We start from the raw sequence: 56,375 nt of genomic DNA, 5'->3' as shown, positions 1-56,375 counted from the left end.
CGAAACCGGCAGAAGTACCGGTCAGTAACCAATACGTAATCGTTCCAAGTGGTACACCGACTGCTAACACTGCAAGGACTGTAAATCCGATAAGCGCAGGAATCGCCATCCATCCTAATGAAATGAGTTCTCTCTTTCTCGGAGTCCCTTTACCGACACTTGCATACTTTGCCTTGCCACGTATCAGCAGTTCAAGACCTAGGATAACTAGGCATAGAACTAGAAGAACCAAGGAGAGCATAGCAGCAGAAGCGCTATTGAACGCCACATTATATTGATCGAAAATGGCGGTCGTAAAAGTATCATAGTTCAAGAATGCCAATGCACCAAATTCCGCGAGCATATGCAAGGCAATCAGTATAGCTCCCCCTAATAGGGCGGGGCGTAAATGAGGTAATGTAACTTTGAAAAACGTTTGCATCCGCGAGTAACCGAGCGAACGTGATATTTCTTCCAATGCTGGATCCATACCTCGCAACGCAGCTGCAACAGGTAAATGAACTAAAGGATAACTGGATAACGCCAACACAAGAACGGCTCCTCCAAACCCTTCAAATCCCGAATAGATGGAAATCCAACTATAACTACTGACAAAAGCAGGTACCGCAAATGGTAATGTTACAACGACGTTCCACATCTTTCTTCCGGGAATCCTCGTTCTTTCTACGAACCATGCTGTCGTCACCCCAATGAGAACACTCACAAGTGTGACTGTGAAAGCAAGTTTTACGGTATTGATCAATAACTCATAGACTCGTGCTCTAAAAATCAGTCCAATGGCTTTTTCCCATCCGACTTCGCTTGCACGCATTACAATATAAAAAATAGGTAAACAGGATAATACCACTAAAAGCAATACAGGAAGCCAAAGCCAAACAGGACGGCGCTTATTGCGGAATCCGCTAACGGATTGCAATAAGCGCTGTGTCCAGGCCTCTTTCATTAAAGAAGACCTACCTCTTCAAGTAATTCAAGTGCTGCTTCGCCATTACTATATTCTCCTAAGTCGAGTGTTCCGTTTGGCGGTGTCAACTCAGAAAATGGCTTTAAGTTTGATGCTTTAGCTTCCTTATTTAGTGGGTATTGTGCGCTAATATCAGTTAGGATCTGCTGTCCTTCCTTACTTGTTGCAAATTCCATAAACTGCTGTGCTTCTTTTTTGTTGGGGCTTGACTTCAAGATACCCGCTCCTGCAACGGTCAACATATCTCCGAGATCATTAGTTCCAAAGAAGTAAAGCTTCGAATGCATATTCTCTGGACCTTTTTCTTTTGCTTCCCGGTCCCAGTAATAGTTGTTGATAAGTGCTGCTGAAACTTCACCTTTTTCAACTGCATCAAGTGCCATTGTATTCTTTTTATAGATTTTCCCGTATTTCTTCAGACCTTCTAACCAAACTTTCGTTTTCTCTTTTCCATCCAGTTTAATCATCGCTGATATCTGCATTTGGAATGCCCCACTCGTTGGAACGTAGGCAAATTTCGATTTCCACTCAGGTTTCGCAAATTCTAATACAGATTTCGGTAAATCTTTTTCGTTCACCATATCTGGATTATACGCCACGACACGTGATCTTGCGAGGAGTCCAACCCACTGTCCATCCGCATCTCGATATGCTTCTGGGATTGGTTGTAACGCTTTTTCATCCAATTTTTCCAACATACTTTTTTGCGCAAGCATGATGAGCGGTGTGGACTCTTCTGTATAAATGATATCTGCAGGGGATTTGTCCCCTTCTTCAACGATTTGGTGGGCAAGTTCATTACTCGAACCTTCCCTTGAATCTACTTTAATGCCCGTTTTTTTCGTAAACGCATCGATTAATGCAAGTGTTGCATCTTTGTGCTGTCCATTATAAATCGTGAGCGTTGCACTTTCTTTCTTTGCATCGGAATCGGTATTTTTTGCTTTATCTTCTTTCCCACATCCTGCTAGCATTCCCATTAGTAATACTGCGGATCCTAACGCAAGGATTTTTGAACGATGACGAACTTTTTTCATAATGTAATTCTCCCAACTGTTAATTTGTTTTAAGTAATACGTCTATGATCAATAATGATATTCATTATCAATTAGTCTCAAGAGATAACTTAACATATTTATATTAAAAATTGCAAGAAACAATAGCCTCTTTTTGTCTAATTTAGGTAACCATATAAATGGTTTCCATATATGTAGGATGTGTCTTTAACACAGTTTCATACATCGGACGTTTCACAACAGAGCGTTGCATTTTTTCTAACTATTCTGAGTGGCTGGTACAAAGCAACATTCTCATTTTTTCTGCATAAAAACGCCATAATCCAAATCCCTACTCCGTAATGTATAGTTCATCCAATACAGTTGAAACAACTATAAATAGTTTGACTAGAAGTGTGAATCCGATTGATTTATTTTTCAAAATATATTGACAGAACATTAAATCCAGCATATTATCAAACTAATAAATTTCCTTTCAGCGGAAAGGTTTTCCACTGGATGGAAAAGGAGTGGATTATCTCAACTATTCAGCTATTCTTGTCCGGGTAACCTGCTTGTAGGTAAGCAGACAGCTATGCCATTGTACATTCGTAAAAGGTTCAATGGATTCAAATTGTTACAGTAGAATGGTTACCATTTCGTGAATTCGTTCGATTCCAAGTGGAAGCGCTTCCGCAAATGTACGGGAAGCGAATAAATGCTTTAACAAGTACAGGCGAACAATGAACGAGCACTTCAATTTATATCAATAAATAAAAGGATTGGTTTACTTCATTTTACATATTCGTTATCCTGGGGGGATTTTATGACAAAGCCGACGAAAGATTACGTGAACCATCAAGAACAAGAAACACCGGCAAAAGGAATTAATGCGTTTGCCCTTATGTTCATCGTCATAGTCATCATGACCGTTCTTACGTATATCGTGCCTGCTGGTCATTATGATCGAATTGAACAAGATGGCCGGACACTTGTCGATGCGACATCATTTGAGTTTGTTGACAACACACCGGTCGGCGTCCTTCAAATGTTTAATAGTGTGCATTTAGGTTTGATGGAAGGCGCTAATATTATTTTGTTCGTGTTCCTATTTGGTGGAGCTCTTGGAATTATGCAGGCAACAGGGGCAATTGATTCATTCATCAAGGTTGTCGCAGCACGGTTTGGAAAGCGAGAAATTGTCCTGATTCCATTATTGGTTTTAGTTTTTGCGTTATTAGGTACGTTAATCGGATCGGCTGAAGACACACTCGTCTATATTGCCATTATCGTCCCGATGACGATGGCACTGCGGATGGATGCATTGACCGGCTTTGCTATTGTCATGCTAGGAACAATGGCGACTGGATTTGTAACAGGTATCACCAATCCATTTAACGTAGCCGTTGCACAAAGCATTGCTGAACTCCCGATCTATTCTGGGATGGGATTGCGCATCGCGATTTTCGTTATATTTTATCTACTGACAGTTGTCTTCATTTATAGACATGCTATGAAGGTTAAGAAGAATCCTGCCGCAGGTATCTATGGGAAGTTCGATCCGAAAGATCAAGTGGCGATCGATATGGACTTTAAAATGAGCAAAAGACATTTACTTGCATTACTCGTCCTACTTTTAAACTTCATCGCGCTCGTCGTTGGAGTCATTAAATTTGGATGGTACATTAGTGAAATAAGTGGAATTTTCTTATTCAGTGCGATTATTATGGGGATCATCGGAAAACTCTCGATGAATAAGATGGCAGATGGATTCGTATCTGGCGCTCGTGAAATGGTAGCTGGGGCGTTAATAATCGGGATTGCACAAACGATACTAGTCATTACGAAAGATGGCGGTCTACTCGATACGATTTTGTATTTTTCAGCTGGATTGGTTGGTCACTTACCTGCATCTGTCAATGCGATCGGGATGTTCTTTATGCAGCTGGTCATTAATTTCATCGTACCATCTGGTAGTGGCCAAGCAGCATTGACGATGCCGCTCATGACACCACTCGCCGATCTAATTGGAGTGACTAGACAAACTGCTGTATTCGCTTTCCAGATGGGTGATGGCATATCGAACACGATCATTCCAACGAGTGGAGTTTTGTTAGCTGGACTCGCGATTGCAGGAATCCCGTTCACTAAATGGGTCAGATGGGTATTCCCTTACGTATTAGTTCAAATCGGAATTACAATCATTTTCCTCATCATTGCACAAGCCATTAACTACGGACCATTTTAAACAACTAGGGGGTTTTACTATTGGTTTCAAGTCAAGATACCTTACAAAAAGAAGTCATTTCATGGAGACACCATTTACACGAGAATGCTGAACTATCCCATCACGAATATAAAACTTCGGATTATATTTATAAGACAGTTTCTGAGTTTCCAGGACTCACAGTAACGAGACCAACAAAAACGAGTGTCTATGCCGTATTAAAAGGTGGAAAATCATCATCAGAAAAACCTCTGACGATTGCATTCCGTGCAGATATTGATGCGCTACCGATCCACGAAGAGGCAGATATCGACTTCCAATCCAAAACTCCAGGCGTCATGCATGCTTGTGGCCATGATGCACACGCATCTATGCTGATGGGTGCAGCGAAAGTATTGTCGGAAAGACGGAATGATTTCAGCGGAGAGATCCGTTTCATCTTCCAGCATGCTGAAGAAGTGACGCCAGGCGGAGCCCAGGAACTTGTCGAACATGGCGTGATGGAAGGTGTCGATTATGTATTCGCATTACATGTCTACCCTTATGAAAATGCAGGCAAGTTTTCAATGCGTGCGGGTAAAATGAATGCAGCGGGAGATGATTTCGAAGTAAAAGTCATTGGACGCGGTGGCCATGCTTCCACTCCTGAACTCGCAATCGATCCACTCATCATTGGAGCAGAAATCGTCACGAATATTCAACTCATCGTCTCTCGAAAGTTGCCGATCTTACAAGCACCCGTGATCACTGTAACGAAATTCAATTGCGGAAACTCGTTGAATGTCATCGAAGAAAGTGCATCATTCGGTGGAACGATTCGCTCACACGATCCAGTCGTTCGGGTACAGGCTCGAGAATACTTAGACCAAGTGGTACACGGCATCGCAACTACACACGGTGCAAAAGCGGAAATCCAATGGGATCTCGGATGTGCCGCGGTTCATAACGATACGGAAGCAACGGAAATCACTCGTCGCGCTGCAGCTAAATTAGTCGGTGCAGAAAATGTAATCGATTTGCCAGACCCAATGTTTGGCGCTGAAGACTTTGCAGCGTATTCAGAAGTCGTCCCTGCCTCTATGCAATTCATCGGCGTTCACAACGAAGACTTTGGAAAAGCGTATCCACTGCATCATCCGAAATTTAAGATTGAAGAAACAGCTTTGCAGTATGGTGTAAATTATTTTGTGAATATCGCAGAAGAACTTTGTGGTGAATAAGACAAGGTAAACAAAGGCGGACTCAACAGGTCACGAATGATGACTTGTTGGGTCCGCCTTGTTATTAGATAAAGGCTCTAAACTGTGAATGAGTTGCGTGATATAGGTAAAGTCATTAGTTCAATCTCTCCAATTACTTTTCCTGCAAAATCATGCTCAAGCGGTTTCTCAGCAAAGAGTTCCTCATCCTGCTTCATGGCCTTCTGCACCGGCTTCAGGCGTAAGTCTAACAGTTTGTTCACTCTCCAATCCATTAAACTAAAATAGCCATTATGTATAGAACGGGCGCCTAGACTTATTCAAGAATGGTGCCAGTTACCTGATAACTATTCAGGAGTTTTTAGTGAATTTTAAGTGCATATCCCCTAGGATAGTAATGTTTATATTCCATCTTGGGTGCATGACTAAATTATTATTGCCATCAAATTCTAGAGCCATATGAATCTCATCATCCTCGGTTGTCAGGATAGCCATTCTTCTATTCTCAAGATCTATATACGCTTTAAAAACATCGGGCATCTCTATTTTCCAATCAAAAAATTCCATGACTTCACCTCCGATTATGTCAATACTAGAACAACAAATCCTCTATCTGTAATAAGATGGCCTAGAGAAAAGGATGATAAAACACGAAATACCCTGCTGCAGAAATTGTGGCCATGGTGACTGCAAATACCCATTTGTTTGTTGCATGTCGGAAGAATAGCCCACCTATGACCGCTAGACCAGTGAGATTAAAAACAAACTGGAACAAAAACGTATGGTGCTCAATGAGATAAATGCCAACGCCCATCGTTTCAGCAGCTAGACCACCGATAGGCAACGCATACAAGAAACTGCTCCACTTGTTTTCTTTGTTCCAATTGTATAGCACGTAACTGATCACACTGCATACGACGCCGAGACCATTGTAGAGCATGAAAAGGTTCCATTGGAAGTCGCCATTAAAGAATCGGGGAACATAGAAACCCAATAGATACTGCAACAAGTAAAAACTAAGATTCATGCTTAAACAAGTACAATAGAACGTTAATGGCGGCGTTGCGATTCGAATCACTAAAGTAAATAACGAGTGTTACAGTAACTATCCAAAAGCCGAATATGGTTGCAATCGAACTGAAACTCCATAAGCTATCATATGGAAAGAAGTCCGTTAGTCTAGTTATAATACCCGCAACCAATCCTAAAATGGCGTAAAGTAAATATGTATTTGCATGGCGTGTGATTTTTTCAGATGTTGCTACTACCGTCATTCCTAATCTCCTTCTCTATCGTTTCTCATGAACACTCCCCTAGCCGCCTGGTAATATTCCTTTGATTGTCCATCACAAATTAAATCCTGCACTAACTAGCGGTTTATCGAATCAGTTCCTGAAGAACCATCAAGATAGGAGTATATATGAGCAACGGAATTAGTAAAATGACTGCCCCCATTTTTTTGATTCCCTTTTTCAACATTAAAAGAGAAAGCAGAAAAAAAAGCGGGTATATGATGAAAGCAATAATTATGATGCCATCTATCGTTTGATAGAGCTTATCTGGAACTACCAATAACACTGGAATTGCAACTAATTCCAGAACACTGAAGATGATCACAGCAATCCATAGATTTCTTATTGTCATACTACTTACTCCCCCCCATCTTTAATAGTTTCTTACAACGTTTCCCTTCACTTGTTGTGCTACTCCTGTATAGTGCACATGTATCGCTAGAGGTCATCTGATCACAATCTCTCTTTGAGAAATATTTCCTTCTTAATCTTATCATCCAGTTTCGAATAATCCAATTCCTTCTTGCTAAGGTACTAGGGTTCATTCTAAAACCGAATGTCACGACTTTATGTTTACAGACAAAAGAATGTAAAAATATGAATGCTAGGGATTTTAAAGATAAAAGCCTACCCCTCCCTCTAAATTGTTGGCTAATATGCTTGGTAGGCACATACCATCCTATAGGTGCAATGGCCATGACAGCATGCATTCTTCCCAGCCTTCTCTTGAAATGTATTTCTTTGGAGGTGATAACATCCCGACTCCCCAAAGAATACCTTATAGGAGACAAACAATTAAGGAGAGAAGCGGATTGCAAATCTATACCGTTAAACAAGGGGATTCCTTGTGGATGATCGCCCAGCGTTACGGGGTTTCCGTTAATCAGATTGCATCAGCCAACCAATTGGAAAACCCTGATGCATTAGTAATTGGTCAGGCCCTTGTCATTCCGGTCTTTTCCCATAAACCCGTTACAAAGCCGGTCATAGATGTGAATGCATATACGATTAATGCAGGGGAAACAGGCGCGCGAGAAATCCAGGAAGTCGGACGTTATTTAACCTATTGCATGCCATTTGTTTATAGTTTGAAGGAAGATGGTACGTTAACGACTCTAGATGATACGGAAATGCTGAAATCCGCTGCCGCCGAACGGATTGTTCCAGTGCTTACGGTCACAAACTTCAGCGACACAACCGCTGGAACGAACTTGGCCCATACCATTTTATCGAGCCAGGAACTTCAGAAGAAATCCATTGCAAACATCCTGGTAGTCATGAAAGACAAAGGGTATCAAGGGTTGAACATCGATTTCGAGAATGTGCTCCCCGCTGACAGAGAAAACTACAACCAATTCTTGCAACTAACAGTCGACACCTTACATCCGCATGGGTATTTCGTATCCACAGCGCTCGCCCCTAAAACGAGCAGTGAACAAAAAGGATTGCTCTATGAAGCCCATGATTATGAAGCGCAAGGTAGAATTGTGGACTTCGTTGTGCTGATGACATACGAATGGGGATACCGGAAAGGTCCTCCCCAAGCCATCTCACCAATCAATGAAATTGAGAAAGTGCTGGACTATGCCGTCACCGTCATCCCAAGAGACAAGATTATGATGGGGTTCGAGATTTACGCACGCGATTGGCTTCTGCCGTTCGTCCAGGGACAGGAAGCGGAAACATTTAGCGAACAAGAAGCAATCTTCCGCGCCATCCAGCACCAAGTGGCCATTCAATACGATCCGGTGGCGCAATCCCCGTTCTACCGGTACAACGATGATGCCGGTCGCACCCATGAAGTCTGGTTCGAAGACGCCCGCAGCGCCCAGGCAAAGTTCGATCTGGTTAAAGATTATAAACTACTCGGCATCAGTTACTGGGTATTGGGCTATCCGTTCCCGCAAAATTGGCTATTACTCGAAGACAATTTCACGATTCGGAAAAGATTGTAGCATACAAAAAAAGCCAGGACTTCAATGAATGATGAATTCAGTGAAGTCCTGGCTTTTTTTAGTGGCTATGCCTGTGCACGGAACAATCATGAATGTTTAAACAAACATGAAAGTTTCTTACACAGGCACCTAACATTAAGTAATATTTTTTGCTATCAAGATATAATACACTTGTTTCAACCTAATTGTTGCGAACCTTTGAACCAAACCGATTTGATTGACAAGGTATCAGCAATATTAGTAATTGGATCGCCATTTATAAGAATAAAATCAGCACGTGCACCTTCGGTAATTCGGCCGCGATCATGTAGACCAAAGCAACGGGCCGTTTTGGTAGTAGCCGACTGAAGAGCTTCGATTGGAGTGAACCCAGCCATCACTAGTAGTTGCATTTCGTGGTGGACACTGGCTCCATGAGCAAGGCCACCAAGGTTTGGAACGGGAACTGGTGCGACATCCGTCCCCACAAGGATATCAACTCCTGCACGGTGAAGATCCATCACATTCTTAAAGCTGTTCTCCATATTGCCTTGTGGAAACGTATTGAAGCTTGAGTTCAAAATATCAATCCAATCCGGACTTAATTTGGAATTAACTCGTGGATCGTTCGCCAATTCCGATGCAGGATTACCAATAATCGATGAATTCAATACCAAGCACGGTGTAACAAAAGCTCCAGAATCAGCTATGGATTTAACCAACACGGAAGTGCACTCAGGTCTGTCGATAAACAAGTGACCCAAACCGTCGACTCCAAAATCGATGGCTGCTTTCGATGAAAGAGCCGTCAAGACGTGAGCAATGACCAACTTATCGAACTTGTGTGCTTCGGTAACGGCCGTTTTTAGAATCTCGTCGCTTAGGACAGGCAGGCCAGGTGCCCCCATGACCGTACCTTCTTCAATCATGATCTTAATATAGTCAGATCCATTCTCCACTTGGTTTTGAACATGTTTAATCGCTTCTTCAACCGTCGTCACTTGAGGTATTTCGTCGTGATCGTGAGCGTAGGCGTCCAACATTGCTTCCCGGTCTTCTTCCGATAACTTCTTTAGTTCCTTTAATACGAATTCCGGTATTTCATCTCCATCTGGCAGTAATTCATCTGGGTGCCCACCAGGAGCGGTAATCGCTGTACCAGCAGAACGGACGTCTGCGATGTCATCCACATTTTCCAGCTGAATTTCGCGCCCTCTTTTAGTAAAATCTCCATTCATTTCGAGTTCTGTTGTAACCCCGAACTTTAAAGCATCTTGTAATCCACCAATTGAGGTATGAACATGTGCATCAATCAGACCAGGTATTAATGTCGCATTTTCTCCATCGATAATTGTTGCATCGTTTGGAATGTCTCCGCCCACAGAAATAATGGACTTCCCACTAATGATAATTTGTCTGGGAGCAATAATTTGATATCCGTCAAAGATTCGTACATTTGTAATCGCCGTAATTTCTTCTAACCCAGCATTTTGATTTACTTTCTCCATCATAATTCCTCCTAATGCGTTATTGTTTAACAATTAGAAGTTTAACTGTTAGATACCTAACAGTCAATACATTAATATTTATTTGACAACCCTATTGGGTTCACTGTATATTTTAGCTACTTATAATTAGATTCCTAACAATTACAAAGGAGATGATGGATGGTCATGCCTACCCGAAAAGATACTCTTTATATGGATTTGTTTCAGATTATCGGTCTTAAGTTAAAGAAAAGAGCGGATGAAAGTATAAAAGAGCTAGGATTAAGTTCTCAACAAGGAAAAGTAATCGAATATATTTATAAAAATCAAGATAATGATATTATCCAAAAGAATATTGCGGATCGGTTTCATTTACGCGGGGCAAGTGTTACAAGCATACTTCAAGGTCTAGAGCAAAAAGGGTTCATTGAACGCAAAATCCCGGTCAACAACGAACGGCAAAAAAATATATATGTATTACCAAAAGCCATTGAAATGATTGAAGACTTCGATAACTCATTTCAACAAGTAGAGGATGAAATTGTTCAATCTCTTAATGACGAAGAGAAGAAAATCTTAAAAAAATTGCTGATCAAAATTAATAAATGCATATAAACTAGAGGATTCCGTTAAGATTTTGAAAGAACATTGTTCATTGGAGTGGGCTATGCCTGTGCACGGAACAATCATGAATGTTTAAACAAACATGAAAGTTTCTTACACAGGCACCTAACATTCGTCCTGTTTTAATCGGCTTTCAGGGCGTTTTTTGGCACAGTAATAATAGCTGCTACGCCTAATCCCCAGCACCTTACATACATTCATTTTGCTATGTTCGTTACACTGGGATACGGCTACATGCTTCCCAATTATCCAATCAACAGAAAGTCGATGAATTAATACAATCAGCGGGTATTACAAGTAAGGTCACTACCAAACTTACGCCATGTGTCATTCACATTGAACTCAACAATGCTGAAACGCTTGGGGAGTGTTGTAAATTACAAATTGCATTACGTTGGTGAGAAATTGCTATCTCGTCGCTAAAAACTGACATGAAACCTGTAGATACAGAAAAAACGAAATGATACCCCGTAGGTATCATTTCGTCACAGTAATTCGTCCATTATCCGTTCCTAACTTAACCAAATTCTTACCAGCGCCAAACGTTAAATGCTTGTTTTCCTGTCCAAATAGTTCGACTCGGCCATTGTCCGTTTTTGCATCGATGGTCGCATTTGTAGGCTCTGTTTCCGTTTGAATTTCAATTCGACCATTATCCGTTTCTAAGTCCATGGATTGATCCAAATTGTTTGTCACAACGTAAATTCGTCCATTATATGTCTTCGCCTTCATTTGACCTGTAACATTCTCAAGGGTTATTCTCCCGTTATCAGATTTGACACTCATCTCTTCGGCATCTACATCCTTCAATTCAATCTTGCCATTATCTGTTTCCAGATTAATGTCCTTTGCTTGAAGTTGCTCTGCAATGATCCGTCCATTGTCCGTTTCTACTTTCAGTCGCTCATATTGTTTCTCAGGAAGATGCACTGTTAACGTTAAGTCTAGTGAGGAAAAACCGAATTGTATAAAACTCTTTCGCTTCTCCTTAAACTGCACATCAAGTGTATCTCCTTTTACAGCCGCTTCGAAAATAAACTTCTTGTTCTTCTTCGTTTTACCTGAATATTCAACAGTTGTAACTGAATCTTGCGTCGGTACAATTTCCACAGCTGCATTGTCAGCAAAAACTGTAATTGTTGTAAATGAAAGGTCCTCAATCACTTTTTTATTGGTGCTTTTTTCAAATACACTTCCTGGCTTAAACAGGAACGAAATGCCACCCGCAACAATTAATACAACTACTAAAGCAACGAACAGTTTATTTTTGAAAATCATCAACCACTATCCAACCTTTCATTTTAGTAGGCGAAGTCGATACGAATTCATCGCTGCTTCACCCAGTAGGTCGAGCAAATTATAATTAGCAAACGCCCCCACGATTGCGCCGAAGCCCGGTATTAATTGAAACATCTTCACTAGATCAATATAATCACGGTACTCCTGCTGAAAGACTTGCCAATCCATATCATCAATCAAATGCTTCTGTTGTTCCCAGTCTTCAATGATAGGCAATGTTTCTCTCCGTGTTTCCTCACTTGAAAAAGCTAGATGGAAAATGTGCAGGATGAATAGGCGTTCTTCGTATTCATTGGTATCAAAGCCATAAACCGCGGCTGCTTCAAATAGAAACTTCATCTTAATGGACAATAGCAAGGGGAAATCAGCCAAACCGAGCATAATCCCACCTGCTCCCGTTCCGGCGCCTTCAACGACTGCTGTTTTACGGAAATTCGTCAATCTCTCTTTAAAAAGCTCATCACGTTCATACAAAGTTAAGTCCGTAGCTTGTAGCTTCTTCGTCGTAATATTCGATCCGACGAGCGTTACCTTCACCATGTTTTTTATGCTCTCCGTTATTATTTTATGAACCTTTTCTGGAATCAAGCCATTTACTTTTACTTGTGCTTTTTTAGAGGCACGACCGATGGGACCAGATCTTCTAGTCATTTTCTGCCTCCAAAAAACTAATTCCTCTTCTACCTTTGCCGTATAATCTATCATCTATTTGCACCCTTCCACCGCTTACCATAAGTATAAATGTAACTCCACTACAAAAAATGGACCTAAGATGTGATTGTATCTCAGCCTTCAGATGTAGTTTTCCACTTTCTAAACCCCAACCATAGGCCAGTGAATATGATAAACGCAACACATTCAAGTGAAAGGATAAACCACGGATACGGCTCAACAAAAAGAATACCTCAAATACCAATTATATGTTTCATTTATCTACATTTTGTTATTCAACTAAATGGCCCGTTGACGGCATAATCCTTATTCCAGAATTGCACCCTATTGCGGTATTGGGACATTTGCTATAAAGCAAACGCACCCATGATACGTCTGAATAAATTAGTTGCTTCATCTTCTGTAAGATTCCCCGCAACCATAAGTCTGAATTTAACATCCTTTTTTACTATCATACGAAGATGTTGTTGTAGCAAACCAATCAAGTTTTCTAAAATAGTCCTCGGTTTTTCCTATTGCATCGCTAATATCAATGCTTGTTTCCTTTGTACAAGATACAGCTAATAACAATGAATAAGTAATAGGACGAAAAGTATCTTTCTACTCATCAGTTTTACCTCCACTTCTGGTAACTAGTGAGTGTTTGAAAAGGGGCTACATTTAATTATTGATCATATGATATCTCATCATAATATACCACATATTGGAACTATACTCCGTTACTTGAATGAACAAAAAAAGAGCTGACGCCAGGTCCGCTTGGGTAGCGTTCAGCTCTTTACACCAAAATTATAGCCTTAAACGAAAAAGTATAGCTTTGATTGATTGTTCAATTTAATGAACTAAAAAATGCCTTGCTTTTTTCCGCGATCAGCTTGGGTTCGTATTTGTGGACATAGTGTCCGCCATTAAGCTCAATTAGTTCATTTCCCGTTGCCTTTGCAAAAGCTTGTTCTAATTCCAGCCAATTTGGGGTTGTTTCTGCGCCATCAGAAGTAAACATTAACATAGGGACACTTGGATACCCAGATTCCTTAACTTTTTTCGCGTTGTTAACAATTTGGCCAACTTCTAGAATGAACGACTTGTCAAACTGATTGCGATACAGGAGCATTTTACTTTGCTTTAGTTCGTCTTCCGAAAGCCCGATTTCGTTGAGGAAGCGATCCCCGACAAACGGAATCCGGTGCAATCCAATCCACCCGCTAAAACGGCCAGCGGCGACCGTGAGACTTCCTATTTTCATGTCCACATACACGTCGGGTACAGACATGTCAAGCCCTACGATTGCTTTTACTTCTTCTGGATAGCGTTGCGCCCAATAGAGTGCTTCAGTACCTGATACTGAATGTGGAAACAAGATGTACGGCCCAGTTTCACCTGCCTGCTTTAACGCCTCGCGTGTTTCAGCTAACATGGTTTCGATATCACGGGAGATATTAGTGTTTTCAGAGTATCCATATCCAGCTTTTTCTACTACAGAAATTCGGTATTCGTCGGATAAACGCGTGTAGAGCGTTTTAAAATCATATGCCGGATTAGGGACTCCAGAACCTGACATGAAAACTAGCGTCGGTTTTTCACTTTTTGGGCCCTCACTGTACACGTGCATTTCATGTCCGTTCACTTCAACAAGTTTACCGATTGGATGGAGTTCATTTTTCTCTATTGCCAAACGAACGTGATGGTTGATTGTAAGTCCTGCAATGGATAAGATCAGGATTGCGATAATCGTAATCAATGTTCTTACTGCATATTTAAATACTTTTTTCACAATAAGTTACTCCTAGTCTAATGAGATAGCTTTTTAATTAGTCACTTTTGGATACGTAAAGCAAAATAGCTAGCGCCATAAATCACAGCGCTTAACGCAATGCAAGCAGAAATTTGACTAACCGCATTACTGTTATAGATAATCAGGTAGAAAAACGAAACGAGATGGGCTCATAGAGCAGCAATTGGGTATGAATACGCTGATTACTGCGATGATGGCTACATCAACCGACCACCCAACCGAAAATAGAAACCAAGTTCATAACGCCAGTTCTGGTCATGATCATCCTATCGAAAGTCACCAGTCGCCTTGTTGAATCCAACTGCCGTCATCGCACTTAACGCTGGCCTCCTATGAAGTTTGATGAACAGCTTTCAGATACCGAAGTCAGCAATATGCTTTACGCTAATGCGCAGAAGGCGTCAATTCCCCGTTCCCACACCATCCAAAATGATCGAAAGATACGGTGAATAGAGATTCTCAACTGGGCCTACCTTTCTTATCCATCAAATGTCTGACGATTATAGTTGCTCCATATATAATTAATCCAGCAGCTACAAGCATACTTCCATTCTTTGGTTCCAATATCCATTCTCGCAGGTGAGGGAATAGGGTTACCATGGCAACAAGCAAGCCAGCCCCTACAATTCCAATGCCGATATATAAGGAAGAACCGGTTCCATCATGTTCCATTTCTTCGAACATTGTGTTTGGATTCGTCCATACCGGACTTTCCTGCAAATCCAGGTTCTTATTCAGCCATGAAGCTTTCTGCATAGCGCCGAATAGTTGATAAAACCATATCGTAGCAAGGGCAAATGGGAACACCATCGGAAACGTAGGAATTAGGCTGATGCAGGCGAAAGAAGCAATCATGAACTTCAATCCCAATTGATTAAAGCCCAAATAATAATGGCCTAGCCCCGGAACGAGGGCTAAAACAAATGTGATACTCATTCTCATCTTTTTGCGATCCATTTAGGATACTCCCCCTTTATGAGTTGCTGATAAGTTGTGAAACATACTCGATATGGAGTGCGCGAAGTGTTCATTATAATTTCCGATATGGGATGCGGCAGCTTCAAAAAATTCTTCTCCGTTGTACATAAACAAGATCAATGCACAGGCGGATGCCAAGGCCATTTTTAACAGCGGATTGAAACTATTATTCCGCCGGTAGGGAAGGGGTCTTCTGCTGATGGCAGTCATAATAGCCACAGTAAAATCTTCTTCAAGTGCGGGAAGAGCAGGATTATTCCATATGGTTTCCAGCTCCAGCACCTCCTGATACCATTCTCTACACGCTACACATTCCTCTAAGTGGGTTTCGATCTCCTTCATTCTGACCGGATGTAGCGAATTCTCCTGGTACGTTGTGATGTTCATCTGTACCGAATCACATTTCATCGTAATCTCTCCTTGTTCTTACGAAGGATTTTTTTCGCCCTGTACAATTGCGATTCAATGGTTTTTTCTGCAGCGCCTGTCTGTTCTGCGATTTCTCTGTAGGACAGTCCGCGAAAAAAGTATAAATAGACGACGGATTTATAGGGTTCCTTCAATTCTTTTACCAGCTGCATCAGTTCCGACTTCATCTCCTGGTCCAAGAGGAGTTTCTCGGGAGTCTCAACGGTTGCTTGATTAGAGGCTGGACCGGCAGCTACTTCGCGGTGTCTCCATTCACGCTGATTCGCTTTCCTCCAATCCAAACAAGTCCGAACTGCGATACGATACAGCCATGTTCCAAAAGCCGCTTCTTCCCGATAAGAGGACAATGCATAAAAGGCTTTGGTGAATGAGACATGAGCCAATTCTTTGGCGGACTCTTCTTCTCTGGTTATTTTCAAACATACGTGATAAACCTTACTCTGGTATTCCTTCACAAGATAAGTGTAGGATTCGTGCCTGCCGGAGAGCACATCTTTAATCCATTTTTCTTCCTCCAGAACACTCCCCCCTTACAGACTCCATATAGTTAGACGACAGTCATGAAATATACCCTGCAATTTTTTATAATCTAGTGGACTTCTGTCAAGTAGATGGACACAAAAAGAAGACTTTATTATGCTGCTGAGGACAAGAAATCCTCCATTTGCTGAGGCTTTCTATACCCTAAAGCGGAGTGAATTTGATTTCGATTATAACGCCCATCAATATACTGAAATAGTTGTGTTCTTGCATCTTTAAAAGAGACTTAAATAGGGTTCGATAGACGAATTCCTTTTTCAATATAGCATGAAAACTTTCAATAGGCGCATTATCATATGGGCAACCTTTAGCGGAGAAGGACTGCCGTATTCCTAGGGATACCAAGGTTTCACGCTATTCGTGGCTTGTATAATCGACTAAAGAAAAGGGATTACTCCCTTTCCTCCGTCTAAGAACCGTACGTGAGAGTTTCCCGCTCATACGGCTCAAGCATTTCTTCACCATTTCTGGCGGCAACCAGTGATTGTAATTTCATTTTTCTTTTTACAAAATACGCTTCGTGCAAGAAGGGATTTTTAGAAATCTGTAATTTAGGGTGCCGAATGATTTTTATTCTTCTCAAGTTTACGAGGCTATGTCCATCTGCCATGAACACCCATCTCTTCTCATACATTTCATGCCAATATTTATTCATTCTCCACCATGTGTTTTGTTAGGATGTCGGTGCTTTGCCCACTGTACTAATAAAAGATATATTGTGTTATTGATATAGGGGTATCACCAACATTTCGCGGAAAACATACGTTAAGCAAATTTTGACATAAAAAAAATTGTTTTCTATACACCAAGCCCATAAAAAGTGTTAAGAAACTTAGTTTCCACCAATTAACTGAACATATACTTTTAAAGAGCCTGCCCATTTGCCGTACGACAGTACTCCCTTTGCTTCCATTATACCAAAACGGAAAAATCACTAATAGACTACCTGCTGCCCTATACTGATACATACAAATTTGCAATAGAAGGAGTAAAGTTGAATGGACAACCAAACAACGTTACAAGAGAAGGGGACTTTCTTTCATGGTACGAAAGCGGAACTGCAGATCGGGGACTTTCTCAAGCCACTCTATGAATCGAATTATCAGGACAAAAAGTCCAACCATATCTATGTCACCGCAACCATTGATGCCGCCAAATGGGGCGCTAAACTAGCCACTTCTGGATCCAAGGAACGAATTTACATTGTCGAACCGACAGGCAACTTCGAAAACGACCCTAACGTGACGGACAAACGATTCCCAGGCAATGCGGCACGTTCCTACCGTTCTAAATCACCGGTAAAAATAATAGCTGAGTTGGGTAAATGGGAACGCCATACCGATGAAGAAATCACTTATATGATGACATCTTTGAACACGTTGCGTGAACAAGGGAAAGCGACCATTTATGATTAATGGCTACTAGTCCTTACGCATAATCTCTTCACCATCTGCATCATATTCACCGATTAATACGAAACCTAGCATTTCATACAACCGGAGTGCACCCTGATTTTCCGCGTAAACACTTAAGTAAATCGGCTGCTCTCCATATTCTTTCAATACTCGTTCAATGAGTAATTCCATAAATCGACGACCGTATCCTCTTCTCTGATACCGTTCATCAATCAGCATGCGGTCAATCCAAAGATTGGTTCCTCCTTGGCTATCCCGTAAAGATCCATACATCGCAAAGCCAACGGGAACGTTATCGACATATAACCCAACTGGCCGAAATTCCGTCCATTTCTCCGCATCCAATAAGCACTCTTCTATGGGTTCGATGAAGCCCAGCTGATCTTCAGCCACACGTAAAGATAACAACTCTCTTCTATTTTCTTCACGTACGTGTCGGATGTCATAGTTCATGAGCTCTTCTCCTTTTCCAGTGTGACGCTCTTATGTACTACATTTAATGCCTTGTCACGAACACGAATCCCCCACCTCTAACGATTACCGAGACCAGTGAGCAGCATCCGATTCAATTTGTTGGATTAACTCCGATTTTCCTTCTATATACTTATAGATATCAAACGGATATTGCACGGCTAATCGTGTTTTCAACTCCCCATATTCCTTCGCGCGAGTAGGATACGCTCTTAAAAAATCTCGAAACAAAAGATGACGAGTAATGGCAGGACTTCCTTCTTCAAATACGTGAACGTGATGACTCCTCGCATTGCCACCCTTTTGAAAAAAGCGCCTTCCTTTAATTCCATTTTCACCTTTGGCTTCATACCCAATATCACGCATCGCCTCATTCACTTGATCTACACGTGAAATCGATTGAACGACTAGCAACAGGTCGATCACCGGCTTTGCAGACAATCCGCTCACTGCTGTACTACCGATATGATGGACTTCGAGATTTACGCACGCGATTGGCTCCTGCCCTTCGTCCAGGGACAGGAAGCGGAAACATTCAGTCCGCAAGAAGCGACCCTTCGCGCCATCCAGCACCAAGTGGCCATTCAATACGATTCGGTCGCGCAATCTCCGTTCTACCGGTACAACGATGCTGCAGGTCACACCCATGAAGTATGGTTCGAAGACGCCCGTAGCGCCCAGGCAAAGTTCGATCTGGTGAAAAAGTATAATTTACGCGGCATCAGTTACTGGGTATTGGGCTATCCGTTCCCGCAAAGTTGGTTATTGCTCGAAGACAATTTCACGATTCGGAAGAGATTGTAGCACACAAAAAAAGCCAGGACTTCATTGAATGATGAATTCAGTGAAGTCCTGGCTTTTTTTAGTCTTATGACAGTGTTTCATGCTGTCAAACTCTCATGTTTGTTTCTTGCACACCATGAGTTACTCGTTTGCTTGGCAAACGCTTCGTGAACAATGGGTAGCAGTTGTTTACGATTGAGATGCTGTTTAACTGATTGTACGTATATATAAGTCAAGTGAGTCTTCTACCTCACGTTCTACTAGTGATAAAAAGTCACTATAATTTCCAAATGTAGTTAGTTTCCATTTTCTATATATATCCTTACCAACGATTCATCGCTATTTTCACCCAGACACCGTATAATAAGAGTAGCAAAAGAAGAAGAATTCATTTTTCCTTTAGTTAAAAAAAGAGGTGCAATTACTTGAAACAATTTGAAACAGAATTACCTGAGCAGTATGAAACATTAAAAAAACAGGCCAATTATACGTCTAGCTGGCGAGAGCGTTTAGAAGCAGTGGAAATGTTATCGGCTTATCAACATGAAAAAGTCATAGATCTATTAAAAAACCGTATGCAGCATGATACTGTCAACAAGGTGCAAGTAGCAGCCTATGAAGCACTTGCGGCGTTTGGCGAGGACGTAGAGAAACCATCACCTGCACGTTTTGATATTATCAAAGGCACAGACAAGATTTTCCTACGGGTGAAAAAGAGCTTGCCGAAGGACCATACCTTGGCAGACTTTGCGGATAAACTAAAACGGATGCGTCTAGATGTCTTTGATGCGTATGAAGGCGACAAAGGTGAACAATTTATGGACTGGTTAGAGGAACGTTGGGCAAAACTGTAATCAGTAGTTTTGCGATTTATGAAGGAAAGCCATTCCCTCCGATTGTGGAGGAAATGGCTTATTCTTATCTAACGGAACGTCTCATCGAAACTACTATTCAATTGGATTACTTCTTTTCTTTGATCATCTATCATTTTTGTTTAATGATAAAACATACACCTTATTCAACTAACCTAGTTCGTTACTTCAATTAGATAAAAGAGCTGCATAAGCAATTTGATCATTTTATAGTGATAGGTGAGCCCCTGAAGTTATCTCCAACTTTTCCCCCACGTCAACAACTGCCATGACTATTTAAAACAATATCCATCATTTCAAAAAAGAAAGACCATATAGGAATTCTATACAGTCTTTCCTGCAGATGAAAAAGGTCGATTATTACTTTTTTTGTGGGACTAATACTGTTCTCTCAAGTGGAACTCCACCCATTGAAACCTGGCGTTTTAGTACGACATAAGAACGTCCATCAACTAAGTACTGACCGTCTCCCTTATATTCCGCAGTTTTTCCTTGTTTTTTTAATTCATCAGTAACTGCATTTGCCTGATCCGTGAGATTTGTATATCTACCATCCAACTCTAACGAAATATTCCCTTTTCGATATCCCATGAGCATATTGAAAAAAAACAACATAACAACGAACACACCAATTGTAATTAACCAAGTAGCCATCTTTTATCCCCCCTTATCTCATTTTCTTTACTAATTTATACGGATGAATGCCTTTTAAGTTTCAGCATTCAATAAAGTTTGGACCGTTTGGGGCACTAATCTTATGCTGTTAAATGGCCCTATTGCACAAAGTCGTGTGACACCGCTATCGCCCCGTTAGGTTAAGATAATATAGGTCGAGGCGGAAAGTACAATCGCTGTTGCGGTAAATGAAATAATGGCGTTTATCTTTCGTTTTAGCTTCAAATCTAATAAACCCGCGATTAATAGTACAGCCCCGACAAGTAATAGCATGAAGGGTGAAAAACTATTTATACCAGTAATAAAAGCCCAAGTTACAACCAGAACTACAAAAACAAAAGCAACGCCTCTCATAATTCTCACTAAAAATCCCCCCTGAAAAAGTGACATGAATGTTCTTATTAAACTAAACGACTAACTATTCTGTCCCAAAGGCATTAGTTTGCTTGCTGCATTGCTCATTAAAAGTCTCGAATGGAGTCCAACACTTTTTCAATCTCTTTTTGGAGAGTAATCCCCACATTGTTATAGCAAAGGCGAAAATATAAATTGTATAGGAAATTTCGTACATTCAGCTTAAGATACACGCCGTTAAGGTCAGGTACAAGTTTCTTTTGAGTGTCTAATTGAATTTTCAAATTGTTAATCCAATTTACAATTTGTTGATCACTTAATAACCCTCTATCGATTGTTTCAAAAGCTGAGAGTGCCAAGCGCTCATCTTCATTGTGAGTATAAACAGAAGTAGAATAAAGAACTTTAGCATTAATAACTTCCAATAGCTCTATTAAATCATCTTCATGTATGTAGCGATGCTTGGCAATCTCCCCCAATGCATCGGCAGCATGAGCCAAAGAATGTGCCCATCCCTTCCCCTCTACATATCCTCTTACATCTTTTTCTTTCCTGACATAAGTGAAAAGCCGTTTTCGTACGTACTTTATTTCACTTTCGGACAAAAAGGAGTCGTGCTGATCTACATTCAGAATAAGAGGTAAAATCAATACTGAGAATGACCTTACAAATACAGAATCAGTTTCACTTTCTCCTAACTTATAAAATAGATGTTGATCATCAACACAACTATCTAAAAGTTGTTTTATCTGGTTCTTGGTTAGAACATTTTTTATCCTGATCAATTGACCAAATGTAATATAAATCAATTCATCACGCAGTTCACTGTCTGTTGATCCAATGTCCTTTAGCATTTCTAAAATCAACTTATTGAGATCATAACCAGTGAAATTGTAGTCACTTTTTTTAATCTCTATTAATTGGCGCTTTAGCTCTTCCATTGATCCACCTCATTTCTACTTTTTCTATGTATTGGGCGTTATTCTGGATAGGTTGAAGCACAAAGCTTATGCGACAAGTATCTCCCTTAGTTCTACGTAAAGTTTTACACAATAATTGCGCATCCTATAAATGATGCAACTATAAGCAATTATTTTTTATTCTTTAGCTCTAAAAGTATAGGCGTTATATTTAACAAAATCGATATAATCGTCAAGACCCATAATGCCATTGCCATACCGGGCACTACATCTAATAAAGCAGACCAATCTTCCGCCTTTACCCAATCGGACACCATACTGTAATCTGCAACAATGGTCAGTGCTGTAAATGATAATCCCATTGCCATTGCCAATTTATAATCTTTGCCCGCTCTATACATATAAAGATTTATACAAGTTGCTATTATTGCGATGGCCCCAAATAGTAACCACATTCCTATACCTCCGTTCGTACTGAAAATTCTTACTAATAGAGACAGAACGATATAGTGAATCGTTTCATAATCGCAACAAATCTGCCCAATTCTGTAACAGTACTTTTAAGTACTAGTTATACTAAAAAAAGTGATGCGAAATTTTTATCTTTTATATTTATTGCTGCCAGGTAAAGCTTTAATAACATTCCAAGCTTCAATTGCATCTTCTCTGTTTTTATTATTGTTTTTAGGATCCGCAAAATAATCTCTAGTAAATTGGTTGTATTCAAATTGTGAACCTATTTTTCTTTTGTAGAATGGGTCCTTTTTCCTTACCTCTTCCTCGTACCATGCATCCACAACATCCTGATACGTTTTCCCTATATTTTCTTTGAAATAATTTTGAATATACGTGGAGAAATGAAATTTAGGAATTACTGATTTAAAGAAAGCTCTAACTACTTGACTACAACGATGGTTTTCTATAATTACCGTATCTAATCCTAACTCTTCCAATTTTATTTCTTGCAAGGAAGGACTTCTTTTCCTGATTGGCTTTTGTATTTTTCCTGTTTCAAGAAATATTGAAATTCTGTCTATGATTTCAATTTTAGAACCAGACGCACTCATACCATGTTCTTTGCAAAAGGTTTGTAATTCTTCTTTCAACCAATAAAAATCTTGAAATTCATTTACATTTAATTCTTTTTCTAATTCAGGCCTCACTTTATACCCTACCCCTATTTTATATTCAATTTATATCGCAAAATTGTCCTTATGTAGATCGTCATGATGATATGAAAAATCTCCGCTAGAGTTTTCCTTAAGTAGTACAGATTCATGGATTTGTATATTTCTCGTAACTTTCTCTAAGACACTTCTGATTTTTTGTTTTGGAATCCCCATATATACTACCCCCTATCTTTTTCATTACAATATGGTGTGACGGAATTATTCCATTATCAGTGGTCCGTTTACGGCATAAAGTCTTTATTACGAATTAGCCAAGTTTGTGTATCAAGTATAACACTTCCATTTCTGAAAAGTATATTTATTCCCTTTAATTATCCAGAAAGTCTAAAGTAGCAAAGGTTATTGTCCCTCACTGGTACACTCTATGTCACTGGGTGGTAAAAAACAGGTCACGAGTGGTACATTACCTGTAAACCACAAAGATTAAAAATAACTCCCATTAGTGTCTGAGTTGTGCGGTGCACAGGTGCATTCAGTCCTTTACTAGGGGTAAGAACAATCGAGGTCTAACTTATGTCCATTCTTCTTTTTTGTATCGTCTTACTTGCCAACTTGGTGATTGGCATCTTTTTAGGGATATCCGGGATTGCCGGTTTCCTATTGCCATTAATTTACGTTGGTTTTTTACACATGCCTGTACATGACTCCCTTGCACTGAGTTTTTTAGCGTTTGCCGTCTCAGGCGTCCTCGGAGCCTACTCTTATTGGAAGATGAAGCACATGGATTTGAAAATTGCCCTATTTTTAAGTATCGGCAGCCTTCCTGGAGCTTTTTTAGGTGTTCAAATCAATGTCTTAACATCCGTTTTCCTAGTAAAGCTTTTCCTTTATCTATTCGTCCTGCTCGCGGGATTATCCATTCTGTTTAAGAAAAATAGGGCAGATGCCGAGCAAAAGCGTTCATCTCTATTAGATCATCGCTTATTCGTTATGCTACTTGGATTTTTGACAGCAGTCATCTGCGCGCTAACAGGAGCTGGCGGACCGATATTATTGGTACCGTTGCTAGCGAGTCTTGGCGTCAACATTAGAGTGGCGGTCGGCGTAGGTCTCTTGAACTCCGTCATTATTGCCATCCCTTCCATGGCAGGTTACTTCTCCCGTGCCACTATGGACTCGACCGCGATACTAATTGTCGCCAGCTTGATTGGCTCTGTGCTCGGAATTCTAATGGGTACACGGATTGCAAACAAAGTTCCGATACCTCAGTTAAAATTACTGATTGCAATTATCACCATCGCATCATCCGTCTATATGTTGGCAACTTTAGTGTTAGGAGCGTAAACCCCTAAGTATCACGGGGCACCGCATAGCCCCAAACACTGTTGAATTAACTAGGTTGATTCATATAAACGGTGCTTTGTAATTCCATTTAGCTGCGTTCAAGATGTCCATGTAGCTTCCTTCTTTCAAAAGTTACTTGACAACTGATCCGCCAATAAACGAACTTCGTCTCCAATCTGTGCATCTTTATGAGAAAAAAGCAACCTACCTGCGCCTATTTGAGCGTAGGAAGGTTGCTTTTATTTGTGTTTATCGACAGGTGTTTGATGGCGTCCCTCACGTCTCCTCCTGAATATTGGTACTTGCATGTGACGCGCTGGCTTCCAAATCACCTCTCAATTCCACCAATGAATACATTCGATCCCATTCCATTTGGATACTTATTGTAGATGGGCCCCTCGGACTCATCGAATCGATCTGCCGTAGTACAAACATACAGTGGGCCTTCCCATACATCTTCCAGACCACTAAATCGATCCAAAGTTGTTTCGAACTGAGTATTCATCATTTCACCAGTGGAGCTAAGAGGTAACCACATTTCAGACTCCTTATTATCTGAACGCCCCTTAAACTGTTCCATCCATCCTTTTGATCCTCTTCAAATGGATCTGCCAGAACTTCTATTCAAGCCATTATTACTACCCCTTCCGCATAATCTCTTCACCAGCTGTATCATATTCTCCGATAAATACAAAACCGAGCGTTTCATACAAGTGTACTGCACCCCGATTCTTTGTAAAAACACTCAAGTAAATCGGTTGCTCCCCATATTCCTTCAGCACCCGCTCAATTAGCAACTTCATAAACATACGCCCGAAACCTCTACTTTGAAACTGCTCATCGATCAGGATTCTATCAATCCAAAGATTGTTGCCTTCCTGGCTATCCTTTAAGGAACCATACATCGCAAAGCCAACAGGCTCGTTATCGACATACAAACCAACTGGACGAAATTCCTTCCATTGCTCGGCTTCTGCTAGGCATTCTTCTATTGTTTCGATAAAGCCCCGCTGATTTTTTGCCACACGTAATGCTAGCATCTCTGTTCTATTTTCTTCGCTTACGTGTAAGATGTCATATTTCATCAGTGCTACCTCTTTCACAGTATGACGCTCTTATGTACCATACAACTTAGAACCATTTCTAGATTTTTTCTGCCGTATCATGGACAGAAATCCACCACTTCAAACGATTATCAAGACCACTGGGCTGCGTCAGATTCAATTCGTCGGATTATATCTGATTTCCCATCTATATACTTCTCGATGTCATACGGATATTGCCCGGCTAATCGTGTTTTCAACTCTCCATATTCCATCGCGCGAGCAGGATGCGCTCTTAAAAAATCTCGAAACAAAAGATGACGAGTAATGGCAGGACTTCCTTTTTCAAAGACGTGAACGTGATGACTCCTCGCATTGCTACCCTTTTGAAAGTAGCGTCTTCCTTCAATTCCATTTTCACCTTTAGCTTCATACCCAATATCACGCATCGCCTCATTCCATTCATCGACACGTGAAATCGATTGAACGACTAGCAACAGATCGATCACCGGCTTTGCAGACAATCCAACCACTGCTGTACTGCCGATATGATGGACTTCTAGTAGCTCCGAACCAAAAATCTTTTGTAACGCACCGGCTTCATTCTGAAATTCGGTTGGCCATGTTGATGAGTAAGGAAGTACCTCCACTTTTCTTTCGGACTCCATAAAGATCTACCTTTCTAATTTAAATTGGTTAGTTCTCATCCTATCTAAACTGATCATTAGATATAATAATCTATATAGAATTGTGATAATTGCATGTCTTTCTCCTATCTAGGGATACGTCTTAAATATAGATTGAAGGTGTTATCTAAACTATATGTAAACTAACGATACCGTTCCAATTCAAAATTGTGTCTAGTGTGCGTGTTACTAAGTACCCCATATTCTTCCACCACAAGCGCATGAGAACTCATAAGAATGACCTTCTCCTACGACTATTCTTAGGTTATCAAAGGCAATTGCAGCACATTCACTTATTGATAGAAAAACTTATGGATCGCATCAACTTTTTTCAGACAAGTGTTCATGGATAAAGTCTTTAGCTAAAAAATAAGCGGTTACCGTAAATAATTGTGTGTTGATTTGATTGGTTAGTATTTGCTTTCCAAAGAAATCAAAATCATATAATCTAACTTTTATATCTTCAGTATCATCCAAATCCTGCTCATACGCTTTAAACGCTTCTAGGAGTAAAAAGGTTTTAACTTTATTAGTTTGTATAGCTGGATTCACCATGAATTCCCCAAGTAATATAGGCTTTCTTAAGGAGGTATAACCGGTCTCTTCCCGTACTTCCCGAGTTAAACCTGCTTCGGCCGTTTCATTGCTTTCTATTTTTCCAGCAGGGACTTCTACGAAAAAATCTCCTCCTGCATGGCGGTATTGTTCTACTAACACAATCTTTTGGTCTTTAGTGACGACGACTGCATTTAACCAATCGGCGTATTCATTTACATAATAATCATCTATCATATTACCATTAGGAAGTTCACACCTATCTTTTCTTATATTCCCATAAGGACTTTTATGAAGATACTCTGTTTTTATCGTTTTCCATTTACTCATAGGTGCCCTCCCACTTTTTATATTTACAGAGAAGCTAGTCGACGATACTAAAGTATTCTCTTCCAACAAAAATCTGCCCGCTTACAGCGCAATTGTGTTCCATTTTAGGTTGCTAAAACAATGCATCCATATGATAAACAGGTATATTCAACCTTACACCTAATTTTCTTGCCAGTGTCGATTTACCATATCCCCCCTGAACCTATAAGTATCACCTTTTTCATATGAATTCCTCACCTCTACAACCTACCTATTTGCAAGAAAAATTCCTTACGCCCCCTGCACTAATTTTTGAAAAGAACATTTAGTTGTGGGTTAAATACCAATTCATAAACATCTTTCTCTCAATCACATTCAGCATACACGGTTCATTCAATTGCAACTCCATATTGATAAGATTATCTAGAAATTCCGTTTGTACATCGATTCTAATATAAGGAAGCTTTTCTTGAGCTTTTTGTGAACGGATATTTGATAACTTTGCTCCAGCAAATACGTAGTCCAAATCGAAAAGGGTAAAAGCGGTGTATAGAATTTCAGATTTAGCCAAAGCGTTAAATCCTTTTCCCCAATATGGATGCCCTATCCACGTGCCTATATAGCAAGTTTTCTTAGTAGGCTCAATATCTTTCAGTGTGATGACCCCGATTAACTCTCCGGTTTCATCTAGGATGACTCTTGAATACTGCTTGCCAATCTTTTCTTGTTCCTGAACAAACTCAATGAAACTAAGAGTTCCTTCAAGCGAAGTTTGCTCATCTGTAAGCCCCAATGCACCTTTCACTTTGGGGGCTGACGTGAGTGATGACATGGATTTGGCATAGCTTTTGTCATGCGGAACTAATGAACACTTCAACACTTTAATCCCTCCCTAAATCTAGTAGGATTGGAATCCTAGCCATTCTCCTACCCATACAGGTCCAACATTTCCTCCGACAATAGAATAAGATGAGTTCTGATTCTTACTTTCAAGCACAATTGTTGGTTTCAGAAACCTGTCGTCAAACCCTTTTAGTGCATTTCAAGAATTATATCCAAACGTTCCTGCGATCACGATTGCACACAGCGATAGAACAATAATGATCGTCCCGACTACCGTAATGAGTACAGTTAAAGTTTTAGGCATCTCCGAACGCTTTTTACGAGCGGCTACTAGTAGAAAGAGGCTTAGTAGAATAAAAATTATAAAAAAAGAAAGAACCATGGAACGGTCTTTCATCATCAACCAAAGATCCATTTCATCTTCCCCTTTCCTATGACGTTCCATTTAATTATCGGGCTCAATAAGAAACTCGTTATTCCCCTTTAGACTACTCATGTGGCGATAGGATGTATTCACGAACCAGTTGCAGCATCGTTTCTTGCATATTCTCGTCTTTCTTGTCTCTATCGATCCAATACCCGATGTGATAAATGTGTCCCTTGTAATAGGTGTAGAATTCATTTGCAGAGGTCCCAACAGTCGCAATTCCTTTTTCAGTTTCCTCGTAATACTTGTAGATCAGTGCACTGTCAGTTGTAAGTATCTGCTGGTAAATGGGGACGTCTTCCGTCAGCTGCTCTTTTTTGAATTCGTTTCCTACCGTATCCACCTTGTCAGTCCCCGCGAAAGAAGCCAAAGGGTCTTTATCGGAATCGGTGATGGAGATGATCAAGAATGCTTCCGGTTGCTCATACTCGTCTTTCCCGATATAGCTGATCTGGACCTGATTCCTCAGTTTTCCGTCTTTGTCTTTTGAAGTGACGAGATAGGCTTTCTCTTCATCGACATTGAACGGGAGTTTGTCTGGATTCAGTTCATGCACCCTAGACCGAACTACCTCCGGCAAGGAAGTGTCTGCTTCATCCAGTTGAACGGGCTTGTAATACGTAACGTCCTCCCTTTCATCCAAGCCATCATATCCCTTGAAGTACTCGCTATACGCCAAACCCGTACCTCGTTCTTTTTTCAGTTCCGATTGGTCCATGGAGCAACCAAACAATAGGGAGCTCATTAAAATCAGAGCGAGTGAACCACGCGTTACACTTTTAGTGACCATCTTTTAATCTCCCTTTTTCAAATTCAATGTCGTATAAACGAATGAGTTCCTATACTCCCATCAAAATAAGGGTGTAAAGGATTAGTGGAATCAGCAAAATGACTGGCTACAGCTTATCCGTACGTACCAATAATCCAAGAATCGCAACACACTCCAGAACACGGAATGCGATCCTTGCCTTCCCTAATCCTCTGATGGTCAGGAGGCAAATCAGATTCACTTTAGAAACTCTCACTGGTTTCCTTCACTCGTGGAGCTGTTTGAGAGTCATCCCCCAAATGTACATGTAGTTCACTTATTCATGCGGATTAAGTCTTAATTGATAAATTTTTCCTTATCTCTATCCTATCATTGAGTTTCGAATAATCCAATATCGATTTTAACTAGTTTCAAGATGAAGTCACGTTCAAGCTCATAAATCTTAAGGAATTCTAGTTCATTGAAATGACAAACCTCATCCAAACACGGAAGAGGAAAAACTGAAACTGTGGAATGATGTCTTGATATTCAGGCTGTTATTGTTAGATTTGTAGCCATCGTAAAGGAATGAGTATGAGGAAGTAACGAAAGCGGCATTACGAGAACAAGAGAGAAGGAGAAAAACGAGGTGAACTATTGGAATAAAAGCCTACCCTTAAAACACTGAACACTGCACAAATCATTCAGTCTTCAGGTCAAAATTGTATCCGCACTGTCACTATATTAAAAAAGCCAGTGCATGATGAAAATCCATCAACACTAGCTTTTTTCTAATAATCGAGCATCTATGTACCCCATAACTAGAAGATTTGGTTTAGTTGCCACTCTGTTCATCTCTCTAAAAACCGATGTATTTCCAACAAAATTTCATCGTCTTCATCCGCAAGCAACATGAGTAGGTCGACGAGTTCAGATTTCGGCACATCCAGCAGTACACGTCGCATTCCAGCTCCGTCTTTCTCACCACTGTCCTTTACCACTTCAAGCGTGTTCCTCAAATACAGGTAGAACGCCACTTCATGTTTACAAACTGAGCTCAGATCATAGGGGCAGGTGCAATAGGAATAGAGTATCACTCCACTCGAATCCACTTTGCAGTCGACTTCATACACTTCACTTCCCGCCACTACCCCGGCAAACCGATTTCCTGGCATTTCCACAACATTGTCCACTCTACCTTCCCTATAATAAGTCATTCCTCTCTTAAGAATTACGTTTCGAATGTTTTCTTCGAACGTGAGCAGTTTCATTGCGGTATTCCTCCTGTTTGTTGCTTTAATTTCATTCGAATGATTGAAATTAGTATCCCCCATTAACCTTAGAGTTATTGAGATTGGCAGAGCATTTCAACCAAACGATTGGCCAGAGTCCTGCCTGAAAACAATTAGTCATACCCGCCTTTAGCTTCGGGAAGTACTATATATTCTTTCTTACTTCTAATTTTACTAACTATGAAATTTCGTAACTCAAGTAAATGCTGTGCATCATAGGTAGGTTCGCAGTGTTTCCCTGAAACAGAATGAGTTATGGTTTCACCGTTCATCGTAATTTTCCATTCATCCTCTTCGAATGGACTTTGTTCACACATGGAACCGTTTATAGGCTCGGGTGAAAAATCTTTGGGTTCTGTGATATTAACTTCTTTCATTTTCTCGTAAATCTCAGACATTTCCTCATCTGTTAGGGCCACATCCGTGGTTATTGTGCCATCTTCTATTAAATCCTTAGTCACTGTATCAGTGAATGTGTTGACTTCGTTGTTCTTTCCAATACCAAAGGATATAGAAAATCCAAAGTCATTCGGCATATCTTCTGACATAATTTGAATAGGAGACCCCGTCTCTTTGGAAGATGAATCTTTTGGATTTGTAAAATTTTTTATACATCCCACTAATACAAGTGCAACGACTACTATTAAAAGAGTAAACTTTTTCATTCACACCGCCCCTTCTTTAATACAGACGGGATGGGTTGACAGAAGTTACAACTGTATCCTGAATTATTTGTTTACTTCACTTATGATGAATCTCGGCAAGCTACCGGGGCGATCCTAATCGAATTCTCCTGGGATATCTGTCGCCGCTGCAAGGAAAAGCTTCAACACAATTTTAACTAGTGTCCGAATTGTATCTTACAAAAGCATACATTCCTAAAGAAAATCCTAACCGCCTGTCTACTTTTTGCCCCCTCAACTCTATATAGAGACAAAAGGGGGATTTAAAAATGACACACTACTTATCAAACTACGCAAAATTCAACAGTAAAGAAGAAATGGACGCAGCTGCAAGAATGCATCTCGACATCCACTGGAACATGGTGAACAAAACCGATCGCGCGGTACTTGAGATGATCCGTTGTTATTCAGTGAAATACTTAGCTGCACACTTGAAACACGAAACAATCGAAAAGAAATTAAACCTTTCGAATTCCACTGTACGCCGTACACTTCGCAAGCTAGAAAAGCTCCGAATCATCGAGAGAATTCATTATGTACGTCCTGTAATGAGTGGCCTTGGCGCTAACATCTACGTCATTTTGCCTGTAGATGACCAGGGGAATTTGGACAGGGGAACAAACGGGAAAGAAGCAGATGAGAGCGAGGTTTCAACGCCACATTTCGAAAACGAACCTTCTTTCTATCAATCTAAAAATCTTAAAGATCCTATAAAGACGTCTCAGCCTGTGGCAGAAAAGTTATCCACAACACTATTCGGGAAGATGAAGTCCTTATTGTCAATCAGCGGAGATGCTTCCAAAGCACGTGAATTTTTCGGTATCCATCGAGCCCTATCTAGAAAAATGCTGAAGTTTGAAATCCATCAAGAGAAAGGTCCATTATTCGAGGAATTAGCTCACCGTGCCACTCGCATCGCGGTCATGGCACAGAAAACAAAAACAATCCGCAACTTGCCAGGATACTTCAAGGGTGTGCTCCGGCAGCTTATTAGTGATGAACTGTTTTCCGATATCTATCAAGAGTATTCCGTTTCAGTTGATGATTTTTGTTTGCCTGGGGGTAGGGAGATAACTTCGATAGGACCGATTGATTTTTCATAACATACTTCATGAGTTCATTTCACTCCAACTCATCGACCAACCGGAATCCCTTCGTCTTCAAGTGATTCATATGATGTTCCATGCTTTCAATCAGTTTGGAAGCATCCATAATATCAAAAAGTACATCTGACAAATCTTCACGGGAAATTCTCGCAGAAACAATACAGCCTTTTACAGGTGGCGCGTCGGCTTGGCTAACATCATAAGCATGGATAAGAATTCCGTCAGCTGGCAGGAGCGCAAATAGGTTTCTCGCAATTCCAATCATACAACTGCACACATAATCTTGATAAAGTGCATAGTAATTCGTCTTCCCCATCTTTTTTCGTGAGCAATTTCCTGTGGCTGTTAGTGACAACACTTCTTCAGGAACTGTTTTTTCTTTACCCATTTCCAGACTAAGGATCAGGACTCCTTCACGGAACTGAACATGGACATTGTTGCCGAACTTCTCCACACTCTCAAAAGCGTCATAAGTTGTTAGTATTTCAAGCCATGCCTTTTCTTCATGTGCTAGCACCCTAGTCGCTAACTCATGAAGTTGCTGTTTCTCTGCGAGGAGCTTCTGATCTTTTACAATCGCCTCATTCAATTGATTTGCTAACTTTTGTTTTTTCGCTTGTCCACGACGGAACAATCGATCCAACCAACTTGGCTCAAACTCCGCCAATTGTTGACGAATGTAGCGTGTATGAGGGCTATCTTCTGTGAACTGCATAAGGTCCTCGTCCAAAATGGCTCCCCAATCCACCGGTTCTTTCGTGTCCAGGTGGATGGAGCGCAGCATTTGGACATAATCATTGTACGCATCCACTTCATGAGTGTCAGCAGAAGTAGATAAAGCATTCTTCGAACGAACAGGAGCCCTTGAACCTTGGGGACGTTTCGTACGCTTAGACGTCAATTGCTCTGAATACGAAATCCCAGTACCCGGTATCCCCACATTCGCTCGCACGCCGCGTTTCCCAACGGTAACTGACGCCCCACGGGGACCAACGGAGGTACTAATACCGCCTTTGCTAATATTCACACGTACTCCCGGTGCAATCTTAATACGTTTTTGAAATCGGAATCCCATTGGTGGTCTCCTTTCGGTTGTTAATGTTGTTAAAAAAATGAGAACTTATTTAATAAGGGACTCATAATCTGTGAAAAGTACGGCTTTAACACAATTCCAAGTAGTATACGACTTGTATCTTACACAGGCTAACAGATCTAAATTCGTATAAGTTATTTCAGTTCTTTTACCAATCGAAAACCCTTCGTCCTTAAATGCTTCATGTTATGTTGGAAGCCCTTAATTGTACTCGAACAATCGATAAGATTGAATAGAACGTCCGCCAACTCCACTTGGGTAATTTGAGCCGAAACGATGCATCCTTTTGTAGGTGGCTTACCTCCCTGGTTGAAGTCGTATGCGTGAATGAGCACTCGTTCTGCTGGCAAAATGGCAAACACTATTCTCGCAATACCGATTACACAGCTACACACATATTCTTGATAGAGAGCGTAGTAGTTGGTGTTCCCCATTTTTTTCTGCGCTAATTTTCCTTTTGTTGTTAGATATAACACTTCTGTCGGAACGACCTTTTCACTTCCAATATCTAAGGATATTGTCAACTCATCATTCAAAAATTGTACATAGACCGTGTTGCCGAATTCTGCAATCGACTCAAACGCGTGATACGTATCCAGTGCTTCGAGCCATGCGCTTTCATTATGTAGAAGTACTTGAGTAGCTAAATCTTTTAGCTTTTCTTTTTCAGCTAGGAGTTGCTGGTCTTGAAAAATTGCTTCATTCAACTGCTCTGCTAGTTCCTCCCTTTTCGCTTCAACCCTATGGAACAATTGGTCTTTCCAAGTAGGCTCATACGCCGTGAACTCCCGAGCCACCTTTTCTGCGTTAGGTCCATTTTCGGTCAAGTACGAAAGGTCCTCCTGCTGAATCTGTTCCCACTTTACGGGTTCCTTCGTGTCTAAATGAACAGAGCGCAACAGATGTATGTATTCATTATAAGCCTTTATTTCGTTCACTATTTCAGATTGAGAAGCACTCTGAGAAGCAGATGGCTGTGAATGTGCGGAGCCGTCCAACGAAAGTTGTTCGGAATAAAAAAGACCAGTTCCTGGAATCCCTGCATCCGCTCGAATTCCTTTTTTACCAACAGTGACATAGGCTTGACGACGGCCGAGAGATGTACTAACATCACTTTTACTGAAATTCAGGCTCCTATCTTGAGCACTTTTAACCTTTCTTAGAAATCGAAATGCCATTGGAATTCTCCTTTTCACTTCCACTAATTCGAGTCGATGAAACCAAACGGATAAATCGACTTACTTTACGTTTTTCGTTAAAGTCCATGCACTTAACTAAGACGTGACACGGATGAACCGTGCCAATCCAAAATCAGCACACAAAATCAGAAACAAATCCAAACCGAATACTATCGAGTTCATGATTTCTCCGATCGGATGCTATAAATCCTGGATACAAATCAGTATATCCAAGGAAACGATCGCCTATGTAAAGTACATTTTCAACACAGTTTCGAATAGTTTCCAAGTTGTATCTTACATACAACAAAATATTAAACCGTTGTAACGTAATTGCAAATAGTATTCAAACATCATCTTAAGTAAATTCGCACCTAAAATTTACGATTAACTAAGTCTTTAACTTTTATTAGGCGTATAGTGGAGTCGCTATCATGTTTTGTGCAAAGTGATAATAATTAATTCTTCAATTTACCAACAATTATTTGTAGTCCACGTAAGTTACCTTTTCCTAAAGTAGAATAATAATCGATGTGTTTTTGGACTGCAGATAGTGCATTGTTAAACTCCACTTCACCGTAATCACTTCTGATATTCTCTAGTAGTTGTTTGTTGTGTCATTGTTAAATGCTCTCTTATAAACTTCCCCTTCGAGCATTGCTAAGAATATTGTTATAAAAGCTTGAGCAGATCCTTTGTTCATGTTTGTCTGAAAGTGAATTTCTTCTATACCTTCACTACGTGTAAGTTGTCCACTATTTACTTTTTTCGCTATTTCGTAAGCACCTTAACTCATATCATTTGTGATTTTCATAAGTTATCTCCTGAATTAGTATTTAAAAATTCATATTATTAATTCCAGTTGCTTTCTAGATGAATCATTTCCAGCACATATTTATCAAACTTAAAACTAATAATCTTACTAGCATTAGTATTATCACTATCCCAAATAACTTCTACATCATTCAAAACATTATATGACATTCGCCGCAGTTTGTCCTCTTGCCCTGTTTTGGAATACAAGTTGGTTATCGAATTTGTACTGAAAAAATTATTACTATTTACTCGCGTAATTATGAGTTGGAACCGGTTTCCTGTGTAAAGCATCCCTTTATCATAACTATGAATAGTGCCAGAATTGTAGTTTACACCGGCAATCAGATCTACTATCAATTACTTAAAGAACACTCATATTCGTCCCAACCATACGAGCAGGCATCTTCTCATGCAACCGCCATACGAAACTAATCGGTCGACTTCCTTCATGGCTCACATAATCGGCAGTGCCAAAGAACGTAAAAGGCGATGTGTATCCATCCCTTTGTCTATATTCCCTTACAAACAACGCAACCTTGTTACCGTTGTGTCGCTGCTCAATATACCGTTTGCCAGTTGGGCTTGTGTCCGAAGTTCTATTTTGAGATTGCCAATGAAACAAATGATCACTAATGGCATAGTCTTCATACAGCGTTGAAGGCGAGAAGTCTTTGTCCGATTTGTTGAGTGTAATGAAAAATACATCCGTTTGCTTATCTTCAAAATATTTGATCCCTTCACGAAAAGCAGGCTTGACTGTTTCGTTGAAGTAACCAAACGCTGCTAAAACTTGATCGGAAGTGTATTGTGCATGTACGCGTAAAGGAGAGTCAAATTCAAACGGTGACGGACGTTCAACTAATTTAATATTTTCTAGACACATATCTAGGACCTGTTGGATTTCCGATTTCAACGCTTGGCTCGCTACAATTTGTTGCATTCCGTCATGCATAGTGTTAAAGCCAGCATTTTCTGGCGGCTCACTAAAGAATGAATAATACAGCATACCAATCATTAACTGCTCTTCATTAGTTCTTATTAAACCATCTACTAAGTATGTTTGATAAAACCTAATAAGATTTATCGAGTCCAAATGAAATAAAGTATGAATTCGCTTGGCGACTAGTTCTTCATAAGCACTATTGAATTCTCCTTCAATTCCTGACTCTACTTTCAATCTTTCAAACGTCCGATTTTTCCCTTTGCCATAGAAATCTGCAAGTGTTAAATGATGATAGTTCAAGAAATTAGAGAATGTTAGTTTTTCTCCAGTGTCCTCTTCAAAGTATCTAATTTTTGTTATAAGGTTCTGCTTAGTATTTCTGACTTCTTTTACATTCCGCAATATATACTCTTTTGCTTGTTTCTCCATTTGGATAACAGATCCTTTTGGCAAATGGAAAAAGCCATTTTCAATATAGTGCCGAATAGAATGCTTTGTTCTGCCTATTAACGCTCTGAACTTTTCTTCAAATGGATAGTCAGCATGGGCCTGTCCTACAAAATCCAAGACCGTCAGACACTCTTTGCGATCCTCTAGTCGTAAACCACGGCCAAGCTGCTGTAAAAATACTGTTAGACTTTCTGTAGGCCGTAGAAATAAGACAGTGTTTACTGCTGGTATGTCAATACCTTCGTTATATAAGTCAACGACAAAGATAAAGAAAACTTCACCACTTTCTAATTTTCTTTTTGCTGTATTTCGTTCTTCGTCTGAGGATTCTCCATGTAACGCAATCGAAGAAATACCCTTCTGTTTAAAATAGGAAGCCATGTATTTTGCATGCTCTACGGAAACACAAAAGCCTAATCCTTTTACTTCTTGTAAAGATGTCACGTATTTTTGGATACTACGGATCACTAAATCACTCCGCCTGTCATTTGAAGTGTAAACAGTGGAGAGCGCATTCAAATCATAGCCTTTTCTTGACCACTTAATAGCCGAGAGATCAACATTATCTGTTACACAGAAATAATGAAACGGACTTAGCAATTTCCGGTCAATTGCTTCAGTCAATCTCATTTCTGAGGCGATTCGATCGTCAAAGTAACCTAGGACATTTTCATTATCCATCCGCTCAGGCGTAGCGGTGAGACCTAACAAAATTTCAGGGTGATAATAGCTTAGGAGCGCACGATAACTCGGAGCAGTTGCATGATGGAACTCGTCTACGATCACGAAATCATAAAAGTCAGATGTCGTCTTCTCAAACATCTTTCGACTGTTCCAACTTTGAATACTCATAAATAAATGATTAAAAGAAGAAGGTTCATGTTTACCTACAAACATTTCCCCGAAGTTAGCATCCCTAAGAACAGCTCTAAAGGTATACATACTTTGTCTAAGGATTTCTTCACGATGTGCAATGAACAACAATTTAGCATCAGGTTTTTGTTGAAGAAAACGTTTGAAGTCAAACGCTGAGATGACGGTTTTACCCACGCCAGTTGCCGCCACTACTAAGTTCTTCATATGCCCATGAATGGTACGTTCCACTTCAAGTTCATTTAGAATCTCTTGTTGGTAATGATAAGGATGAATGTCTAAGATGTAGTATTCTTTTGCCTCAGCTACTCGTTCTTTCAATAACGATTGTCGTACGAGCATCCAATTTTCTTCGGCCTCAGGCAGCAAACTTTTGAATTCTTCATCATTCCAATAGCTTTCAAATGTAGCTTCAAACTTCCTAATAATGTCAAATGAATCTTTCTCAGTTACTTTCAAATTCCACTCAAGACCAGAAGTCAGCGCAGGATTTGAAAGATTCGATGAACCTATATAAGCTGTGCTGAAACCTGTTTTCCGTTTAAACAAATAGGCTTTCGCATGTAGGCGAGTTCTTTCCTTGTCTAGCGAAACACGAACCTCTGTATTCTGAAGCTTACTTAACTCTTGCAGTGCTTTATAGTCAGTTGCTTCCATATAGGATGTGGTAATTATTTTTAACCGTCCGCCATTTTCTGTGAAACTTCGAAGCTCTTCAATTATAATACGCAGTCCTGACCACTTAATAAACGAAACCAACCATTCAATCTCATCGGACGTTGCAATTTCCTTTTTTAATTCTTCTAACATGTTGGGTTCAGCATGAGAACCCGTAAATAATGAGCTCTGAGACAATGGAGTGATAGGGCGTTGAACCTTTTTCGTTTTGAGGGACCGTGTGGTATTCATTGTTGTATAGATGGATGTAAGTATCTCTGCATGCTCTTCTATTTTCAACTTCGCAAAATCATGATCGTTCAGTTTCTTCTGAAGCACATCAACTATTTCATTGCACAGTTGAATCTGCCTTAACAGTGCCTCGTCTTTATCATTCCCCTCTCTTATGTGAGAAAGAGCTATGCGTGTAATTGACGATATGTAATTGGATAATAACGTTCGTGCTTCGGCCTCATCTATTTTTTCCTTTCCCACTGTGAACAGCTCAGGAGAAAGTCCTAACAATTCGGACTTCACTTTTTCATTTATTAATTGTTCATAAATTCCTTCTTGCATAGTTGCATCACCCTTTCAACAGCTGGTATATCGGCTGGCGCCCATTCTAGTAAACGAAGATCTTGCCAAGCTATCCATTTGAGTTCACTATGCTCTAGAGCAAACATCGTTCCGCTCTGAACTGTAGAAAAATAGGTCTGTAAACGAATTGTGAATGCTTCGTAGCGATAGGTAGTCTCTTCAATAAATGATCCTACTACGATTTCACAACGAAGCTCTTCTCTTATTTCCCGTACGAGTGCAATTGCTGGAGTTTCATCTAGCTCGACTTTTCCTCCTGGGAATTCCCAGTAACCAGGAAGAGTCATCGTTTTAGATCGACGAGCACAGAGTATCTCACCTTTTTGGTTATGTATAACAGCAGCTACAACGTGTATAGGAGTGTTCATGCACAACACCTCTTCTCTATATTTAAGGTGGTTATCAAAGTAATTCAGAAAAGATAAATCTTTAACTAGTCATGTATTCTGACTTGTGTACATATTTCAATTATACCATCGATTTCCCAAAAGGGATGGAGTTAGTGAGTTATGAATCTTTTTTATAGACTAGAATTAAAAATGGTCTCATTAATTAATAATTTCTTTCTACTATTTCATTGACTTGTCTATTACTATAACTAAATACATTTAATTTCCTTTGATAATATGTGCTAGACTAAATGTGAAATCTAGGAAGAGGTGCGTTATGCCAGTCTACAACAAACTAGTTCGCGATCGAATTCCCGAAATTATTGAGATGGAAGGTCAAACACCAGTCACACGTATTCTTTCTGATCACGAATATATCTTGGAAATTCAAAAGAAAATGCATGAAGAACTGGAAGAGTATGAGGAAGCGATACATACGTCCGATCGATTGGAAGAGCTGGCAGACTTACTGGAATTACTACACGCTGCTGCCTCATTATATGGAGCGAGTCCTTCAGAGCTCGAGGAATTAAGAGCACGAAAAGCTGAAGAGCGTGGCGGATTTGCGAAACGCATGTATCTTGTTAAGGTACAAGATGATTGAAATTCATTTAATCCCCAATAGTCTCCTAGTTTTTCGACCAACAGAATACCCTAGTGTTTCAAACTGCAAAATACTTAAATCGGGTCAACTTTGATTGACTATGATGAGGGAAAAGTCCCTAAGCAAATGGTGGATATGCCAATGACCAAATGGAGCGACTCTTCTAACGGACTAATAGTATTTGAGGATGGTCTATTGAAATAACAAATTCAGCCTTCTCCTGATAATGAGTCAATTCTATATGAATGGACTCGTCAAATTTGTTATGCATCATTGCATATGTATTTCGAACGTAAGGGCCACATCTGAATACTAAACTCCCTTTTTATAACCACAGTTCCTTAAGTTTGTTCTTGCTGCGTGTTTTAAATTTTCATACGAGAAAAGTTATATTGCACAAAGAAGACCTGTCATGCTCTCTATGACAGGTCTTCTTTATTTACTCCTTTATAAAAAGTTCATCCACAGTAGTATTCAAAACTTCTGCTAGGTTAAAAGCTAACTGCAAGGTAGGATCGTATTTGTCATTTTCAATTGCATTGATCGTTTGCCTGCTTACTTTGCATCGGAACGCTAGCTCTTCTTGAGATAGCTTTGTCAGTTTTCGTAGCTCCTTAATTCGGTTTTTCACTTAATCACCATATTTCTTTTTGAACGTCCGCAGAGTTACTAAATAGATCAGGGATACTGTAAATAGAAATGGGAGGGGGGTTATTCCGTAATCGAGGTCACCTTTATCCAATGCCATATATGCTGATCTTGCTATATGGATAAGTATCATGAAAAAGACGACTATGAACGAAAACGATTGGGCTTTCATTTTAATTAGAGTTTTTCTTTCATCTCCGAGTTTGGTCAACGATATTAGTGTGAGTATAATGGCCATTCCAAATAGTGATAGCATGGCTATAAATAATACAACAATCCAATCCATTACAACATCCCCTTTAAAAGTGTCAAATACTCTTTACATTTCAAATTATAACTTGCCACTTTAAAATGTCAAACTCTTTTTACATATCTGAACAGTTATGTGTATAAAATTCTGGTTTTCTCCATCATAATCACCTGTTGGGAACATATTTTGCCACTGTGCAAAAAAAATTCCAGATTCATTTCTGATTGAATTACCTTATAACTTTGCATGTCCACTACACAGTGCTTCAGCTCCAGCGCTTAGCAAACTTCTCTGCATTAATATTGCAGCTTAACAAATCAACAACATAGCAATATCAAATATATCTTGTAATATTCCGATAGTTGCGTATAATTGTTTTTATTGTTTCTATAGACGAAATACTCTCTATTCTTTTAGATCTTTCTTCAGGAACGGAGTGCAAGAACAATACACAATGTTAAGCGGAAGAAATGCTTCACTTAACTAAGTATGTATTTCACTTACCAAAACACCATTCAGTATTAACCAAGGAGGTTCCACAATGAAAGCACTTGAGTCGATCAGTTCGTTCGCAGGAAAATATTTTGCAGTGTGGGTCATCATTGCAGCGCTTATGGCGTTTCTATTCCCCACACCGTTTCTAGGGTTAGGTGCTTATATTTCTATATTGCTCGGGGTTGTTATGTTTGGAATGGGGCTGACGTTGAAGGCGGTGGATTTTAAGATTATCGCTACGAAACCGTTGCCTGTTATTGTAGGAGTAGCTGCTCAGTTCTTGATCATGCCGCTTGTTGCGTTTGCGATTGCTTATGTACTCAAGCTTCCGCCAGAATTGGCTGCTGGTCTAGTACTCCTCGGATGCGTTCCAGGTGGGACGTCTTCTAACGTGATGGTCTATTTGGCGAAAGGGAATTTGGCATTGTCTGTTGCGATGACTTCCTTTTCTACACTGCTTGCACCTGTTGTAACACCACTATTGCTGTTATGGCTTGCAGGACAGTGGATGCCGGTTGACCCGATGTCGATGTTTAAGTCAATTGTCCAAGTCATCATTGTTCCGATTGTATTGGGTCTGTTGGTCAGAAAGTTTTTCCCGAAAGCAGTGGAGAAGAGTGTCTCAGTTGTTCCACTTATTTCGGTTCTGGCTATCCTTATTATTGTAACGGCGGTCACATCTGCGAATGCAGGCAATGTCATCTCTTCCGGTTTTGTTGTTTTTGCAGCAGTTTTCCTTCATAACGGCTTTGGATTGCTGCTTGGCTACTGCACTGCTTTAATGCTCGGATTAAATGAGTCCGATCGAAGAGCCATTTCCATTGAAGTCGGCATGCAGAATTCAGGACTCGGCGTTGCTCTTGCTACCGCACACTTTGGACCACTTGCTGCTCTTCCAAGTGTTTGGGGGGCGATCTGGCATAACATTTCAGGTCCAATTCTTGCGACGATTTGGTCGAAGAAACCTGCTGTAGGGGAACAACCTGAACAGGACCCAAGTACGCTTCCTGTTCAGACGGTTAAGCTCCGCTAAGTGGACCATGCTTAGAAACATTGTGTGGTTAGCTAGTATGGATTAACTACAATTAAAAGAGAGCTGGAAATCATTTTGATTTCCAGCTCTCTTTTATCATGCGCCTAATCTTTTCAGTGCTCCTTCGTTCTATTTTGTATAGTGCTATCACACACCGTAGTTTCACATATATAAGATAATCTTTGAAAAACTTCTAAAATCATCAATATGTTTCTCTAAAATAGCTTCTAAAATATCAAGGTCAAGTGTCTGATAGTCATGTACAGCAATATTCCGGAAGCCGACCATATTCATTAAGGAACTAGCCAAGTCTGCCTCGATAAGTTTCGCTTCCTGCAAGAATCTGAATACCTCGCGACTTGCTTTTGGTACACCTAATTTACGTTCACTTACTACATGCATGGCTAGATCGATGCTCGCTTCACAAGCTCGCTGAATATTGAGGATGATACTGTCTTGTTTTGTATAATCCGTTAAGTTTTCTCGGTTTCCTTCGTATACCTCATGAATACGACTTAAACCTCGCTCAATGACAGCTGTTTTGTTAAGAATGACATCATTCATCCCCGAATACACTCCCTCTATTTTTAATACTCCCAATGATAGGAGCACGTTGCTCGCTTAGCGCAGCGTACATGCTGTAAGCTTTCATTTTCTGAAGCTTATATTCATTTTCATCTTGAGTATAAATCGGCATTCCCTGCTCGAAAATCCGCATCGAAAACACTGTATCGATTTGTCTAATATCTATTAAGTCCACTTCATATCCTGTCATTTCTGCAAGTTCTGAAGTGAATATAAAACGTTCATAGGAAGATAGCTCTTTTCTACTGAAATATGCCAAATCAATATCGCTTCCTGCATGAGCTGTTCCCTTTGCAAATGATCCGAATAGTACGACGAAAGCAGGGTTCATCCTCTCTACAATTTCATTGATTAACAGACTTTTCACTTCTTCTTTAAGCACGTGTAACACCATCCTACTGAAATTAGACTTTACTCGTTTTCATCAGTTTACCATATGTATTATTGATTGCCGTCTGTGTCATGTACAGTCTTAATGATTTCGTGCACAGGTCTCGTTTTTAAGTTGTGTTTCTTCCCTGCCAGTTAGGAATCGTATGAGTGTAAAGTTTGGATAGTATGCTTTCTTTGTTGTAAGAACATGTAGTATTCTCATCTATTTAAACATTCATGACCCTTCCAGTAAGTCTCAATTGGCTCTCACATTTTAACCTCCCCAACATCATCTTAAGAAAAACTTCATTTTTTCATTGTGCTTTTCTTCATAGTTGTCCTTTATACTTAACATCATAGAGAAAGAAATGTGCGGGAATCACCGCGGTATGAAAGGTAGATGCAAGATGAGGAAGTTGTGGGCGTTTTTAAAGGGATTGGTCCTTTTCATTGTCGTTCTATCAATTGCTTTGAACGTTACGGGTTGGAGCGGAAAGAATAGTAAAGAGTCATTAGACGATTATCAGACTGATAGGTACGCGAGTCCGTACATCTATATGGTGGAAAGGGTTAGCGGGAAAGCGGTTTATGAGAAAAATGCGAATGAGAAAGCGTATCCTGCATCGCTGACGAAAATGATGACAACCATCGTTGCGCTCGAACATATTGAGAATCTCTCTGCAAGTGCACCGGTCGATACTGATACGTATCAGAAGATGGTAGCGCAAAATGCTTCGATGGCTGGGTTCTATGGTCGAGAGAAGGTCACGTACCGCGATTTGCTGTATGGCACGATTTTACCTTCAGGCGGTGAAGCATCCAACTCTTTGGCAATCCATGTAGCAGGAAGTACGAAACAGTTTGTCCAGCTCATGAACGAGAAAGCGGCAGAACTTGGAATGACTCGGACCCACTTCATGAATCCCGAGGGGCTGGATGATCCAAAGCAATATACGACCGCTTCAGATATGGCCAAGCTACTGAATTACGCACTTGATAACCAAAACTTTAAAGCAATATTAACTAAAGGGACGTTTCAGACAACGTCGACTGCAGAGCATCCCCAGGGCATTGCTTTGAAATCCACAGTCCTTTCTTCGTTAACTACAGAGGTACAGGACGGATTCAAGATTCTCGGCGGAAAATCAGGCACTACTTACGATGCCGGTCAGTGCTGGGCCACATTCGGTACTGCTGGAAATCGGGAGTACATTAGTATCGTCATGGGAGCCCCCTTGGCAGACATTAGTCATCCGGATCATGCACAGAAAAAAGATACATTGGAGCTGTTTGCAGATGTCAGTGCGAGTGAGTAAGAGTCTTTTCATCACCCTGTGCAACACAAACGAAATAGGAACTAAAAAACCCGTCCCAATGCACGATTGGGACGGGTTTTATGAATTTACACAAATGACACTACCATACCGCCAAGAGCTCCCGCGACGACAACCATCCACGGAGGCAGTTTCCAATACGCGAGCATGGAGAACAACACAGCAGCTAATGCAAAATCCTCAGCTTGTAAGACGGAACTGGTCCAGATTGGGGAATAGAAGGCAGAGATTAAAATACCAATCACCGCTGCATTGACGCCCATGATGGCTCCTTTGACTTTTGGGTTATTGCGTAGGGAATCCCAAAACGGAAGAGCCCCTAGAATGAGCAGAAATGCGGGCAAGAACACAGCGAACGTTGCGACTAGTCCGCCTTGCCATCCTTTCATGACGGTGCCTAAGTAGGCAGCAAATGTGAAGAGCGGACCAGGTACAGCTTGTGTTGCTCCGTATCCAGCTAAGAAGGATTCTTCGCTGATCCAACCAGTTGGAACGAGTTCCTGTTCGAGTAAAGGCAAGACGACATGTCCTCCACCGAATACGAGTGACCCGGATCGGTAGAAACTATCTATCATGGCAATCCAGACTGACCCTGTCAGTTCCCGAAGGATGGGTAATAAAACTAATAACCCAACAAACAACAAAAGACAAATCGCAGATACGCGTTTCGTAATCGGGAAAGTCGATGTCGCAGGTTCTGCTTCTTTTTGTTGTTTGAACAGCAGGAATCCTAAGAATGCTGCGATTAAAATAACGCCAACTTGAGTCCATGCAGATTGCCACAGCAGTGTACCCATCAGTGCAAGAAGTGCAATCGTTTTCCTCGTGATATCTGGCGTAAGGTTCTTGGCCATTCCGAGGATGGCATGAGCAACGACCGCCACCGCAACAAGTTTCAACCCGTGAATCCATCCTGTACTTCCGATATCCGTTGCAGTAAGTAGTCCTGCAAACAGGATGAGCGCAATGACAGAAGGAAGTGTGAATCCAAGAAACGAGACGATGCCGCCGAGGACACCCGCTCGCATGACGCCGATTCCTATTCCCACTTGACTGCTCGCTGGTCCTGGTAAGAATTGCGACAATGCTACGAGATCTGCATAGCTTTTTTCGTCCATCCACTTTCTTCTGCGCACGTATTCAGAATGGAAATAACCTAAGTGTGCAGTGGGTCCTCCAAAAGATGTTAGTCCTAGACGGGTTGAGACTAACAAGATCTCTATGTATGCTTTCATAGTTCGATTTAAATTCTCTGGCTTCATGGGACGCTCCTTTTAGTGGTAGTTCGTATATATAATTCTTATGTTTCAGGTTTAGAAGTGGGTCTTCTCTCTCCTGAAGGTATCATGACTGCTGCTAGTTAGATAGCATTCCTGCGAAAGTTTACAAAGGTTTAATAGTGTCAGTTCGCTTATCAAAGTAAATAGCGACATTGCCTACTTATGATTCATCTTAGGTAGAATGATTAAAATGACCGGCGAATGTCTTACTGGAAAAGCGCTACTTGCAATGTAGGATTGTATTTATAGCAGTAATCGTTTGCCACGTCACCTTATATCGAACCGGTAGCAAAAGGAGTGTATATGTACCACTACCACATACTAGAGCATGAAGATAATGGCATGATGGGACAGACTGAAGTGAACTAGGAAATAGGAAAAGCCGCCACACTCATATTGATTGTGGCGGCTTTCCCTGTTTATTATAGTTGTTTCTTAAGTATAGCTAATAGATATAGACAACTAATCACACCGTTGTGACAGAAAGCTCATCTTTACTATTCTTTAGTTGAATCATGGCTTGAGCAATATCTTGAACGTCCAAGTCTAAAGCATGGAATATCTTATCATAGGTTTCAGTAGAGAGGTTATCAAATCCTCCCTCTGCCCTAGAAATTGTTTTCAACCCTGTATGGGCTTTTCCGGATAATTCTTGTTGGGAAAATCCCAATTCCATACGTCGAGAAAAAATGATTCTTGCATATACAGGGGACAGTCCTTCTAATGATGCCTTTAATTCTGGGTGTCCTTCTTTTAACATGCTGGTCGTCATGTCTAAAAGGTTTTTAGCTTTTCTCACGATTCCTCAACTCCTTCTATATAGTATTCAGGATTCCTTTTGACCCTCTCATACATTTCAAATGTTAAATCTCTCATCCTATCCGTGTCATCCACATTCGGATCTCTTGTTTTCAGAAAATATTTCACAATGACACAATCAATAGATGACAATCGTTTGTCTTTTCGCCTCCACAAAACTGTAAAGTCCTGAGACGCCATATTATACATGTCCCTACTTAATCCAGCTGTATGTTGCAGTTTTTCCTCGATACATATACAATAGAACAAATGTTCCGTTTAGAAGTAAACAACTAGTTGAGGGGGAATAGAATGAATGACTTTCATCGTGCCTTAACGTATGTGAATCGTATTGTTTATCAACCCAATCATTTCACTATACAAGAGATTCACGAAGAGCGTTACAATCCTGAATATAGCGCGGGTATCTTCCTTTTAAATACTACATCCATTCGTTTTCGAGTGGCCAAAATAACGCCTACAAAGATCGGTCAATTCGTCGCAATCCGGGAAAAAGATGAGCACCATCACAATCGGCCTTTCTCTTATGATTCGTCCCCAGACTTACTTGTCATTAACACATTTAGTGAAAATCAATTCGGGCAATTCGTATTTCCAAAAGAGATTCTTGCAGCCCGCAACATTCTTAAAACCGAAAAGACAAATGGAAAAATGGCTTTCAGAGTATATCCAAGTTGGGATACGCCTACTAGTAAGCAAGCCATTGCCACACAAAAGTGGCAGTTACCCTATTTTATGGATTTGGGCGATACTCTTGCTGTGCCCTCACAGAAAATTTTAGAGTTGTATGGTTGATCATCCTCTGAATTTCTTAAAGCGTCATCATGTGGTTCATGCGTTCTAGATATGCTTCCTTCTCTTTATAGTCAGGCATGATGCTACCGACTCGACGCCAAAACGAACGGTCGTGATTCATGTGCGTTAAGTGACAGAGTTCGTGAATGATGACATAGTCGATCACGTCAACCGGCGCCATTGCAAGACGGTAGTTAAACTCTAGTTTTTTGTTGGAGTTACAGCTTCCCCATTTTCGGTAAGATTCAATGATATCGATGCTTTTAAATGTAACTTTAAGTTCTTTTTGATAGGGTTTAATGCGCGATTCGATAAGTGTTTTACATTGGGTGAAGTAGAATTTTTTCAGATTGATTTTCAACTGTTCTTCAGTCTGGCCATCGGTGTGGATTAGTTGGCAAAGAGGACGTTCCTCTCCTAGATAGAGGAATGTCCCGGTCGCCTCGTACTTTCGAGCAAGTGGGCTTACTTTTTTGTCATCTCTTTCTTTCTGTTTCTCAAGAATCCAGCTGCCCCACTTTTGAAGCTGTGCCTGAATCGCTTCTTCCGTCGTTCCATTTGGAGCTTTAACAGTGATGAAACCACTGGCATCCATCTGCAGCTGCAACTTTTTTCCTCTTCCGTATTGTACGGTATAGTGAATTGTTTCATTGTCGATGATGGTTTGCATAGTGTCCCTCTTTTACTGGTTTATTCCCGTAGGAAATACTCTGAATACGTTCCTTGAAGCAGCAAGACAATTTCACCGAATATCCCGATTACGAGAAATAGGAAGTAATACGTTGCTTTGGTGATGTCTTTGCCGAATAGTTCTTTGAAGGCTTGGATGACGAGTTGTTCGAAATTGAAAAGCGTCAAGATCCAAGCGATGATGAGAAATGTGAGGATGGCCATTGAGAGTTTCACTCCCTTATTTAGGTTTCGGATTGGGCTTCAGTAACCAGATGATGAAAACGAAAAATAGTGACATAACTGTTCGAATGATCACTTCAACAACGAAACGATCTGTACTGATGAAATCGTCTGGCAGTAGATACGACAACGCAAAAGCAATGACAAACACGAACATCCATCGAATCATCACAATCCCCTCCTGGTTTAGAGTACGCTCATTATACCATGACTTCTACTCGTTCCTTGAGGATTTATTGGATAGAAAAAAGCAATTCTACGGGACTGTTAAATCCCGTGGAATTGCTTTTTTGTGTTGGCTGTCATGCCTGTTCGAGTTACTCAGGTTTGAACAATGTTTCGTTGGTGTCCCGCTTTTCATACAGATTCCAAAATGCGTCTGCAATTGCTTCTGGATCGAAGAACGTTCCCGCTTTTACGACTCCACCAATTGTTACCGTTCCGACATGAATGCCTTGTGGTGCTAATTCTTCGGCTAATGTGAATGTTAAGTTGCGCAATCCAGCTTTACTGATTGCAGCAGAAGCTCTTGAAACCACAGGGTTCAATGCTAGCGCACCACCTGTGAACAAAATCGTACCCGACTTGCGCTCGATCATTTCAGGGATGACTTGTTGTGAACTTACTAACGCTCCGGCAACGTTGACCTGGAAATCATTAAGTAACTCTTGTTCAGTTAAGACAGAAGGATTATTAATAGAATTGGCGCCAGCGTTATAAACGAGAACCTCTGGTACCCCATATTCAGACTTAATTTTCGTGAATGCGGCTGTTAGTGATTCCGACTTCGAAGCGTCAGCTGTAATTCCAACGGCTTCAATGTTCTCTTTTTGAAGTGCGGAAACTTGTTCGTCTAAGGATTCCTGTCTTCTTGCAAGAAGTACAATTTTAAATCCTTCACTTCCAAATTTTCTTGCAACCCCTGCACTCACTCCAGGTCCTGCACCAACGATTACTGCTACGGATTTGCTCATATTTAGGATCTCCTTTTAGTTACTGTGATACGTGAAAAACGTTGAAATGCTTTGTCTATCTTCACGCGATCCTTTTATTGTACCACGTTAGTTACTGTCTTTTTGCTGAGACGACTTGGCATTCCATTGTATCCACGCTACAAGTAGTATAGGGAGTTATTCATTCTTTCAAACGTTTAGCAATCCACGGAATCCTCTGCCTGCATAATAAGACTCAACGCCGTTATGGTAGACGAAGATTGTACCGAAGCGGAAATCACAAAATAGCCCGCCTCCGAGTTTTCGAATATCTGAGGGTGTTTTGATCCATGTGGATGTTTTTTTATCGAAGTTTTCGAGTTGCTGCAGCTCTCGGTATTGTACTTCGTCTAACAGCTCAACTCCCATTTCAGTTGCCATGCCGACAGCGCTATGTGCCGGTTTGTTCTTTTTGCGTGACTCCAATGATTCTGGGTCATAGCATATGCTTCTTCGACCTGAAGGGGTTTCTGCCGAACAATCGCAAAATGTAAAGGTGTCAGTCTCGTTGTTAAATCCAATGACATCTGGCTCGCCACCCGTTCTTTCCATTTCGTTCAGTGACCATAGTTTTTCAGTGTTTGCATCGAGCTTTACTTGGACATCTTCCCACTTTATATCTGCATGACGGTGCATGTTGTCTTCAAAACGGGTTTTCAAAACGATGATTAGTTCCTCACATTGTTCCACTGGTAACTCCTTCTTTGCGATGCTTTCACTTTGGTTCGTCATGTATGTTTCCCTCCAATGTTATTCTTTTACTACCCTCTATAATAGCATGCACGGTTCTGCAGTACGTTCCTTTTTTAGGAGAACGCCCATTTCTTTGTTGCGATGCTAGACGTACAAAGTTGGCGTTTGTGTCGTCTTTAAATCCAGCTCTCTGTGAATTCCTCCATTGACTCCCTCTTCTTCCCCATATGTGACCGACTCATTTAAGGAGTTCCTGGATTTCTTGATTGAGCTGTTTGACGTTTACATTCGGTGTAGGTTCATCATCCAGTTGATACTTCTCTTTCAGTTTGATAATCCGCATGACACTTTTGTCAATTCTCTGTTCGGTAATTTCTTTCGAGTTGACTGCCGATTTCAATGCGTCAATCACCGCAATTGTTTTCGCTGGGTCATGTGCAACAAGAACGACATCACTTCCCGCTTTGACAGATTGGACGGCAGCTTGCGCAATTCCATAATGATTCGTAATTGCTTTCATCGTCATGTCATCTGTCATAATGAGACCATTGTAGCCGAGCTGTTTGCGCAGTAGGTCCGTCATTATTGGCGCAGACATCGAGGCTGGATAGGTTTTATCCAACTGTGGCAATAAAATATGAGCGACCATGACAACGTCTGCATTTGCTTCAATCGCATTTTTGAATGGAATTAACTCCAATTGTTCAAGCTGTTTCAATGTTTTGTTCACCTTCGGCAGTTCTAGATGCGAATCGACGGATGTATCGCCATGTCCCGGGAAGTGTTTAACCACAGGGATAACATTTTGTTTCTCGATTCCTTTCATCGTCTGGATACCGAGTGCGCTCACGACTTTCGGATTTGCGCTAAATGAGCGGTCTCCGATGACTGGGTTGTTCGGATTGCTATTGACGTCAAGGACTGGCGCAAAGTTCATGTTGAAGCCGAATTGCGAAAGTTGTTTTCCTAACATTCCTCCGATATTGAACGCATAATCAGACTCGTTCGTTTTGCCAATTGAAGCGGCAGTCGGCAGATTGGCAACTTGTTTGGGTAATCTGGCAACTCGTCCTCCCTCTTGGTCTATACTCGTGAACAGTGGAAGCAGATTAGTTTGGTTTGCCGCTTTTAGACTGTTCACGAATTGGACGGTTTGCTCAGGGGTTTTGACGTTGTTTGCATAGAAAATAACGCCGCCAATCTGGTACTGCTCAATGAGCTGTTCGGAGGCTTTGTTAATAGCCGTTCCATCGATTCCGGCGATAACGAGCTGGCCAATTTTTTCATCGAGAGTCATTGCAGACAGCATCTTTTCCTCCTTCGTTTCAACTTTTGTCCAAACTGCGATATGGTCCACTGCTGGATTCGGAGTGGCATCTGTTGGTTTAGGAAGGATCCATTTCAATTGGTAATCCGCACCGACTTGATAGATCCAAATGATTTGGTCGTGGGTAGCGTCTTGAAACGTTTTGACTTGTTTGGGATCCCCGAGTGTCGTTTGGAGGTCTTCATAGTGAATGCCTTTCAGATCCTCACCTGCATAGCGCACGTCGAATACTATTCCACCTCTAGTTCCAATCGTAGCATCGTGCTCAGGATAAGTGGTATAGACTCCCGTTTCCGTTTCTGTAGGAGTGCCTGAAGCGGTCCAATCTTGCTCGACTTCTTGAGATGTAGTTTTACCTGCCTTGCCTTGGAATGTCGGTGTCGCCCCTTGCTTAGCATTTTCTACAATCGCTTCGATTTGCTGGGCTGGTGTTATTGATGGTTCTTTGGGTTCAGTACCTTGTTCACTATTCGTCTGCTCATTTGAAGCAGACTTCCTTCCAGAATTGTTTTTAAGTGTGACGCCTAGAACAACGATGGCGGCAATCACTAGTACGGACACTATATAAAGTACTTTTTTCATCAGACATACCTTCTTTTTTAACGGCTTTATTGAATGAGCAGGATTGCGTGATTAAGATTCCACCTAGTATGGACAAACGCATCGTTTGCTAACACGGCTCATCATTGACTCCTAGTGTTTCACCGATGAATCAAAAAAGCAACCGACCTGCATGGAGTAACCTGCAGAAGGTTGCTTAACGTTGATTAACTAAACTAGTGAAATTCGGGAAATACTTTCTCACAAAATGTTCCGCTGCTTTCAATGGTTCCACTTAGCATCCCGCTTCTCTTCCCATAAAATCCTTCTTGCTATATATGGGGAATCATAAAATAATTAAGTCGAATTTACTGGATAAATAGACATGTATATAGAACGCTCTATATAAAAACTCGATGATGAGATGAATTATGTACAGCACTATAAATAGAGAGGATTATTTCCAAAAGACCATTGGTAAACTTGAATCGGTAGACTTGGTGGAGGGATTTGTCCAAGTTTTTTTCTACAATGTGGCAAATCTTTTTGGTAGTAAGTAAAAAAATGGCGCGATTGCGATTTAGAAGCAATCATGCCCATTTGTTTAATTGTGGATACTTCTTCCTCTTGATACGAAGAAGTAAGAGCTCATCCCCATTAATCCACCACCAATAATTGCAATTAAAGTTCCGCTTATTATCCATCCTGTAGATAAAAGAGTAGACACAAATATACCCGCCATCAATAACACAAATCCAATGAAAAATAATAGTATTCCTTTTTTCAAAGTCCCACCTCTAGTTTACTTTAGGATTTTTATTTTGGTTTCATTTATACAAAAGCGGCAGCCTGAAGGGAGACCATTATGGATAATTGCTCCTCAGGTATTTGCATACTCACCTTTCACCTGCAATCAATGAAGAGTGCTTTTCCAGCTCTCTTTCGATTCTTTTTTGATGCTTTCTGTGATATCTAGATTGTGACATCTTTTTACTATTAAAAGCCCCAATGATATGGCGTACTTCGATAGTATCAAAAATTAATTCGTTATATTTATCGTCTTCCAAGTATTTCTGAAACCACTCTTCTTGCTTTAAATACGCAATATTCTTTTCGATTTCCTCTTCTGTTACTTCCTTTAAAAAGGAGAAAATAATTGTACTTATATTGCTAATCAATTCAATTATAGTTTGCATGTAACAGGCCTCCATTTATTTAGCCCTTCCGGATGCATTAGTAGAGCATCCACACTACAATCAAAGCCCGTTTCCGACATAACATTTTACCATTGACGACCTTTTTAGTTTCAATAAGAGCATACTTTATTCAGGAAAAGGCAACAATATAATTAAATTAAAAAAGTCTTACAGAGGTGTTTTGAAGAGAATGAAAAAAATGTTAATCGCTTTTATTCTATCCCTTGTTTTTATCCTATCCCTAATCCTTATTACTTCTAATCAAACAACAATCCCTATAACAGATGAGCCCACTCAAGACTCTGAAGAGCTTAGGTTACAGGACATGCTCATGGTTATACTTACTCCTTACATTGAAGATGACCTGAATAATTATTATTATCCGGAGATTGTAAATAGCTTTTCACCTCATGTAGCCCCTTGGAATATTGAAGTGATAGAAACAAGAAGAGTTAATGAATTTCGTGGCTTTCAATTGCAAATCACCTTTGAGATTGAGCCTACTGATGGTGGACACTGGATTCCAATAGGGAAAGACCGAATGACCTATGAGATTTCTGCTGGAGCTACAGTTAAATTGATAAATCACACGCATCTGAAGACGTATGAATATCCAACCGAATCATAAATTGACCTTTACTAATTGGCCCAGATGTAAATCAAGCACACTTCCTTGTTACATAAGTTCCCGCATTGTGGTAAAAAAGAATTAACTTTCGTAATGAAATCTGCTGAATCAGTAGCGAATTTATGCTTTATTAAAGAACTTAGATTTTCATATAATCGGATAGCTCTTTTGTTAAAAACTGCGACGGATAGTCGGTTCATTCTCGAACTTATAGAAAATGTGACCTTAGCATGTTCCAGTTTTAAATCCTTCCATTACTAACTCTGCAAGGTAGTCAGGTGAAGGTCCGAATTGCCGCGCACTAACAGACTGTGTTCTTTCTTACTTTACCTAATATGCATCCCACTATGTCTGTAAAGCTTGATTCATAATTATTACCTTTTAGTTTTATCTTTTCAGAACCAATATATGGCCACTTAGGAGGACAGCTGCTTTCCAAAACCCGCCTCCATTTGAGTACTAACTTACTTACTCCTTTTGTTCCACTCTTCTTTTTCCTTTGAGGAGAAGAAAATAGATAAAGAATAGGAAGGCACCTACACCTGTTGCCCTACCAATAGACATCCAGTTGATTTCTCCGTGTTTGATTGTACTAACAATTACAATTCCGATCAGAACACCTACGCCAATCCATATGTATGATTGCCAACTCAACTTCTGGTTACCATCTTGAACTATTTTTTCTTTCAACCCTTCATCACTCCTTACTATATTTAAACTGGCCAGATTCATGAACAAACTCTTTATGCATAGCACTTCCATTGCTTGGAGTACAGGTGCCGACTCCGGGAGGATCAGCGTGCGTGCTTGAGACCCCGCAGGGATGCCTTAATTTCTGCAAAGCACACAAAACACGGCCAAGTCCCTCGGAAAGCGTGCCGTTTGAAGCGCAAAGCACCAGTTTGTATACAACACAATGGCCCAATTCTGAAAACGCAAAATTAGCTTTTACTTATCCCACTATGTTTTGAGTGCTTTAAGGGTGATTTTTTTTGTAATTCAAAATCACTAATGGGATTCCTATTATTGCTGTAATTAAAACCGGAATAAACATTTTGTTCATGAGGCAGTAAAGTAACACCGTAGTAAAAATCACAATAATTAAAGAGTGATATGCATAGTACTTTTTCATTTCTATTCTCCTTTATTTTTTAAAGGTGGTCCGATTGAAGCACTAAAAACCGTGCTAGAAATTGCGCGCGATAATCGTATAAGAAAAGTTCGAATTCATTGTTACAACTCTACTTTCATTGTCCAAGAACCACCATCGTCTTGATACACTTTCTGGAATCCGCTCTTTTCATACAGCTGTAATGCCACTTTGTTAATAGGACCAACGCTCAATGATAAAGCCGGATATCCATTAGAACGAGCAAAATCAATTATTTTTGCTAACAAGTCCTTTCCGACTCCGTATCCCCTATGTTGGGGCATGATAGCCATACCAAGCTCAGGTGTAACGTCATCTATAAAACCATATCCCGCATTTTCATAATTAAAAATCCTTATCCATACAGCCCCCACTGGGTGGTTTTGTCCGTCTAATGCGATGAAAGCATAGTCATGATCACTGCCCCAGTCTTCCAGGTATTTCGCTATACTTTGTTCTTTTACTATCTCCCGCCTGGGTGCCTGATGCCCCTCTGGGACGTATATAGACTGGTAGAGCATTTCCCATAAGAACGGAACGTCTCTCACCTCTAATGGTCTAATCGAATAATTCATAAGGGCCACTCCTTCAAACAGTTTAAAAACCTAATTCAACGTTCCAGTCCCTTAAGTTCATAATACTCAAAGTTTCGGCTCTCCCATTCCTTTGAGGTAATAAACGCACCATACTCCAAGCCTTCTACTATTCTTTTGGCCTTTTGAATAATGCTACATGACATTAATCTCCCTCACTTTTTTGCTCCTTTTACTAAAAATGATTAAGTCCTCATGCTGCAATCGAACTCGATTCTGTTATATTGGCCGTAGATCCTTATTCAAGAAGAGCTCCCATTACTTGAATTTTTGGTAATGGTGGATCAGGTGTAAAGGCGTCAATAACACCACTAATAATTAATATAGTCCATAGAATCATAGTAAATATACTTCCAATTTTAATAAACTTAATTTGCAGTTCTGACAACTCAGGGATCTCTTTATATCTCCATCGGTCTAAAAAGAAAAAACTTTCTACTGGTTTATAGAGACTCCAAATGCAATACCCATAAACAGGTATCGAAAATACTATGAGAATGAATAACATTATTCTCCCCTCATTAAGTTAGCTATATTACTTATCAGATTCTTCTAAATGAAAGTTTTGATCCCTATTCTTATTTAATACAGTTAAAATACTTTCAGCATGGTAACTAATAGTGGCCAGTTTGCGACTTGGCGACTTAGGTACAAGATATGTAGTACCAATTCTTGCTCATTCTTTGCTTTTTCACTATCTTTGCCAGTACATCTTCATCTCTTGGCTCAACACCATTTGGGGAAAAAACATATCCAGAAAAATTATCAAGCACTCCACGATTAGTAAAAAAAAGTAATTTATCATTCATCTTCATCACGTCATTTCCATCCGACAAATATGAACTGCCAGTTCCTTCAGGAATACGGAAAAGATCGTTACGTTCATTTGTTGTCTCTATTTCCCCATTCAGTATGCGGTGTTTGTCAAGATAGTTGTCGCATATGTATATTCTCGTAGATTACTTATTTAATCGTAATTTCTTTTAGTTTTTCTTGTTCGTTCTGTTTCATTGGATTTAAAGCGACTGATTCATGAGGTGAC

66 protein-coding genes and 4 pseudogenes (1 of these 70 running past the window's edge) are annotated in these 56,375 nt (G+C 40.4%); 16 read left to right on the top strand and 54 right to left on the bottom strand.

All coding sequences use genetic code 11. The annotated features are described in order from the left end of the window. Positions 1-943 carry the 5' portion of an ABC transporter permease gene (locus DVB69_RS15735; RefSeq protein ID WP_116020071.1) on the bottom strand. It extends 632 nt beyond the left edge of the window, so only the first 943 of its 1,575 coding nucleotides appear in the window; its start codon is at positions 941-943; its stop codon lies beyond the left edge, outside the window. Then, positions 943-2,001 (bottom strand): extracellular solute-binding protein, encoded by a 1,059-nt coding sequence (locus DVB69_RS15730; protein ID WP_233505433.1) that lies wholly within the window; start codon positions 1,999-2,001, stop codon positions 943-945. Before DVB69_RS15730 ends, DVB69_RS15735 begins: the two co-directional genes overlap by 1 nt. A gap of 784 nt (positions 2,002-2,785) precedes the next feature. Here DVB69_RS15730 and DVB69_RS15725 point away from each other — a divergent pair. Together DVB69_RS15725 and DVB69_RS15720 are read left to right on the top strand one after the other, a co-directional pair. Next, complete coding sequence (locus DVB69_RS15725; protein ID WP_116020070.1) at positions 2,786-4,207, top strand: YfcC family protein; 1,422 nt, start codon at positions 2,786-2,788, stop codon at positions 4,205-4,207. A gap of 20 nt (positions 4,208-4,227) precedes the next feature. Next, on the top strand, positions 4,228-5,406 hold the full coding sequence (locus DVB69_RS15720; protein ID WP_116020069.1) for a M20 metallopeptidase family protein: 1,179 nt from the start codon (positions 4,228-4,230) through the stop codon (positions 5,404-5,406). Positions 5,407-5,736: 330 nt separating this feature from the next. Here the strand turns inward: DVB69_RS15720 and DVB69_RS15715 are convergent, their stop codons facing one another. The 4 genes from DVB69_RS15715 to DVB69_RS15705 all read right to left on the bottom strand — a co-directional run bounded on the left by DVB69_RS15715 (position 5,737) and on the right by DVB69_RS15705 (position 7,029). Continuing rightward, positions 5,737-5,952, bottom strand: coding sequence for a hypothetical protein (locus DVB69_RS15715; protein ID WP_116020068.1), 216 nt, complete (start codon positions 5,950-5,952; stop codon positions 5,737-5,739). A gap of 61 nt (positions 5,953-6,013) precedes the next feature. Next, entirely contained in the window at positions 6,014-6,325 is a 312-nt protein-coding gene (locus DVB69_RS17845) for a hypothetical protein (protein WP_233505432.1), read from the bottom strand. A gap of 76 nt (positions 6,326-6,401) precedes the next feature. Beyond that, positions 6,402-6,659, bottom strand: a complete 258-nt coding sequence (locus tag DVB69_RS17840) for a hypothetical protein (protein WP_233505431.1) — start codon at positions 6,657-6,659, stop codon at positions 6,402-6,404. 103 nt (positions 6,660-6,762) lie between these two features. After that, positions 6,763-7,029: a hypothetical protein gene (locus DVB69_RS15705; RefSeq protein ID WP_116020067.1), complete on the bottom strand. Its 267-nt coding sequence runs from the start codon at positions 7,027-7,029 to the stop codon at positions 6,763-6,765. A 499-nt stretch (positions 7,030-7,528) separates the two neighbouring features. On the opposite strand from DVB69_RS15705, the gene DVB69_RS15695 reads away from it, so the two are divergent. Beyond that, positions 7,529-8,632 (top strand): glycosyl hydrolase family 18 protein, encoded by a 1,104-nt coding sequence (locus DVB69_RS15695; protein ID WP_233505443.1) that lies wholly within the window; start codon positions 7,529-7,531, stop codon positions 8,630-8,632. A gap of 176 nt (positions 8,633-8,808) precedes the next feature. Here the strand turns inward: DVB69_RS15695 and DVB69_RS15690 are convergent, their stop codons facing one another. Continuing rightward, the gene (locus tag DVB69_RS15690; RefSeq protein WP_116020064.1) at positions 8,809-10,119 is read right to left on the bottom strand and encodes an amidohydrolase family protein; all 1,311 of its coding nucleotides are present in this window, start codon (positions 10,117-10,119) and stop codon (positions 8,809-8,811) included. 165 nt (positions 10,120-10,284) lie between these two features. On the opposite strand from DVB69_RS15690, the gene DVB69_RS15685 reads away from it, so the two are divergent. Both DVB69_RS15685 and DVB69_RS18000 read left to right on the top strand, forming a co-directional pair. Continuing rightward, positions 10,285-10,713, top strand: coding sequence for a MarR family winged helix-turn-helix transcriptional regulator (locus DVB69_RS15685; RefSeq protein ID WP_116020194.1), 429 nt, complete (start codon positions 10,285-10,287; stop codon positions 10,711-10,713). A 200-nt stretch (positions 10,714-10,913) separates the two neighbouring features. Beyond that, on the top strand, positions 10,914-11,123 hold the full coding sequence (locus DVB69_RS18000) for a YuzC family spore coat inner layer protein (protein WP_483315849.1): 210 nt from the start codon (positions 10,914-10,916) through the stop codon (positions 11,121-11,123). 76 nt (positions 11,124-11,199) lie between these two features. Here the strand turns inward: DVB69_RS18000 and DVB69_RS15680 are convergent, their stop codons facing one another. The 8 genes and pseudogenes from DVB69_RS15680 to DVB69_RS15640 form a co-directional block, all read right to left on the bottom strand. Further along, the gene (locus DVB69_RS15680; protein WP_116020063.1) at positions 11,200-12,000 is read right to left on the bottom strand and encodes a DUF4097 family beta strand repeat-containing protein; all 801 of its coding nucleotides are present in this window, start codon (positions 11,998-12,000) and stop codon (positions 11,200-11,202) included. Between the two features lie 18 nt (positions 12,001-12,018). Further along, on the bottom strand, positions 12,019-12,726 hold the full coding sequence (locus DVB69_RS15675) for an EcsC family protein (RefSeq protein WP_116020062.1): 708 nt from the start codon (positions 12,724-12,726) through the stop codon (positions 12,019-12,021). Between the two features lie 796 nt (positions 12,727-13,522). After that, positions 13,523-14,467: an alpha/beta hydrolase gene (locus DVB69_RS15665; RefSeq protein WP_116020061.1), complete on the bottom strand. Its 945-nt coding sequence runs from the start codon at positions 14,465-14,467 to the stop codon at positions 13,523-13,525. 480 nt (positions 14,468-14,947) lie between these two features. Further along, the gene (locus tag DVB69_RS15660; protein WP_116020060.1) at positions 14,948-15,445 is read right to left on the bottom strand and encodes a hypothetical protein; all 498 of its coding nucleotides are present in this window, start codon (positions 15,443-15,445) and stop codon (positions 14,948-14,950) included. After that, the gene (locus tag DVB69_RS15655) at positions 15,446-15,874 is read right to left on the bottom strand and encodes a zf-HC2 domain-containing protein (protein ID WP_116020059.1); all 429 of its coding nucleotides are present in this window, start codon (positions 15,872-15,874) and stop codon (positions 15,446-15,448) included. It lies immediately after the preceding gene. Then, positions 15,871-16,350 carry an RNA polymerase sigma factor gene (locus DVB69_RS15650; RefSeq protein ID WP_255415334.1) on the bottom strand — a complete coding sequence of 160 codons (480 nt, stop codon included), beginning with the start codon at positions 16,348-16,350 and terminating at the stop codon, positions 15,871-15,873. The genes DVB69_RS15655 and DVB69_RS15650 overlap by 4 nt, the downstream gene beginning before the upstream one ends. Before the next feature lie 179 nt (positions 16,351-16,529). Continuing rightward, positions 16,530-16,780: pseudogene (locus DVB69_RS15645) on the bottom strand (integrase core domain-containing protein); the annotation flags it as partial. Positions 16,781-16,844: 64 nt separating this feature from the next. Further along, complete coding sequence (locus DVB69_RS15640; RefSeq protein ID WP_199562883.1) at positions 16,845-17,090, bottom strand: hypothetical protein; 246 nt, start codon at positions 17,088-17,090, stop codon at positions 16,845-16,847. Positions 17,091-17,433: 343 nt separating this feature from the next. Here DVB69_RS15640 and arr point away from each other — a divergent pair, with 343 nt between their 5' ends. Beyond that, positions 17,434-17,850, top strand: coding sequence for an NAD(+)--rifampin ADP-ribosyltransferase (gene arr / locus DVB69_RS15635; RefSeq protein ID WP_116020056.1), 417 nt, complete (start codon positions 17,434-17,436; stop codon positions 17,848-17,850). A gap of 6 nt (positions 17,851-17,856) precedes the next feature. Here arr and DVB69_RS15630 read toward each other — a convergent pair whose 3' ends face one another. Next, a complete protein-coding gene (locus DVB69_RS15630) occupies positions 17,857-18,303 on the bottom strand; it encodes a GNAT family N-acetyltransferase (RefSeq protein ID WP_116020055.1) in 447 nt (148 codons plus the stop codon). Between the two features lie 84 nt (positions 18,304-18,387). Continuing rightward, positions 18,388-18,894, bottom strand: a complete 507-nt coding sequence (locus tag DVB69_RS15625) for a GrpB family protein (protein ID WP_233505429.1) — start codon at positions 18,892-18,894, stop codon at positions 18,388-18,390. On the opposite strand from DVB69_RS15625, the pseudogene DVB69_RS15620 reads away from it, so the two are divergent. Further along, positions 18,787-19,125: pseudogene (locus DVB69_RS15620) on the top strand (glycosyl hydrolase family 18 protein); the annotation flags it as partial. The gene DVB69_RS15625 and the pseudogene DVB69_RS15620 overlap by 108 nt on opposite strands. A 404-nt stretch (positions 19,126-19,529) precedes the next feature. Continuing rightward, on the top strand, positions 19,530-19,958 hold the full coding sequence (locus DVB69_RS15615; protein ID WP_116020054.1) for a HEAT repeat domain-containing protein: 429 nt from the start codon (positions 19,530-19,532) through the stop codon (positions 19,956-19,958). Positions 19,959-20,336: 378 nt separating this feature from the next. Here the strand turns inward: DVB69_RS15615 and DVB69_RS15605 are convergent, their stop codons facing one another. From DVB69_RS15605 to DVB69_RS15585, 5 genes are all read right to left on the bottom strand, one after another. Then, positions 20,337-20,630, bottom strand: a complete 294-nt coding sequence (locus tag DVB69_RS15605) for a hypothetical protein (protein ID WP_116020052.1) — start codon at positions 20,628-20,630, stop codon at positions 20,337-20,339. A 156-nt stretch (positions 20,631-20,786) separates the two neighbouring features. Further along, positions 20,787-21,014, bottom strand: a complete 228-nt coding sequence (locus DVB69_RS15600) for a hypothetical protein (protein WP_116020051.1) — start codon at positions 21,012-21,014, stop codon at positions 20,787-20,789. Between the two features lie 98 nt (positions 21,015-21,112). After that, positions 21,113-21,946 carry a DUF2785 domain-containing protein gene (locus tag DVB69_RS15595; RefSeq protein WP_116020050.1) on the bottom strand — a complete coding sequence of 278 codons (834 nt, stop codon included), beginning with the start codon at positions 21,944-21,946 and terminating at the stop codon, positions 21,113-21,115. A 149-nt stretch (positions 21,947-22,095) separates the two neighbouring features. Continuing rightward, the gene (locus tag DVB69_RS15590) at positions 22,096-22,380 is read right to left on the bottom strand and encodes a hypothetical protein (protein ID WP_116020049.1); all 285 of its coding nucleotides are present in this window, start codon (positions 22,378-22,380) and stop codon (positions 22,096-22,098) included. A gap of 144 nt (positions 22,381-22,524) precedes the next feature. Continuing rightward, entirely contained in the window at positions 22,525-23,088 is a 564-nt protein-coding gene (locus DVB69_RS15585) for a DUF6434 domain-containing protein (RefSeq protein WP_116020048.1), read from the bottom strand. Positions 23,089-23,628: 540 nt separating this feature from the next. Between DVB69_RS15585 and DVB69_RS15580 the strand changes: the two genes are divergently transcribed. Beyond that, positions 23,629-24,399: a sulfite exporter TauE/SafE family protein gene (locus tag DVB69_RS15580; RefSeq protein WP_116020047.1), complete on the top strand. Its 771-nt coding sequence runs from the start codon at positions 23,629-23,631 to the stop codon at positions 24,397-24,399. Between the two features lie 328 nt (positions 24,400-24,727). Here DVB69_RS15580 and DVB69_RS15575 read toward each other — a convergent pair whose 3' ends face one another. The 9 genes from DVB69_RS15575 to DVB69_RS15535 form a co-directional block, all read right to left on the bottom strand. Further along, complete coding sequence (locus DVB69_RS15575) at positions 24,728-24,979, bottom strand: hypothetical protein (RefSeq protein WP_116020046.1); 252 nt, start codon at positions 24,977-24,979, stop codon at positions 24,728-24,730. Between the two features lie 58 nt (positions 24,980-25,037). Next, positions 25,038-25,484: a GNAT family N-acetyltransferase gene (locus DVB69_RS15570; RefSeq protein ID WP_116020045.1), complete on the bottom strand. Its 447-nt coding sequence runs from the start codon at positions 25,482-25,484 to the stop codon at positions 25,038-25,040. Positions 25,485-25,594: 110 nt separating this feature from the next. Next, entirely contained in the window at positions 25,595-26,110 is a 516-nt protein-coding gene (locus tag DVB69_RS15565) for a GrpB family protein (protein WP_116020044.1), read from the bottom strand. Between the two features lie 339 nt (positions 26,111-26,449). Beyond that, positions 26,450-27,013, bottom strand: coding sequence for an NUDIX hydrolase (locus tag DVB69_RS15560; RefSeq protein WP_116020043.1), 564 nt, complete (start codon positions 27,011-27,013; stop codon positions 26,450-26,452). A 304-nt stretch (positions 27,014-27,317) separates the two neighbouring features. Beyond that, complete coding sequence (locus DVB69_RS15555) at positions 27,318-27,872, bottom strand: GNAT family N-acetyltransferase (RefSeq protein WP_116020042.1); 555 nt, start codon at positions 27,870-27,872, stop codon at positions 27,318-27,320. A 162-nt stretch (positions 27,873-28,034) separates the two neighbouring features. Further along, the gene (locus tag DVB69_RS15550; RefSeq protein ID WP_147300784.1) at positions 28,035-28,250 is read right to left on the bottom strand and encodes a hypothetical protein; all 216 of its coding nucleotides are present in this window, start codon (positions 28,248-28,250) and stop codon (positions 28,035-28,037) included. A 73-nt stretch (positions 28,251-28,323) separates the two neighbouring features. Then, complete coding sequence (locus DVB69_RS15545) at positions 28,324-29,052, bottom strand: hypothetical protein (RefSeq protein WP_116020040.1); 729 nt, start codon at positions 29,050-29,052, stop codon at positions 28,324-28,326. An 809-nt stretch (positions 29,053-29,861) separates the two neighbouring features. Further along, positions 29,862-30,281 carry an SWIM zinc finger family protein gene (locus tag DVB69_RS15540; RefSeq protein ID WP_116020039.1) on the bottom strand — a complete coding sequence of 140 codons (420 nt, stop codon included), beginning with the start codon at positions 30,279-30,281 and terminating at the stop codon, positions 29,862-29,864. Positions 30,282-30,415: 134 nt separating this feature from the next. Continuing rightward, positions 30,416-30,967: a hypothetical protein gene (locus DVB69_RS15535; RefSeq protein ID WP_116020038.1), complete on the bottom strand. Its 552-nt coding sequence runs from the start codon at positions 30,965-30,967 to the stop codon at positions 30,416-30,418. Positions 30,968-31,254: 287 nt separating this feature from the next. Between DVB69_RS15535 and DVB69_RS15530 the strand changes: the two genes are divergently transcribed. Continuing rightward, positions 31,255-32,088 (top strand): hypothetical protein, encoded by an 834-nt coding sequence (locus DVB69_RS15530; RefSeq protein WP_116020037.1) that lies wholly within the window; start codon positions 31,255-31,257, stop codon positions 32,086-32,088. A gap of 19 nt (positions 32,089-32,107) precedes the next feature. On the opposite strand, the gene DVB69_RS15525 is transcribed toward DVB69_RS15530, so the two are convergent. The 4 genes from DVB69_RS15525 to DVB69_RS15505 form a co-directional block, all read right to left on the bottom strand. Then, complete coding sequence (locus DVB69_RS15525) at positions 32,108-33,166, bottom strand: DUF4236 domain-containing protein (protein ID WP_116020036.1); 1,059 nt, start codon at positions 33,164-33,166, stop codon at positions 32,108-32,110. A gap of 152 nt (positions 33,167-33,318) precedes the next feature. Further along, positions 33,319-34,362: a DUF4236 domain-containing protein gene (locus tag DVB69_RS15520; RefSeq protein ID WP_116020035.1), complete on the bottom strand. Its 1,044-nt coding sequence runs from the start codon at positions 34,360-34,362 to the stop codon at positions 33,319-33,321. Between the two features lie 1,177 nt (positions 34,363-35,539). Beyond that, positions 35,540-38,677 carry a DEAD/DEAH box helicase gene (locus tag DVB69_RS15510; RefSeq protein WP_116020033.1) on the bottom strand — a complete coding sequence of 1,046 codons (3,138 nt, stop codon included), beginning with the start codon at positions 38,675-38,677 and terminating at the stop codon, positions 35,540-35,542. Next, complete coding sequence (locus DVB69_RS15505; protein ID WP_116020032.1) at positions 38,650-39,066, bottom strand: (deoxy)nucleoside triphosphate pyrophosphohydrolase; 417 nt, start codon at positions 39,064-39,066, stop codon at positions 38,650-38,652. The genes DVB69_RS15510 and DVB69_RS15505 overlap by 28 nt, the downstream gene beginning before the upstream one ends. Positions 39,067-39,364: 298 nt before the next feature. Between DVB69_RS15505 and DVB69_RS15500 the strand changes: the two genes are divergently transcribed. Then, complete coding sequence (locus tag DVB69_RS15500; protein WP_116020031.1) at positions 39,365-39,691, top strand: nucleoside triphosphate pyrophosphohydrolase; 327 nt, start codon at positions 39,365-39,367, stop codon at positions 39,689-39,691. 439 nt (positions 39,692-40,130) lie between these two features. Here DVB69_RS15500 and DVB69_RS15495 read toward each other — a convergent pair whose 3' ends face one another. Together DVB69_RS15495 and DVB69_RS15490 are read right to left on the bottom strand one after the other, a co-directional pair. Continuing rightward, entirely contained in the window at positions 40,131-40,322 is a 192-nt protein-coding gene (locus tag DVB69_RS15495; RefSeq protein ID WP_116020030.1) for a helix-turn-helix transcriptional regulator, read from the bottom strand. After that, positions 40,323-40,625 (bottom strand): hypothetical protein, encoded by a 303-nt coding sequence (locus DVB69_RS15490; RefSeq protein WP_116020029.1) that lies wholly within the window; start codon positions 40,623-40,625, stop codon positions 40,323-40,325. Positions 40,626-41,130: 505 nt separating this feature from the next. Here DVB69_RS15490 and DVB69_RS15485 point away from each other — a divergent pair. Beyond that, the gene (locus DVB69_RS15485) at positions 41,131-42,117 is read left to right on the top strand and encodes a bile acid:sodium symporter family protein (protein WP_116020028.1); all 987 of its coding nucleotides are present in this window, start codon (positions 41,131-41,133) and stop codon (positions 42,115-42,117) included. A 162-nt stretch (positions 42,118-42,279) separates the two neighbouring features. On the opposite strand, the gene hepT is transcribed toward DVB69_RS15485, so the two are convergent. Then, positions 42,280-42,681, bottom strand: coding sequence for a type VII toxin-antitoxin system HepT family RNase toxin (gene hepT / locus DVB69_RS15480; protein ID WP_116020027.1), 402 nt, complete (start codon positions 42,679-42,681; stop codon positions 42,280-42,282). After that, on the bottom strand, positions 42,674-43,084 hold the full coding sequence (gene mntA / locus DVB69_RS15475) for a type VII toxin-antitoxin system MntA family adenylyltransferase antitoxin (RefSeq protein ID WP_116020026.1): 411 nt from the start codon (positions 43,082-43,084) through the stop codon (positions 42,674-42,676). The genes hepT and mntA overlap by 8 nt, the downstream gene beginning before the upstream one ends. A 397-nt stretch (positions 43,085-43,481) precedes the next feature. Here mntA and DVB69_RS15470 point away from each other — a divergent pair, with 397 nt between their 5' ends. Beyond that, a complete protein-coding gene (locus DVB69_RS15470) occupies positions 43,482-44,390 on the top strand; it encodes a D-alanyl-D-alanine carboxypeptidase family protein (RefSeq protein WP_116020025.1) in 909 nt (302 codons plus the stop codon). Positions 44,391-44,476: 86 nt separating this feature from the next. Here the strand turns inward: DVB69_RS15470 and DVB69_RS15465 are convergent, their stop codons facing one another. Beyond that, positions 44,477-45,670, bottom strand: coding sequence for a chromate transporter (locus tag DVB69_RS15465; protein ID WP_116020024.1), 1,194 nt, complete (start codon positions 45,668-45,670; stop codon positions 44,477-44,479). Positions 45,671-45,979: 309 nt separating this feature from the next. On the opposite strand from DVB69_RS15465, the pseudogene DVB69_RS15460 reads away from it, so the two are divergent. After that, positions 45,980-46,057 (top strand): annotated as a pseudogene (locus DVB69_RS15460) (multicopper oxidase domain-containing protein); the annotation flags it as partial. A gap of 97 nt (positions 46,058-46,154) precedes the next feature. On the opposite strand, the gene DVB69_RS15455 reads toward DVB69_RS15460, so the two are convergent. Continuing rightward, on the bottom strand, positions 46,155-46,487 hold the full coding sequence (locus DVB69_RS15455) for a helix-turn-helix domain-containing protein (RefSeq protein WP_116020023.1): 333 nt from the start codon (positions 46,485-46,487) through the stop codon (positions 46,155-46,157). Between the two features lie 311 nt (positions 46,488-46,798). Between DVB69_RS15455 and DVB69_RS15445 the strand changes: the two genes are divergently transcribed. Then, on the top strand, positions 46,799-47,302 hold the full coding sequence (locus tag DVB69_RS15445; protein ID WP_116020021.1) for a MepB family protein: 504 nt from the start codon (positions 46,799-46,801) through the stop codon (positions 47,300-47,302). A gap of 16 nt (positions 47,303-47,318) precedes the next feature. On the opposite strand, the gene DVB69_RS15440 is transcribed toward DVB69_RS15445, so the two are convergent. The 8 genes from DVB69_RS15440 to DVB69_RS15410 all read right to left on the bottom strand — a co-directional run bounded on the left by DVB69_RS15440 (position 47,319) and on the right by DVB69_RS15410 (position 52,962). After that, positions 47,319-47,972: a M48 family metallopeptidase gene (locus DVB69_RS15440; RefSeq protein ID WP_116020020.1), complete on the bottom strand. Its 654-nt coding sequence runs from the start codon at positions 47,970-47,972 to the stop codon at positions 47,319-47,321. Positions 47,973-47,992: 20 nt separating this feature from the next. After that, positions 47,993-48,196 (bottom strand): hypothetical protein, encoded by a 204-nt coding sequence (locus DVB69_RS15435; protein WP_116020019.1) that lies wholly within the window; start codon positions 48,194-48,196, stop codon positions 47,993-47,995. Positions 48,197-48,212: 16 nt separating this feature from the next. After that, entirely contained in the window at positions 48,213-48,383 is a 171-nt protein-coding gene (locus DVB69_RS17620) for a hypothetical protein (RefSeq protein WP_158541111.1), read from the bottom strand. A 148-nt stretch (positions 48,384-48,531) separates the two neighbouring features. After that, positions 48,532-49,188 carry an SDR family NAD(P)-dependent oxidoreductase gene (locus DVB69_RS15430; RefSeq protein WP_116020018.1) on the bottom strand — a complete coding sequence of 219 codons (657 nt, stop codon included), beginning with the start codon at positions 49,186-49,188 and terminating at the stop codon, positions 48,532-48,534. A 168-nt stretch (positions 49,189-49,356) separates the two neighbouring features. Beyond that, on the bottom strand, positions 49,357-49,938 hold the full coding sequence (locus DVB69_RS15425; protein WP_116020017.1) for a DUF4256 domain-containing protein: 582 nt from the start codon (positions 49,936-49,938) through the stop codon (positions 49,357-49,359). A gap of 199 nt (positions 49,939-50,137) precedes the next feature. After that, positions 50,138-51,808: a beta-N-acetylhexosaminidase gene (nagZ, locus tag DVB69_RS15420; protein WP_116020016.1), complete on the bottom strand. Its 1,671-nt coding sequence runs from the start codon at positions 51,806-51,808 to the stop codon at positions 50,138-50,140. Between the two features lie 562 nt (positions 51,809-52,370). Further along, complete coding sequence (locus DVB69_RS15415; RefSeq protein WP_116020015.1) at positions 52,371-52,553, bottom strand: hypothetical protein; 183 nt, start codon at positions 52,551-52,553, stop codon at positions 52,371-52,373. A gap of 109 nt (positions 52,554-52,662) precedes the next feature. Next, positions 52,663-52,962: a hypothetical protein gene (locus tag DVB69_RS15410; protein WP_116020014.1), complete on the bottom strand. Its 300-nt coding sequence runs from the start codon at positions 52,960-52,962 to the stop codon at positions 52,663-52,665. 190 nt (positions 52,963-53,152) lie between these two features. Here DVB69_RS15410 and DVB69_RS15405 point away from each other — a divergent pair, with 190 nt between their 5' ends. Continuing rightward, positions 53,153-53,590: a DUF3888 domain-containing protein gene (locus DVB69_RS15405; protein ID WP_116020013.1), complete on the top strand. Its 438-nt coding sequence runs from the start codon at positions 53,153-53,155 to the stop codon at positions 53,588-53,590. Between the two features lie 228 nt (positions 53,591-53,818). Here the strand turns inward: DVB69_RS15405 and DVB69_RS17975 are convergent. The 5 genes and pseudogenes from DVB69_RS17975 to DVB69_RS17615 form a co-directional block, all read right to left on the bottom strand. Continuing rightward, positions 53,819-53,911 (bottom strand): annotated as a pseudogene (locus tag DVB69_RS17975) (ASCH domain-containing protein); the annotation flags it as partial. Between the two features lie 147 nt (positions 53,912-54,058). Continuing rightward, positions 54,059-54,280, bottom strand: a complete 222-nt coding sequence (locus DVB69_RS15395; RefSeq protein WP_147300783.1) for a hypothetical protein — start codon at positions 54,278-54,280, stop codon at positions 54,059-54,061. Between the two features lie 543 nt (positions 54,281-54,823). Then, entirely contained in the window at positions 54,824-55,315 is a 492-nt protein-coding gene (locus DVB69_RS15390) for a GNAT family N-acetyltransferase (RefSeq protein WP_116020011.1), read from the bottom strand. Between the two features lie 256 nt (positions 55,316-55,571). Beyond that, on the bottom strand, positions 55,572-55,841 hold the full coding sequence (locus DVB69_RS15385; protein WP_116020010.1) for a hypothetical protein: 270 nt from the start codon (positions 55,839-55,841) through the stop codon (positions 55,572-55,574). A gap of 136 nt (positions 55,842-55,977) precedes the next feature. Beyond that, positions 55,978-56,151, bottom strand: coding sequence for a hypothetical protein (locus tag DVB69_RS17615; protein WP_158541110.1), 174 nt, complete (start codon positions 56,149-56,151; stop codon positions 55,978-55,980). Positions 56,152-56,375 lie beyond the last annotated feature (224 nt).

The organism is Sporosarcina sp. BI001-red (assembly GCF_003384035.1).
Classification (GTDB): domain Bacteria; phylum Bacillota; class Bacilli; order Bacillales_A; family Planococcaceae; genus Sporosarcina.
The sequence above is the reverse complement of the archived record's forward strand: the minus strand, read 5'-3'. Positions and strand labels throughout refer to the sequence as shown.

Excerpts from the sequence above, each read along its gene's own strand:
- DVB69_RS15730 (WP_233505433.1), bottom strand. The coding sequence starts at position 2,001 with ATGAAAAAAGTTCGTCATCGTTCAAAAATCCTTGCGTTAGGATCCGCA.
- DVB69_RS15725 (WP_116020070.1), top strand. The coding sequence starts at position 2,786 with ATGACAAAGCCGACGAAAGATTACGTGAACCATCAAGAACAAGAAACA.
- DVB69_RS15715 (WP_116020068.1), bottom strand. The coding sequence starts at position 5,952 with ATGGAATTTTTTGATTGGAAAATAGAGATGCCCGATGTTTTTAAAGCG.
- DVB69_RS17845 (WP_233505432.1), bottom strand. The coding sequence starts at position 6,325 with ATGCTCTACAATGGTCTCGGCGTCGTATGCAGTGTGATCAGTTACGTG.
- DVB69_RS17840 (WP_233505431.1), bottom strand. The coding sequence starts at position 6,659 with ATGACGGTAGTAGCAACATCTGAAAAAATCACACGCCATGCAAATACA.
- DVB69_RS15705 (WP_116020067.1), bottom strand. The coding sequence starts at position 7,029 with ATGACAATAAGAAATCTATGGATTGCTGTGATCATCTTCAGTGTTCTG.
- DVB69_RS15695 (WP_233505443.1), top strand. The coding sequence starts at position 7,529 with ATGATCGCCCAGCGTTACGGGGTTTCCGTTAATCAGATTGCATCAGCC.
- DVB69_RS15690 (WP_116020064.1), bottom strand. The coding sequence starts at position 10,119 with ATGGAGAAAGTAAATCAAAATGCTGGGTTAGAAGAAATTACGGCGATT.
- DVB69_RS15685 (WP_116020194.1), top strand. The coding sequence starts at position 10,285 with ATGCCTACCCGAAAAGATACTCTTTATATGGATTTGTTTCAGATTATC.
- DVB69_RS15680 (WP_116020063.1), bottom strand. The coding sequence starts at position 12,000 with ATGATTTTCAAAAATAAACTGTTCGTTGCTTTAGTAGTTGTATTAATT.
- DVB69_RS15675 (WP_116020062.1), bottom strand. The coding sequence starts at position 12,726 with ATGATAGATTATACGGCAAAGGTAGAAGAGGAATTAGTTTTTTGGAGG.
- DVB69_RS15660 (WP_116020060.1), bottom strand. The coding sequence starts at position 15,445 with ATGGATCGCAAAAAGATGAGAATGAGTATCACATTTGTTTTAGCCCTC.
- DVB69_RS15655 (WP_116020059.1), bottom strand. The coding sequence starts at position 15,874 with ATGAAATGTGATTCGGTACAGATGAACATCACAACGTACCAGGAGAAT.
- DVB69_RS15640 (WP_199562883.1), bottom strand. The coding sequence starts at position 17,090 with ATGAATAAATATTGGCATGAAATGTATGAGAAGAGATGGGTGTTCATG.
- arr (WP_116020056.1), top strand. The coding sequence starts at position 17,434 with ATGGACAACCAAACAACGTTACAAGAGAAGGGGACTTTCTTTCATGGT.
- DVB69_RS15630 (WP_116020055.1), bottom strand. The coding sequence starts at position 18,303 with ATGAACTATGACATCCGACACGTACGTGAAGAAAATAGAAGAGAGTTG.
- DVB69_RS15605 (WP_116020052.1), bottom strand. The coding sequence starts at position 20,630 with ATGGCTACTTGGTTAATTACAATTGGTGTGTTCGTTGTTATGTTGTTT.
- DVB69_RS15595 (WP_116020050.1), bottom strand. The coding sequence starts at position 21,946 with ATGGAAGAGCTAAAGCGCCAATTAATAGAGATTAAAAAAAGTGACTAC.
- DVB69_RS15590 (WP_116020049.1), bottom strand. The coding sequence starts at position 22,380 with ATGTGGTTACTATTTGGGGCCATCGCAATAATAGCAACTTGTATAAAT.
- DVB69_RS15580 (WP_116020047.1), top strand. The coding sequence starts at position 23,629 with ATGTCCATTCTTCTTTTTTGTATCGTCTTACTTGCCAACTTGGTGATT.
- DVB69_RS15575 (WP_116020046.1), bottom strand. The coding sequence starts at position 24,979 with ATGGAACAGTTTAAGGGGCGTTCAGATAATAAGGAGTCTGAAATGTGG.
- DVB69_RS15570 (WP_116020045.1), bottom strand. The coding sequence starts at position 25,484 with ATGAAATATGACATCTTACACGTAAGCGAAGAAAATAGAACAGAGATG.
- DVB69_RS15565 (WP_116020044.1), bottom strand. The coding sequence starts at position 26,110 with ATGGAGTCCGAAAGAAAAGTGGAGGTACTTCCTTACTCATCAACATGG.
- DVB69_RS15560 (WP_116020043.1), bottom strand. The coding sequence starts at position 27,013 with ATGAGTAAATGGAAAACGATAAAAACAGAGTATCTTCATAAAAGTCCT.
- DVB69_RS15550 (WP_147300784.1), bottom strand. The coding sequence starts at position 28,250 with ATGGATCTTTGGTTGATGATGAAAGACCGTTCCATGGTTCTTTCTTTT.
- DVB69_RS15545 (WP_116020040.1), bottom strand. The coding sequence starts at position 29,052 with ATGGTCACTAAAAGTGTAACGCGTGGTTCACTCGCTCTGATTTTAATG.
- DVB69_RS15540 (WP_116020039.1), bottom strand. The coding sequence starts at position 30,281 with ATGAAACTGCTCACGTTCGAAGAAAACATTCGAAACGTAATTCTTAAG.
- DVB69_RS15535 (WP_116020038.1), bottom strand. The coding sequence starts at position 30,967 with ATGAAAAAGTTTACTCTTTTAATAGTAGTCGTTGCACTTGTATTAGTG.
- DVB69_RS15530 (WP_116020037.1), top strand. The coding sequence starts at position 31,255 with ATGACACACTACTTATCAAACTACGCAAAATTCAACAGTAAAGAAGAA.
- DVB69_RS15525 (WP_116020036.1), bottom strand. The coding sequence starts at position 33,166 with ATGGGATTCCGATTTCAAAAACGTATTAAGATTGCACCGGGAGTACGT.
- DVB69_RS15520 (WP_116020035.1), bottom strand. The coding sequence starts at position 34,362 with ATGGCATTTCGATTTCTAAGAAAGGTTAAAAGTGCTCAAGATAGGAGC.
- DVB69_RS15510 (WP_116020033.1), bottom strand. The coding sequence starts at position 38,677 with ATGCAAGAAGGAATTTATGAACAATTAATAAATGAAAAAGTGAAGTCC.
- DVB69_RS15505 (WP_116020032.1), bottom strand. The coding sequence starts at position 39,066 with ATGAACACTCCTATACACGTTGTAGCTGCTGTTATACATAACCAAAAA.
- DVB69_RS15500 (WP_116020031.1), top strand. The coding sequence starts at position 39,365 with ATGCCAGTCTACAACAAACTAGTTCGCGATCGAATTCCCGAAATTATT.
- DVB69_RS15490 (WP_116020029.1), bottom strand. The coding sequence starts at position 40,625 with ATGGATTGGATTGTTGTATTATTTATAGCCATGCTATCACTATTTGGA.
- DVB69_RS15485 (WP_116020028.1), top strand. The coding sequence starts at position 41,131 with ATGAAAGCACTTGAGTCGATCAGTTCGTTCGCAGGAAAATATTTTGCA.
- hepT (WP_116020027.1), bottom strand. The coding sequence starts at position 42,681 with ATGAATGATGTCATTCTTAACAAAACAGCTGTCATTGAGCGAGGTTTA.
- DVB69_RS15470 (WP_116020025.1), top strand. The coding sequence starts at position 43,482 with ATGAGGAAGTTGTGGGCGTTTTTAAAGGGATTGGTCCTTTTCATTGTC.
- DVB69_RS15465 (WP_116020024.1), bottom strand. The coding sequence starts at position 45,670 with ATGAAGCCAGAGAATTTAAATCGAACTATGAAAGCATACATAGAGATC.
- DVB69_RS15445 (WP_116020021.1), top strand. The coding sequence starts at position 46,799 with ATGAATGACTTTCATCGTGCCTTAACGTATGTGAATCGTATTGTTTAT.
- DVB69_RS15440 (WP_116020020.1), bottom strand. The coding sequence starts at position 47,972 with ATGCAAACCATCATCGACAATGAAACAATTCACTATACCGTACAATAC.
- DVB69_RS15435 (WP_116020019.1), bottom strand. The coding sequence starts at position 48,196 with ATGGCCATCCTCACATTTCTCATCATCGCTTGGATCTTGACGCTTTTC.
- DVB69_RS17620 (WP_158541111.1), bottom strand. The coding sequence starts at position 48,383 with ATGATTCGATGGATGTTCGTGTTTGTCATTGCTTTTGCGTTGTCGTAT.
- DVB69_RS15430 (WP_116020018.1), bottom strand. The coding sequence starts at position 49,188 with ATGAGCAAATCCGTAGCAGTAATCGTTGGTGCAGGACCTGGAGTGAGT.
- DVB69_RS15425 (WP_116020017.1), bottom strand. The coding sequence starts at position 49,938 with ATGACGAACCAAAGTGAAAGCATCGCAAAGAAGGAGTTACCAGTGGAA.
- nagZ (WP_116020016.1), bottom strand. The coding sequence starts at position 51,808 with ATGAAAAAAGTACTTTATATAGTGTCCGTACTAGTGATTGCCGCCATC.
- DVB69_RS15410 (WP_116020014.1), bottom strand. The coding sequence starts at position 52,962 with ATGCAAACTATAATTGAATTGATTAGCAATATAAGTACAATTATTTTC.
- DVB69_RS15405 (WP_116020013.1), top strand. The coding sequence starts at position 53,153 with ATGAAAAAAATGTTAATCGCTTTTATTCTATCCCTTGTTTTTATCCTA.
- DVB69_RS15390 (WP_116020011.1), bottom strand. The coding sequence starts at position 55,315 with ATGAATTATTCGATTAGACCATTAGAGGTGAGAGACGTTCCGTTCTTA.
- DVB69_RS15385 (WP_116020010.1), bottom strand. The coding sequence starts at position 55,841 with ATGTTATTCATTCTCATAGTATTTTCGATACCTGTTTATGGGTATTGC.